The sequence below is a fragment of the Bacillus sp. UNC322MFChir4.1 genome, from assembly GCF_000746135.1.
Classification (GTDB): Bacteria; Bacillota; Bacilli; order Bacillales; family Bacillaceae_G; genus Bacillus_A.
The window spans coordinates 99,347-156,822 of the sequence record NZ_KN050811.1; the positions used below are offsets into that span (position 1 = coordinate 99,347).

Annotated in this window: 69 protein-coding genes and 1 pseudogene (1 of these 70 cut by a window edge); 57 read left to right on the forward strand and 13 right to left on the reverse strand. The window is 35.2% G+C overall.

Going from position 1 to position 57,476, the window contains the following annotated elements:
* The coding region (locus BR72_RS21165; protein WP_035436482.1) for an IS3 family transposase at positions 1-552 on the forward strand (552 nt) is incomplete at its 5' end.
* An 82-nt stretch (positions 553-634) separates the two neighbouring features.
* Here BR72_RS21165 and BR72_RS21170 read toward each other — a convergent pair.
* The gene (locus BR72_RS21170) at positions 635-1,117 is read right to left on the reverse strand and encodes a hypothetical protein (RefSeq protein WP_035436645.1); all 483 of its coding nucleotides are present in this window, start codon (positions 1,115-1,117) and stop codon (positions 635-637) included.
* A gap of 13 nt (positions 1,118-1,130) precedes the next feature.
* Positions 1,131-1,649, reverse strand: a complete 519-nt coding sequence (locus BR72_RS21175; protein WP_035436647.1) for a hypothetical protein — start codon at positions 1,647-1,649, stop codon at positions 1,131-1,133.
* Positions 1,650-2,089: 440 nt separating this feature from the next.
* On the opposite strand from BR72_RS21175, the gene BR72_RS21180 reads away from it, so the two are divergent.
* From BR72_RS21180 to BR72_RS21195, 4 genes are all read left to right on the forward strand, one after another.
* A complete protein-coding gene (locus BR72_RS21180; protein ID WP_035436651.1) occupies positions 2,090-2,464 on the forward strand; it encodes a hypothetical protein in 375 nt (124 codons plus the stop codon).
* Between the two features lie 549 nt (positions 2,465-3,013).
* Positions 3,014-4,732, forward strand: coding sequence for an alpha-keto acid decarboxylase family protein (locus BR72_RS21185; RefSeq protein WP_035436653.1), 1,719 nt, complete (start codon positions 3,014-3,016; stop codon positions 4,730-4,732).
* A gap of 358 nt (positions 4,733-5,090) precedes the next feature.
* The gene (locus tag BR72_RS21190; protein WP_035436656.1) at positions 5,091-5,735 is read left to right on the forward strand and encodes a TetR/AcrR family transcriptional regulator; all 645 of its coding nucleotides are present in this window, start codon (positions 5,091-5,093) and stop codon (positions 5,733-5,735) included.
* A gap of 303 nt (positions 5,736-6,038) precedes the next feature.
* Positions 6,039-7,304, forward strand: a complete 1,266-nt coding sequence (locus BR72_RS21195) for an MFS transporter (RefSeq protein WP_035436659.1) — start codon at positions 6,039-6,041, stop codon at positions 7,302-7,304.
* 133 nt (positions 7,305-7,437) lie between these two features.
* On the opposite strand, the gene BR72_RS21200 is transcribed toward BR72_RS21195, so the two are convergent.
* Positions 7,438-8,781 carry an APC family permease gene (locus tag BR72_RS21200; RefSeq protein WP_035436661.1) on the reverse strand — a complete coding sequence of 448 codons (1,344 nt, stop codon included), beginning with the start codon at positions 8,779-8,781 and terminating at the stop codon, positions 7,438-7,440.
* A 521-nt stretch (positions 8,782-9,302) separates the two neighbouring features.
* Between BR72_RS21200 and ald the strand changes: the two genes are divergently transcribed.
* The 10 genes from ald to BR72_RS21250 all read left to right on the forward strand — a co-directional run bounded on the left by ald (position 9,303) and on the right by BR72_RS21250 (position 21,328).
* Positions 9,303-10,412 (forward strand): alanine dehydrogenase, encoded by a 1,110-nt coding sequence (gene ald, locus BR72_RS21205; RefSeq protein WP_035436663.1) that lies wholly within the window; start codon positions 9,303-9,305, stop codon positions 10,410-10,412.
* A gap of 54 nt (positions 10,413-10,466) precedes the next feature.
* Entirely contained in the window at positions 10,467-11,465 is a 999-nt protein-coding gene (gene tdcB / locus BR72_RS21210; protein WP_035436666.1) for a bifunctional threonine ammonia-lyase/L-serine ammonia-lyase TdcB, read from the forward strand.
* Between the two features lie 106 nt (positions 11,466-11,571).
* Positions 11,572-12,987: an amino acid permease gene (locus BR72_RS21215; RefSeq protein ID WP_035437063.1), complete on the forward strand. Its 1,416-nt coding sequence runs from the start codon at positions 11,572-11,574 to the stop codon at positions 12,985-12,987.
* A 569-nt stretch (positions 12,988-13,556) separates the two neighbouring features.
* Positions 13,557-14,276: a YebC/PmpR family DNA-binding transcriptional regulator gene (locus tag BR72_RS21220; protein WP_035436667.1), complete on the forward strand. Its 720-nt coding sequence runs from the start codon at positions 13,557-13,559 to the stop codon at positions 14,274-14,276.
* 147 nt (positions 14,277-14,423) lie between these two features.
* A complete protein-coding gene (pepT, locus tag BR72_RS21225; protein WP_035436670.1) occupies positions 14,424-15,656 on the forward strand; it encodes a peptidase T in 1,233 nt (410 codons plus the stop codon).
* 984 nt (positions 15,657-16,640) lie between these two features.
* Positions 16,641-17,609 (forward strand): iron-hydroxamate ABC transporter substrate-binding protein, encoded by a 969-nt coding sequence (locus BR72_RS21230; protein WP_035436675.1) that lies wholly within the window; start codon positions 16,641-16,643, stop codon positions 17,607-17,609.
* 22 nt (positions 17,610-17,631) lie between these two features.
* The gene (locus tag BR72_RS21235) at positions 17,632-18,639 is read left to right on the forward strand and encodes a FecCD family ABC transporter permease (RefSeq protein WP_035436677.1); all 1,008 of its coding nucleotides are present in this window, start codon (positions 17,632-17,634) and stop codon (positions 18,637-18,639) included.
* Entirely contained in the window at positions 18,632-19,654 is a 1,023-nt protein-coding gene (locus BR72_RS21240) for a FecCD family ABC transporter permease (RefSeq protein ID WP_035436684.1), read from the forward strand. Before BR72_RS21235 ends, BR72_RS21240 begins: the two co-directional genes overlap by 8 nt.
* A 15-nt stretch (positions 19,655-19,669) precedes the next feature.
* Positions 19,670-20,488, forward strand: coding sequence for an ABC transporter ATP-binding protein (locus BR72_RS21245; RefSeq protein ID WP_035436686.1), 819 nt, complete (start codon positions 19,670-19,672; stop codon positions 20,486-20,488).
* A 21-nt stretch (positions 20,489-20,509) separates the two neighbouring features.
* Positions 20,510-21,328, forward strand: a complete 819-nt coding sequence (locus BR72_RS21250; protein ID WP_035436698.1) for an alpha/beta hydrolase — start codon at positions 20,510-20,512, stop codon at positions 21,326-21,328.
* Positions 21,329-21,403: 75 nt separating this feature from the next.
* Here BR72_RS21250 and BR72_RS25990 read toward each other — a convergent pair whose 3' ends face one another.
* Entirely contained in the window at positions 21,404-21,688 is a 285-nt protein-coding gene (locus tag BR72_RS25990) for an MMPL family transporter (protein WP_420482270.1), read from the reverse strand.
* A 306-nt stretch (positions 21,689-21,994) separates the two neighbouring features.
* Between BR72_RS25990 and BR72_RS21255 the strand changes: the two genes are divergently transcribed.
* The 3 genes from BR72_RS21255 to BR72_RS21265 all read left to right on the forward strand — a co-directional run bounded on the left by BR72_RS21255 (position 21,995) and on the right by BR72_RS21265 (position 24,484).
* A complete protein-coding gene (locus tag BR72_RS21255; RefSeq protein WP_035436701.1) occupies positions 21,995-22,300 on the forward strand; it encodes a hypothetical protein in 306 nt (101 codons plus the stop codon).
* Between the two features lie 359 nt (positions 22,301-22,659).
* Positions 22,660-23,208, forward strand: a complete 549-nt coding sequence (locus BR72_RS21260) for a DUF420 domain-containing protein (protein ID WP_371261850.1) — start codon at positions 22,660-22,662, stop codon at positions 23,206-23,208.
* Positions 23,209-23,320: 112 nt separating this feature from the next.
* Positions 23,321-24,484 carry an iron-containing alcohol dehydrogenase gene (locus tag BR72_RS21265; RefSeq protein WP_035436707.1) on the forward strand — a complete coding sequence of 388 codons (1,164 nt, stop codon included), beginning with the start codon at positions 23,321-23,323 and terminating at the stop codon, positions 24,482-24,484.
* Positions 24,485-24,856: 372 nt separating this feature from the next.
* Here the strand turns inward: BR72_RS21265 and BR72_RS21270 are convergent, their stop codons facing one another.
* Entirely contained in the window at positions 24,857-25,099 is a 243-nt protein-coding gene (locus BR72_RS21270; protein ID WP_035436710.1) for a hypothetical protein, read from the reverse strand.
* A gap of 196 nt (positions 25,100-25,295) precedes the next feature.
* Here BR72_RS21270 and miaA point away from each other — a divergent pair, with 196 nt between their 5' ends.
* Both miaA and hfq read left to right on the forward strand, forming a co-directional pair.
* Positions 25,296-26,246 carry a tRNA (adenosine(37)-N6)-dimethylallyltransferase MiaA gene (gene miaA / locus BR72_RS21275; protein ID WP_035436712.1) on the forward strand — a complete coding sequence of 317 codons (951 nt, stop codon included), beginning with the start codon at positions 25,296-25,298 and terminating at the stop codon, positions 26,244-26,246.
* Between the two features lie 24 nt (positions 26,247-26,270).
* Positions 26,271-26,495 carry an RNA chaperone Hfq gene (gene hfq, locus BR72_RS21280; protein WP_000813896.1) on the forward strand — a complete coding sequence of 75 codons (225 nt, stop codon included), beginning with the start codon at positions 26,271-26,273 and terminating at the stop codon, positions 26,493-26,495.
* A 306-nt stretch (positions 26,496-26,801) separates the two neighbouring features.
* Here hfq and BR72_RS21285 read toward each other — a convergent pair whose 3' ends face one another.
* On the reverse strand, positions 26,802-27,764 hold the full coding sequence (locus BR72_RS21285; RefSeq protein WP_035436713.1) for a tyrosine-type recombinase/integrase: 963 nt from the start codon (positions 27,762-27,764) through the stop codon (positions 26,802-26,804).
* 119 nt (positions 27,765-27,883) lie between these two features.
* Here BR72_RS21285 and spoVK point away from each other — a divergent pair, with 119 nt between their 5' ends.
* Entirely contained in the window at positions 27,884-28,840 is a 957-nt protein-coding gene (spoVK, locus tag BR72_RS21290; protein WP_035436714.1) for a stage V sporulation protein K, read from the forward strand.
* Positions 28,841-28,879: 39 nt separating this feature from the next.
* Here spoVK and BR72_RS27380 read toward each other — a convergent pair whose 3' ends face one another.
* The gene (locus tag BR72_RS27380; RefSeq protein WP_256216715.1) at positions 28,880-29,014 is read right to left on the reverse strand and encodes a hypothetical protein; all 135 of its coding nucleotides are present in this window, start codon (positions 29,012-29,014) and stop codon (positions 28,880-28,882) included.
* A 6-nt stretch (positions 29,015-29,020) separates the two neighbouring features.
* A complete protein-coding gene (locus BR72_RS26850) occupies positions 29,021-29,164 on the reverse strand; it encodes a hypothetical protein (protein WP_177206866.1) in 144 nt (47 codons plus the stop codon).
* 472 nt (positions 29,165-29,636) lie between these two features.
* On the opposite strand from BR72_RS26850, the gene BR72_RS26855 reads away from it, so the two are divergent.
* Positions 29,637-29,798 (forward strand): hypothetical protein, encoded by a 162-nt coding sequence (locus tag BR72_RS26855; RefSeq protein WP_035436715.1) that lies wholly within the window; start codon positions 29,637-29,639, stop codon positions 29,796-29,798.
* A 358-nt stretch (positions 29,799-30,156) separates the two neighbouring features.
* Here BR72_RS26855 and BR72_RS21300 read toward each other — a convergent pair whose 3' ends face one another.
* Positions 30,157-30,780, reverse strand: coding sequence for a trimeric intracellular cation channel family protein (locus BR72_RS21300; protein ID WP_035436716.1), 624 nt, complete (start codon positions 30,778-30,780; stop codon positions 30,157-30,159).
* Positions 30,781-30,868: 88 nt separating this feature from the next.
* Here BR72_RS21300 and hflX point away from each other — a divergent pair, with 88 nt between their 5' ends.
* The 4 genes from hflX (at position 30,869) to glnA (ending at position 35,362) form a co-directional block, all read left to right on the forward strand.
* On the forward strand, positions 30,869-32,149 hold the full coding sequence (gene hflX, locus BR72_RS21305; RefSeq protein WP_035436719.1) for a GTPase HflX: 1,281 nt from the start codon (positions 30,869-30,871) through the stop codon (positions 32,147-32,149).
* Complete coding sequence (locus tag BR72_RS21310; RefSeq protein ID WP_035436722.1) at positions 32,142-33,413, forward strand: methionine gamma-lyase family protein; 1,272 nt, start codon at positions 32,142-32,144, stop codon at positions 33,411-33,413. Before hflX ends, BR72_RS21310 begins: the two co-directional genes overlap by 8 nt.
* A gap of 224 nt (positions 33,414-33,637) precedes the next feature.
* Positions 33,638-33,979: a MerR family transcriptional regulator gene (locus tag BR72_RS21315; protein ID WP_051957390.1), complete on the forward strand. Its 342-nt coding sequence runs from the start codon at positions 33,638-33,640 to the stop codon at positions 33,977-33,979.
* 48 nt (positions 33,980-34,027) lie between these two features.
* Entirely contained in the window at positions 34,028-35,362 is a 1,335-nt protein-coding gene (gene glnA, locus BR72_RS21320; protein WP_035436728.1) for a type I glutamate--ammonia ligase, read from the forward strand.
* 120 nt (positions 35,363-35,482) lie between these two features.
* On the opposite strand, the gene BR72_RS21325 is transcribed toward glnA, so the two are convergent.
* The 4 genes from BR72_RS21325 to BR72_RS21335 are packed head-to-tail and all read right to left on the reverse strand — an operon-like array spanning position 35,483 to position 37,704.
* Positions 35,483-36,628, reverse strand: a complete 1,146-nt coding sequence (locus BR72_RS21325) for a tyrosine-type recombinase/integrase (RefSeq protein ID WP_035436730.1) — start codon at positions 36,626-36,628, stop codon at positions 35,483-35,485.
* A 38-nt stretch (positions 36,629-36,666) separates the two neighbouring features.
* Positions 36,667-36,831 (reverse strand): hypothetical protein, encoded by a 165-nt coding sequence (locus tag BR72_RS26860; protein WP_090995006.1) that lies wholly within the window; start codon positions 36,829-36,831, stop codon positions 36,667-36,669.
* A gap of 5 nt (positions 36,832-36,836) precedes the next feature.
* Entirely contained in the window at positions 36,837-37,274 is a 438-nt protein-coding gene (locus BR72_RS21330) for an ImmA/IrrE family metallo-endopeptidase (protein WP_035436732.1), read from the reverse strand.
* Positions 37,275-37,296: 22 nt separating this feature from the next.
* Positions 37,297-37,704 (reverse strand): helix-turn-helix domain-containing protein, encoded by a 408-nt coding sequence (locus BR72_RS21335; RefSeq protein ID WP_035436734.1) that lies wholly within the window; start codon positions 37,702-37,704, stop codon positions 37,297-37,299.
* A 280-nt stretch (positions 37,705-37,984) separates the two neighbouring features.
* Between BR72_RS21335 and BR72_RS21340 the strand changes: the two genes are divergently transcribed.
* From BR72_RS21340 to BR72_RS21475, 31 genes and pseudogenes are all read left to right on the forward strand, one after another.
* Positions 37,985-38,185, forward strand: coding sequence for a helix-turn-helix domain-containing protein (locus BR72_RS21340; RefSeq protein ID WP_035436736.1), 201 nt, complete (start codon positions 37,985-37,987; stop codon positions 38,183-38,185).
* Positions 38,182-38,880 (forward strand): Rha family transcriptional regulator, encoded by a 699-nt coding sequence (locus BR72_RS21345; protein ID WP_035436739.1) that lies wholly within the window; start codon positions 38,182-38,184, stop codon positions 38,878-38,880. Before BR72_RS21340 ends, BR72_RS21345 begins: the two co-directional genes overlap by 4 nt.
* Positions 38,881-38,898: 18 nt before the next feature.
* Positions 38,899-39,174, forward strand: coding sequence for a group-specific protein (locus tag BR72_RS21350; RefSeq protein ID WP_035436741.1), 276 nt, complete (start codon positions 38,899-38,901; stop codon positions 39,172-39,174).
* Entirely contained in the window at positions 39,171-39,332 is a 162-nt protein-coding gene (locus tag BR72_RS26865) for a hypothetical protein (RefSeq protein ID WP_197059963.1), read from the forward strand. Before BR72_RS21350 ends, BR72_RS26865 begins: the two co-directional genes overlap by 4 nt.
* Entirely contained in the window at positions 39,322-39,639 is a 318-nt protein-coding gene (locus tag BR72_RS21355; protein ID WP_035436743.1) for a hypothetical protein, read from the forward strand. The genes BR72_RS26865 and BR72_RS21355 overlap by 11 nt, the downstream gene beginning before the upstream one ends.
* A 72-nt stretch (positions 39,640-39,711) precedes the next feature.
* A complete protein-coding gene (locus BR72_RS26870; RefSeq protein WP_197059964.1) occupies positions 39,712-39,876 on the forward strand; it encodes a hypothetical protein in 165 nt (54 codons plus the stop codon).
* A gap of 14 nt (positions 39,877-39,890) precedes the next feature.
* The gene (locus BR72_RS21360; RefSeq protein WP_035436745.1) at positions 39,891-40,373 is read left to right on the forward strand and encodes a siphovirus Gp157 family protein; all 483 of its coding nucleotides are present in this window, start codon (positions 39,891-39,893) and stop codon (positions 40,371-40,373) included.
* Positions 40,370-41,041 carry a Sak single strand annealing protein gene (locus BR72_RS21365; protein WP_035436748.1) on the forward strand — a complete coding sequence of 224 codons (672 nt, stop codon included), beginning with the start codon at positions 40,370-40,372 and terminating at the stop codon, positions 41,039-41,041. Before BR72_RS21360 ends, BR72_RS21365 begins: the two co-directional genes overlap by 4 nt.
* Before the next feature lie 17 nt (positions 41,042-41,058).
* Complete coding sequence (locus BR72_RS25995; RefSeq protein WP_081904962.1) at positions 41,059-41,934, forward strand: conserved phage C-terminal domain-containing protein; 876 nt, start codon at positions 41,059-41,061, stop codon at positions 41,932-41,934.
* Between the two features lie 115 nt (positions 41,935-42,049).
* Positions 42,050-42,736 (forward strand): P-loop NTPase family protein, encoded by a 687-nt coding sequence (locus BR72_RS21375; protein WP_231559747.1) that lies wholly within the window; start codon positions 42,050-42,052, stop codon positions 42,734-42,736.
* 10 nt (positions 42,737-42,746) lie between these two features.
* A complete protein-coding gene (locus BR72_RS21380) occupies positions 42,747-42,926 on the forward strand; it encodes a hypothetical protein (protein ID WP_035436754.1) in 180 nt (59 codons plus the stop codon).
* Entirely contained in the window at positions 42,908-43,567 is a 660-nt protein-coding gene (locus BR72_RS21385; RefSeq protein ID WP_051957379.1) for a hypothetical protein, read from the forward strand. Before BR72_RS21380 ends, BR72_RS21385 begins: the two co-directional genes overlap by 19 nt.
* 2 nt (positions 43,568-43,569) lie before the next feature.
* The gene (fbpA, locus tag BR72_RS26000) at positions 43,570-43,692 is read left to right on the forward strand and encodes a Fur-regulated basic protein FbpA (RefSeq protein WP_081904964.1); all 123 of its coding nucleotides are present in this window, start codon (positions 43,570-43,572) and stop codon (positions 43,690-43,692) included.
* Between the two features lie 83 nt (positions 43,693-43,775).
* A complete protein-coding gene (locus BR72_RS21390) occupies positions 43,776-44,348 on the forward strand; it encodes a dUTP diphosphatase (protein WP_035436756.1) in 573 nt (190 codons plus the stop codon).
* A 23-nt stretch (positions 44,349-44,371) separates the two neighbouring features.
* The gene (locus BR72_RS21395; protein ID WP_035436759.1) at positions 44,372-44,842 is read left to right on the forward strand and encodes a hypothetical protein; all 471 of its coding nucleotides are present in this window, start codon (positions 44,372-44,374) and stop codon (positions 44,840-44,842) included.
* 41 nt (positions 44,843-44,883) lie between these two features.
* Positions 44,884-45,063: a DUF6877 family protein gene (locus tag BR72_RS21400; protein WP_035436762.1), complete on the forward strand. Its 180-nt coding sequence runs from the start codon at positions 44,884-44,886 to the stop codon at positions 45,061-45,063.
* A 201-nt stretch (positions 45,064-45,264) separates the two neighbouring features.
* Positions 45,265-45,552, forward strand: a complete 288-nt coding sequence (locus BR72_RS21405; RefSeq protein WP_035436765.1) for a hypothetical protein — start codon at positions 45,265-45,267, stop codon at positions 45,550-45,552.
* A gap of 4 nt (positions 45,553-45,556) precedes the next feature.
* Positions 45,557-45,931 (forward strand): ArpU family transcriptional regulator, encoded by a 375-nt coding sequence (locus BR72_RS21410; RefSeq protein ID WP_035436768.1) that lies wholly within the window; start codon positions 45,557-45,559, stop codon positions 45,929-45,931.
* Between the two features lie 122 nt (positions 45,932-46,053).
* On the forward strand, positions 46,054-46,569 hold the full coding sequence (locus BR72_RS21415; RefSeq protein ID WP_035436771.1) for a PH domain-containing protein: 516 nt from the start codon (positions 46,054-46,056) through the stop codon (positions 46,567-46,569).
* A gap of 150 nt (positions 46,570-46,719) precedes the next feature.
* Positions 46,720-47,001: pseudogene (locus BR72_RS21420) on the forward strand (hypothetical protein).
* Positions 47,002-47,180: 179 nt separating this feature from the next.
* Positions 47,181-48,350, forward strand: coding sequence for an AAA family ATPase (locus BR72_RS25080; protein WP_051957380.1), 1,170 nt, complete (start codon positions 47,181-47,183; stop codon positions 48,348-48,350).
* A complete protein-coding gene (locus BR72_RS21430) occupies positions 48,343-50,634 on the forward strand; it encodes a S8 family peptidase (protein ID WP_035436773.1) in 2,292 nt (763 codons plus the stop codon). The genes BR72_RS25080 and BR72_RS21430 overlap by 8 nt, the downstream gene beginning before the upstream one ends.
* Before the next feature lie 462 nt (positions 50,635-51,096).
* Complete coding sequence (locus BR72_RS21435; protein WP_035436775.1) at positions 51,097-51,534, forward strand: ArpU family phage packaging/lysis transcriptional regulator; 438 nt, start codon at positions 51,097-51,099, stop codon at positions 51,532-51,534.
* Between the two features lie 1,020 nt (positions 51,535-52,554).
* Positions 52,555-52,683 (forward strand): hypothetical protein, encoded by a 129-nt coding sequence (locus BR72_RS27385; protein ID WP_269320432.1) that lies wholly within the window; start codon positions 52,555-52,557, stop codon positions 52,681-52,683.
* 28 nt (positions 52,684-52,711) lie between these two features.
* A complete protein-coding gene (locus BR72_RS21445) occupies positions 52,712-52,975 on the forward strand; it encodes a hypothetical protein (protein ID WP_035436780.1) in 264 nt (87 codons plus the stop codon).
* Positions 52,962-53,297: an HNH endonuclease gene (locus BR72_RS21450; protein ID WP_035436783.1), complete on the forward strand. Its 336-nt coding sequence runs from the start codon at positions 52,962-52,964 to the stop codon at positions 53,295-53,297. The genes BR72_RS21445 and BR72_RS21450 overlap by 14 nt, the downstream gene beginning before the upstream one ends.
* 161 nt (positions 53,298-53,458) lie before the next feature.
* Positions 53,459-53,785, forward strand: a complete 327-nt coding sequence (locus BR72_RS21455) for a P27 family phage terminase small subunit (protein ID WP_442852851.1) — start codon at positions 53,459-53,461, stop codon at positions 53,783-53,785.
* Positions 53,782-55,440, forward strand: coding sequence for a terminase TerL endonuclease subunit (locus BR72_RS21460; protein ID WP_035436789.1), 1,659 nt, complete (start codon positions 53,782-53,784; stop codon positions 55,438-55,440). The genes BR72_RS21455 and BR72_RS21460 overlap by 4 nt, the downstream gene beginning before the upstream one ends.
* An 8-nt stretch (positions 55,441-55,448) precedes the next feature.
* Positions 55,449-56,615, forward strand: a complete 1,167-nt coding sequence (locus tag BR72_RS21465; RefSeq protein ID WP_035436792.1) for a phage portal protein — start codon at positions 55,449-55,451, stop codon at positions 56,613-56,615.
* A complete protein-coding gene (locus tag BR72_RS21470) occupies positions 56,596-57,351 on the forward strand; it encodes a head maturation protease, ClpP-related (RefSeq protein ID WP_035436795.1) in 756 nt (251 codons plus the stop codon). Before BR72_RS21465 ends, BR72_RS21470 begins: the two co-directional genes overlap by 20 nt.
* 19 nt (positions 57,352-57,370) lie before the next feature.
* Positions 57,371-57,476, forward strand: partial view of a phage major capsid protein gene (locus BR72_RS21475; RefSeq protein ID WP_035436798.1) — the start only. It continues 1,052 nt past the right edge of the window; 106 of the gene's 1,158 nt are visible here — the first part of the coding sequence; its start codon is at positions 57,371-57,373; the stop codon falls past the right edge of the window.

Consider the following 57,476-nt stretch of genomic DNA (forward strand, 5'->3'; position numbering starts at 1 on the left):
TATAAAGGAACTGTTGGAAAGATTGCACCGAATATTTTAAATCGCAACTTCCAAGCTGAAAAACCAAATGAAAAATGGGTTACAGATATTACGGAGTTTAAATTGTTTGGAGAGAAGTTATATTTATCACCGATGCTAGATTTATTTAATGGCGAAATTATCACGTATACAATTGGATCAAGACCAACTTATTCACTAGTTTCAAGGATGTTAGACCAAGCTTTTGAACGCTTAACAGATGAGGACACACTCCTTATCCATTCTGATCAAGGTTGGCACTATCAAATGAAACAATATCGGCATTCCCTCAATAAACGTGGCATTACACAGAGCATGTCCCGTAAAGGGAACTGTTACGATAACGCAGTGATTGAAAACTTCTTTGGCATCATGAAGTCAGAATTACTTTATCTAAAAGAATTTGAAAGTGTTGAACACTTTAAGCAAGAATTAGCAAAGTATATTGAATACTATAATCATAAAAGAATTAAGGCAAAACTAAAGGGCATGAGCCCGGTACAATACCGAGCTCATGCCCAGGAAGCTGCCTAATGAAATAACCTGTCTAACTTTTTGGGGTCACTACATTAATTGAGTCGGCTTTTTTACTATGGATTAAACTTTAGCATACTACTTAATTTGCTTCACCCATTTCTTTTAACTTATTGTGTGCTTCTGTTATCAGCTTAGAACCATTAGACATCAACTGTAACCCTTCAGTTATAAGGTTACGGTCTTTCTTATCTAAACCTTCTTGTGTTTTTACTACGGAATCTTTTACTAGCTTCATGGATTCATTTAATGTAGCATGTACGTCTTTATACTTTTCACCAGGTTCTAACTTTTGTAGCTTGTTAGCTGTCTTTACAAGTGGTGCAGACTTCTCTTTAAACTCTACTGCTTTTTCGTCAATTGATGTCTCACTTGTTAATATCCCTTGAATAGCCATTGATTGCTCTGATAAGTCTTTCATGAGATAAGCCATTTCCATTTTGTAATCCTTTTTCTCTTCTACTACCTTGCTATCCTTTGCTTTCGTTTCTGCTTTATCTGTTGCACAACCACCTAATAGTAACATAGTTGGGATTGCCAACGTAACTAGTCTCTTTGCTTTCATTTTTAACTACCCCTTATTTGATTTCTTTGAACTTTTTATCTGCTTCTATCAACATTTTAGACGCTTTTTCTGTTTCTTCTCCACCTTTATGCACGAACTCATCGTTTTTCATATTCATACCACTTCTTATTAGAAGAGTACCAGTTTTTAATTGAAGCATTGCTCCTTTTATATCAATATGTACGTTTGTATATTTCTCACCAGGCTCTAGAGCAATTACTTTATCTGCTGTATCTGACATGATGTCTGATTTCTTCATGTATTCCTTTTCTTTCTCTTCGAACGGTTTATCACTAGTGAGTATAGTAGTTAACTCTTGTGCTTGTTTTGTGATATCTGATAATAAAGAGTTTAAGTTTGACTTGTACTCTTTTTCAACATTCGTTTCTGTTGCTTTCGACTTTGATACCTCTTGACTACCTGTTTCTGCTGACTTTAGGCTGTCAGTTTTAGTTTCAGAAGAGTCTTTAGAACAACCTACCCCTGCTACTAATAAAATTGGTAATGTTACTGCTAATAGTTTACGTTTCATTCTAGAATACCCCTTTTAATATTTATCTTGTTTTTCTATCTATACTGTTTATTGCTTCTATCCAGTACTTCTCTCCTTCTTTTTAGTCAAATACATCCCTTATCACCATATATATTCCTAATAATACCAACTGATATGATGTTATTATAATATACAGAAAAGACTGGATACAATATCAACATTACGAAATGAAGCAAAAAGCCTACTTCATGAAAATGGAACGATTCTTTTTCACACACTCCATAAAAAACGTCATCCTTTCTGTATATTTTTACAAAAAGAATAATGTTTTTTTATATTTGAGGGTATTAAAACCTTATAAGTTAATGGGCATGGGGAACCGCCCACATTTTATAAATAAATTTAATCATAATTTTACACATCCTCAATATTTAATTGTTAAAATTTTACACGAGATAACAATTAAGGGGATAATCTTAGTGGAGTGGACAGTAATCGATGAACAAAAGGTAACATCGTATTTAGTACAAGTATCCCATCTAGACAAAAATTTCTTATTTCATATTCGGGAAATTGATGACAACATAGATATTAATCTTATTGATGAAAATAATAATTTTTTAACACCTGTTCCTGTTGAATTATTTCTTAGTAAACTTCTGAGCGAGGAAGATAAAATGAATTTTAAAAGAGAGTATAGAAATATGTCGGGATTGGTATTATTAGAACCATTGACACGTGAGGAATCTATTTATGTAAGGGAAATGACAAAAGAAGAGGCTGTTATATTTAGATACTTAGAAGATACTTTTTCACGAGACTCAATGAATAAAGTAGAAAGCCCTCTCATGTGAGAAGGGCTATTTTGTTATTTTCCTCATTCTGTTTAATGATTTATCAAGATTAAGTAGATTTATTTTTTCATGTTTCAACTAGACCACATTGACCACATTTTTGACCACGATTTAAATAAAAAATAATGAAAATATATGAGTAGAAAAACAATGTGAAAATGATAAGACAATACTTGTGAGTACATTTTGAAATGAAATGAAAAGATATAAAGGCCATTAATCAAACGGGTGATGTGATGGTTTTGTGTTGAGGGAAAATTAATTAGACTAGAGAAAAATCAAAAGGCAATAATAAGTTTTTTGTTATTATTTTGACAAAATATCGAGTTAGGAAAAAAAGCGATAGGAATAAATCGCTTCTTTTTTAATTATTTTTTGGTTTCGGTTACTTTTTCATAACACTTTTGTACTGGCGATAAGTACATTTCTAAAACTACGTTTAGCGCCTCAATTTAGCTCAGTACAACGGATAACCTGTTTAATGAAAGGGAATTATCAAAAAGAGTACTATAAAACAGAACAACCCAAGAAATGGATAAGGAGTGAGCGATGGACAACATGATGAATGCAGGCGGCTTTGGTTCGCAAAGTGGAAAGGCTCAAAAAACGGTTGGCCAGTATTTGTTCGATTGCCTGAAACTGGAGGGTATTACCGAAATTTTCGGCGTCGCAGGGGACTATAATTTTACACTTCTTGATACTTTGGAATGTTATAACGGCATCCGGTTTATAGAAGGACGGAACGAACTAAACGCGGGTTATGCCGCGGATGGTTACGCAAGAATCAAAGGAATTTCTGCACTTATTACAACCTTCGGGGTCGGGGAGCTCAGCGCCTGCAATGCGATAGCGGGAGCCAACAGCGAGCATGTGCCAATCATTCACATTGTGGGTGCACCTCCTGAGAAGGATCAACAAGAGCATAAGCTGATGCACCACACCTTAATGGATGGAAATTTTGATGTCTTCCGTAAGGTGTATGAGCAGATTACGGCTTATACCGCAGTGCTTACGCCGGAAAATGCCAAAATTGAAATTCCAGCTGCAATTCGCATTGCTAAGGAAAAGAAAAAGCCGGTATATCTGGTTGTGGCAAATGATTTAGTGACCAAGCCAATCAAGAGCCGAAAAGAGCCGGTACCGCCACGTCCAACGTCCAACTTGAAAACCCTTCAGGCTGCGATGGATCATGTCCATCGGCTGCTCGGGCGTGCCCACCGACCGGTTATTCTGGTAGATGTGAAAACAATGCGTTTCGGCCTTCAGACGGCAGCTCGGCAGCTGGCCGACGCCATGAACGTGCCTGTTGTAACGATGATGTATGGGAAGGGGGCCTTTGACGAAACCCATCCCAATTATATCGGAATGTACCTAGGCTCTTTCGGAGATTCTGAAGTTCAAAGTACGGTGGAAAATGCAGATTGTATCATTGCAATCGGCATGGTATGGGCGGACACCAACACCGCGAATTTTACTGCAAAGTTGAACTCGCTTCTGACTGTCAATATTCAACCGGACATGGTCAAAATCGCTGAGGCGGAATATCCAAATGTTCTTGCATCCGACTTGCTGCTTGCGATGCAGAAGGTAGGTTACACGGGCAAAGGTTTGGCGGGGAAATGGACATTCCCTTACGATCAATTCACAACTAATGCCGACGAGCCTCTCATGGCGGCCGACTATTATCCCCGTTTTCAGCGCATGCTGAAAGAGGGCGATATTGTGATTGCTGAGACCGGGACATTCTATAACGGAATGGCGGAAGTGCGACTACCGTGCAATGTAACATATATTGGGCAAGGAGGATGGCAGTCCATCGGTTACGCAACCCCTGCAGCGTTCGGTGCTATTATAGCCGCGCCGGAACGCCGAGTGTTACTGTTTACAGGTGACGGCGCTCTGCAGCTAACAGCCCAAGAAATTAGTTCCATGCTTTATTACGGCTGTAAGCCTATAATTTTTGTCTTGAACAACGATGGTTATACGATCGAGAAATATTTGAATGTCAAAACCGAGGGGCAAAAGTACAATCAAATCCCTCAATGGTCTTACACCAGATTGGCCGAAGCTTTTGGAGGTAACGCGTTTACCGTTACGGTCCGGACCTATGGAGAGCTTGATCAAGCTATAATTCAAGCTGAAACGGAAAGTACGGAAAGACTCTGTATCATTGAAATGATCGCAGGGAATTCGGTGGACGCACCTAAATATATGCGACGGATGCGCAGTTATATGGAGAAGCAGGAAATGCAGCGAAGCCAGGAATAGCCCCGAATGAAACATGAATCTCTTCTTTAAAGTGGGCGCTCAAATTATCTTGAAAGGGTACAGTAATTATAGGGGAGTTTGCAAGGGAGAGGTAGTAAACGCTTCTAGCAGTGATTCTAACATCCAGGGAATGATGCTCTTCATCTGAATCACAACTATCTTCTACGGCAATACAGACTGTGGGAAGCAAAGGATATGATGGATTTGCGACGGGAGTAGTTTTGTGGTAATTGTTGGAAAAGGAGCATAATAAATTTGCTTCTTTTTTGTTTGTATTTGTAAAAAAATACATTCTTTTATATATTATACATATAGTTATATTAGACCGGTAGTCGGTCTAAGGAGAAGGGGTTAATGGATGAGAATCGTAAAAGAACATGAAGAGCGCAGAAATGAAATTTTAGATACCGCAGAAAAATTATTTACTTCTAAAGGATATATGAAAACGACAATAAATGATATTCTGCAGGAAATCGGTATCGCAAAAGGAACGTTTTATCATTATTTCAAATCAAAAGAGGAAGTAATGGATGCGGTTATTATGCGGATTGTAATTGCAGATGTAGCGGCCGCAAAAAAGATTGCTTCAGATCCTAATATCCCTGTACTTGATAAATTATTTCATATTTTAATGGCGCAAGCACCAAAAGCTGGGGGGAACAAAGAAAAAATGATTGAACAATTTCATCAGCCAAGTAATGCTGAAATGCATCAGAGAAGTTTAGTTCAGTCTATTTTACATTTAACACCTGTTTTGACGGAGGTGATTGAGCAAGGAATCAATGAACATGTTTTTGTAACAGAATATCCACAAGAAACATTAGAATTTTTGCTTGCTTCTGCACAAGTAATATTCGATGAAGGATTGTTTCAGTGGCAGCCGCATGAAGTGATGCAAAGAGCAAAGGCGTTTATCAGCATAACGGAGACTACTCTTGGTGCTAAAAAAGGGAGTTTTGATTACATTTTAGATATTTTGATAGGACATTCTGAAAATGACTAATAAGATTAACGACATAAAGTGAAACTTTAATCAGTGGGGGTTTTCTTCATCCCCCACTGATTATCAGCCCTCACCAATCGGGCGCATGCCAGCAGTTTATCTCCCACCTAACTTCTTAAGAAAAGCGGAAGCGGCCAGGACCTTTTCCTACTATATTTAAAACTAAGGGAGAAAGCAAATGCAGGGCACGTTGTATTCACATAGCAATGATTTGCATGTCGGAAAATTAAAATTTTATGAGTGTTTTATACAAATTTATAGACCGGTGGTCGGTCTAAGGTTTTGATGAAAGGTGGATATATAATGCAAAATAATAGCGATATAGAGCCTTTTTCTAAAGCTTTTAAGTTAATGGTAATTGGACAGATTGTATCAATATTAGGTTCTTCACTCCTGCGTTTTGCTTTATCTCTCTATGTATTGGACATAACAGGCCGGGCAGATATATATGCGACTTTGTATGCCGTATCAAATGTACCTCTTTTGTTATCACCTCTTGGCGGGGCTATTGCTGATAGATTCAACCGCCGCAACCTCATGATAATTTTTGATTTTGCAAGCAGTGCAATTGTATTTTGTTTTCTTTTGTTGTTAGCAGCTGGTAATACTTCTGTGATACGAATTGGTGTTGTTATGATATTACTTGCGATGATTAGCGCCATGTACTCGCCAGTTGTCATGGCAAGTGTTCCTTTGTTAGTAGTGGAAAATAAACTGGAGCAGGCAAACGGTATTGTAAACGGTGTTCAAGCACTATCAAGTGTAGCAGCTCCTGTTTTAGGCGGGGTATTGTATGGCATTGTAGGGTTAAAAACATTGGTTGTAATGAGTTGTATTGCTTTTTTCTTAGCCGCAGTTTTAGCGATCTTTATTCACATCCCGTTCGCGAAAAGAACGCAGGATGGACATATCATATCGATAATTGTAAACGATTTAAAGGTTGGGTTTATCTATGTGGTTAAGCAGCCTTTTATTTTGAAATGTATAATACTTGCAGCTTTCCTCAATTTAATTCTCACGCCGTTGTTTGTTGTTGGAGGCCCCATCATTATACGGATAGTTATGCAAAGTAGTGACACGATGTATGGCATTGGAATGGGCCTCATAGATTTTGCTACAATTTTAGGGGCATTGTCCATCGGTTTTTTTGCAAAAAAGATACAAATGAAAAAACTTTATCTTTGGTTTCTCATAATGGCGTTATTGATTATACCAATGGCTTTATCGATTACACCTTTTGCGCTTAGTTTCGGATACTATCCATCATTTCTACTCTTTATCTTGTGTGCAATCCTTATTGCAGTAGTGATGACTATTATTTCTATTTTTGTCATTACCGCTGTGCAGAAGAAAACACCAAATGAAAATTTAGGGAAAGTCATGGCGATTATTATGGCAGTTGCACAATGCATGGCACCTGTAGGTCAAGTTATATATGGTGTCATATTTGAAGCTTTTAGTATAAAGGTATATCTTCCTACACTGATTGTAAGTATAGTGATGATTGTAATGGCAGTTATCGTGAAAAGGGCATTAAGAAATGAGGGAGAAATAACATCTCCTCAATGAACAAAAGATGTACAACGTGGTATTTGAAGTGCATTTTTTAGTTAACGGATATCAATAGGGGCTTAAAAAATAAACGTGTATAAAATCCATTATCTATTTCGCATAAGGATTTTATACACGTCTAACTAAATGATTATTTATTAGGTTCTACATGCTTGTTTCGCATTGCATAGTAAATTGGAAGTCCTAAAGCAGTTAATCCTATACCGCATAACGCTAATAGCGTTTGTGTGAATAGAGTATTAATAACGATAAATGATCCACCTACAATGGAAATTATCGGGATAATAGGGTATAGCGGTACTTTGTAAGGACGCACAAGATCTGGTTCTCTTTTACGTAAAATGAATACTGCTACAAAGGTCATTGTATAGAATATCCAAATAACAAACACTAACATATCTGTTAATGTATTGAATCCACCGATAACCATCATAATCATAGAAACAAATAAGATAAATAGTCCAGAATTATAAGGAACTCGACTATTGTTAGATAATGTTGCAAACCATTTACTGAAAGGCAGTTTGTTTTCTAATGCCATTGCATAAGGGATACGCATTCCTGTCATGATATATCCATTAATTGTTCCGAATACAGAAATTAAAATACCGATTGTAACTAATTTTCCACCCATTGCTCCAAATAAAATTGTTGCTACTTGAGATGCAGGTGTATCAGTTCCTGCAAGTGCTGATGCAGACATTACCATAAGGAAAGCGACATTAATAAGTAAGTAAACAACCATTACAATAAACAAACCAATTACAATTGCTTTAGGTAAATCTCTTTTAGGGTTTTTCATTTCTCCAGCGATATTTCCTACATGAATCCACCCATCATAAGCAAACATTGTTGCAAGTAAGCCAGTACCAAGTGCAGAGATAAAGGATTTACCTGGACCTGCTTCAACTGGAAACAGTTGAAGAGTTACGTCGCCTTTATGCAATAATCCAAAAATAATAAGTAATACTAAAGGAACTAATTTGCAAATTGTCGATGCCATTTGAATTCCACCGGCTGCTTTCGCGCCTAAGAAGTTCATAAATGTTACGAATGCTGCAGTAATAATAGCAATTCCAATAATCATCAATTTATGTTCATTCGCATTTAATCCAAATAAACTAACTGCTTGTGTTCCGAAAATAATTGCAAGTGCTGCAATGTTAGCAGGGAAGTAAATGACAGTTTGTGCCCATCCTAGTAGGAAAGCAGTTAAGTTTCCATAAGTACGTTTTAAATATGCCATCATTCCCCCTGTTTCAGGAATAGCTGCTGAAAGCTCAGCTGCAGTTAAACCGGAGCAAATTGTTAAGATTCCTCCAATTACCCATGCGAGTAATCCTAAACTTGCTGATCCAGTTGCACCGTATAGTGCAGTAGGTTTGAAAAATACACCCGCACCAATAACGGTACCAATAACGGTTGTTAATGCTGCAAAGAAGCCAATATCTTTTTTAAGTTGTGCTTGTGACATAATAATCACTCCTGTTTGAAAAAATACATACAATCTCTGATGAATTCACTTTTACATTTGTATTAATAGTATGTCCTCTCATTTTTTTAATAGTACTTTTTTATTGATAAAATCCAAATTCGTTTGTGATATAATTCACAATAATATGGAAATAAGTACAATCCTTTTATGGTATTTCCATATTATTCAATGTGAAAATAATCACAAATGTAAGTAAAAAAATAAAATTGCATTTCATTGGAATTCATAAGAGATGTTATTTGTGACAAAGTCTATCATAGTTAAAAAGTGGTTTCAATCCTTCTGTGTAAGAAAAAATTTATTTTAAAATAAAAAAAAACATTTTGTGAACTATTTCACAAAATGTTGACTCATTATTTTCTTAAGTGCTATCTTGTATGTGTGAACAGCGATTCAAAAAATGAGGAAATATAAGAATGTTTCATATAGTCCGCAAATTTATTTGAATCGTATAAAAAAATTGTATTTGTGTATATTACACTTAAAAAGGATGTGTCAGCATGAAGATTGGCGTAGTGAAAGAAATTAAAAAAGGTGAAGCCCGTGTTGGGATGACACCAGAAAATGCTCGAAAATTAATTGAAGCAGGACATGAAGTGTTAGTAGAAAAAGACGCTGGTCTAGGATCAGGTTATTCTAATGAAGAATATACAAATGCAGGCGCTACTTTAGTTAATCAAGAGCAAGCCTGGGATGTTGATATGTTAGTAAAAGTAAAAGAACCTTTAGCGGAAGAATATAAATATTTTAAGAAAGATTTAATTGTTTGGGGATTTTTACATCTAGCAGCTTCTAAAGAGTGTGTAGAAGCAATGAGAAAAGCGGGAACAACCGCAATTGCTGGAGAAACAATTAGTGACAATGGAGTTCTAACATTATTAAAACCGATGAGTGCAATTGCTGGTCGTCGCGCAGTATTTATGGGAGCTTATTATTTAGAAAAGCAACATCAAGGAGAAGGTATTTTATTATCAGGCATAGAGGGTATTCCTGCTGGTAATGTTGTAATTTTAGGCGGAGGTAATGCTGCAATTAATGCTTGTGATATGGCCGTTGGAATTGGTTGTAACGTAACTATTTTAGAATTAAATAAAACGCAAATTGCTTATTTACAAGAAAAATATGCAAATGCGCCAGTTGAAGTTATTGAATCTACTACTGAAAACTTAGAGAAAACAATTAAAACTGCAGATTTATTTATTTCAACTATTTTAATTCCAGGTGCTAGACCACCAAAAATTGTGAAAGAGTACATGATTCAGTCCATGAAACCGGGCAGTGTTGTAGTTGATATTTCAATTGACCAAGGCGGAACGATTGAAACAATTGATCACTATACAACACATAATGATCCTGTATTTATTAAACACGATGTAATTCATTATGCTGTACCAAATATGCCAGGAGCGACTCCACGTACATCGACTATGGCGTTAGCGAATGGAAATATCGATTATTTATTAGCAATTGCTAACGATGGTTTAGAAAAAACTATTCAAAACAAACCAGCATTAGTACATGGTGTTAATATTTATAAAGGAACCATTACTTATGAAAATTTAGGAACAACGTTAGAATTGGATTATAAACAATTGAACGAAGTCTTATAAGAGTTTAGGAACAACGTTAGGATTAAATTATAAACAATTGAAAGAAGTGTTAATATGATTACGAAAACTTTGCCGCTAAATATTGTTGATATAAAAAATGCTAAACAAGTTCTTGATAGAAACGCACGTAAAACACCGCTTGTTAAATCCTTTTATTTAACAAGTAAAACAGGCGGAGAAATTTATTTGAAATTAGAAAATATGCAGTTAACAGGATCATTTAAATTCCGCGGAGCATTCAATAAAATTTCTACTTTAACAGAGGAAGAAAAAGCTCGTGGGGTTATTGCTTGTTCTGCTGGTAACCATGCACAAGGTGTAGCGTTATCTTCACATTTACTTGGAATTAAAAGTAAAATTGTAATGCCAACTTCTGCTCCAAAGGCGAAAGTTGAAGCAACAAGAGGATACGGTTCAGAAGTCATTTTATACGGTGATACGTTTGATGATGCAAAAGCAAAATGTGAAGAAATTATAAAAGAAACTGGCGAAACATATTTACATCCATATGATGATGTAAAAGTTATGGCAGGTCAGGGAACAATTGGTCTCGACATTCTTGATGATATGTGGGACGTTGATACTGTAATTGTACCGATTGGCGGCGGCGGAATTATCGCTGGAATCGCAGTTGCACTTAAATCTTTTAACCCTTCTATCAATATTATTGGTGTTCAAGCTGATAATGTTCATGGAATGAAAGCTTCGTATGATAAAGGTGAAATTGTAGAACATTATGAAGCACCAACTATCGCTGATGGTTGCGCAGTAAAAATTCCAGGAACATTAACTTTTGAAATCGTAGAAGAATTAGTTGATGATATTGTAACTGTGTCTGAAGATGAGTTAGAAGTAGCTATGAAAGATTTATTACAACGCGGAAAAGCTGTTGTAGAAGGCGCAGGAGCATTAGCGACAGCTGCTCTTCTTGCAGGCAAAGTTGATTCCTATATTAAAGGGAAAAAAGTAGTAGCAATTATTTCTGGCGGAAACGTTGATTTAACTCGTATTTCTAGCGTATGTGAGCATTTCTTTGCGAATGAAGTAAAGTAATCAAAAATTATTAAATAAAAAATGAAACCGAGAAATTGGTTTATATAACACAAGAAGAGCTAAGAGAAATTCTCTTAGCTCTTCTTAATAAATGGGGGTAAGTATCATAATTAATTTATTTAAAAAGAAATCTGTTACCCAGTTGTTAAAAGAAAGTAATAGTAAAACTTTAACAAAAACATTAGGAGCGTTTGATCTAACGATGTTAGGTATTGGTGCGATAATCGGCACAGGTGTTCTTGTGCTTACTGGATTAGTTGCGGCAAGAGATGCTGGTCCTGCAGTGATTTTTTCATTTATGATTGCAGCAATTGTTTGTGGATTTGCAGCTTTATGCTATGCTGAAGTTGCTTCTACACTTCCGGTATCGGGTAGTGTATACACATATTCGTATGCAACAATTGGAGAGTTTGTAGCACACTTAATGGGATGGACATTACTATCCGTATACGTCGTAACAACAGCAGCAGTAGCTGGTGGATGGACAGGGTATTTTCACAACTTAATTAGTGGATTTGGATTAGAGATACCGAAGGCGTTGTTAACAATCCCTTCACAGGGCGGTATTGTAAATTTGCCAGCAGTATTGATTACACTTGCACTAACATGGTTATTATCACGTGGGACGAAAGAAAGTAAACGTATAAATAACGCAATGGTGTTAATTAAAATTTGTATTGTCGTATTATTTATTGCTGTTGGTGTGTTTTATGTAAAACCAACAAACTGGATTCCATTTGCACCATATGGTTTAAGCGGCGTTTTTGCAGGAGGAGCTGCTGTATTCTTTGCTTTCTTAGGGTTTGATGCGTTAGCAACTTCAGCTGAAGAAGTAAAAAATCCGCAGCGCGATTTACCAATCGGTATTATTGTATCATTAGTAATTTGTACAATTATTTATGTCGCGGTATGCCTTGTAATGACTGGAATGGTATCTTATAAAGAATTAAATGTACCAGAAGCAATGGCCTATGTATTAGAAGTTGTAGGACAAGATAAAGTGGCTGGTGTAATTTCATTCGGAGCTGTAATTGGAATTATGGCGGTAATTTTTGCTTACATTTATGCAACAACACGCGTATTCTTTGCGATGAGTCGTGATGGTTTACTACCAAAAGCTTTCGCGAAAATCAATAAAAAAACAGAAGCGCCATCGTTTTCAACTTGGTTAACGGGAATAGGTAGTGCTTTCATCGCTGGATTTATTGATTTGAAAGAATTATCGAATCTAGCGAATATTGGAGCGCTCTTAACGTTTGCGATGGTTGGGGTATGTGTAATTATTCTTCGTAAAACACATCCAGGCTTGCAGCGTGGATTTATGGTGCCACTTGTACCAGTTGTTCCGATTATTTCTATTGTATGTTGTGTATTCTTAATGGTTAACTTGCCATTAACAACGTGGCTGTATTTTGGAATTTGGTTAGTGATTGGAGCGTTTGTTTACTTCGTATATTCAAAGAAACATAGTCATATAAGTGAAGAAAATAATTCAGAAAATGGATTTGAAGAAATGGGTTGAAGAAAAGGGTTGTTGGTGTAATTTGGGTAATGTTATGCGAAGTAAATAGTTTGAATATTTCACTATTTTTTAAAAAAGGTTGTTTAAGATTTGCTATATGAAAATATGTCATAATAATTAAACTATTGTTTGAAACTTCTTAAAAAAGTTTAATGAGGTTGGCAGTATATATCAATTTGTAAATCCAATTTCATTTTTTAGCATATAAGTTGCTGTTAGGGAGAAAAAAGAGTCATGTACTCGCTTTCTCCCTTTATTTTAACCATTTCCCGTGGTAGAAAAAGGCTCTGACCGCAACTATGCATGGCCAGACGCTCTTGCCCACCAAAAAAAGAACAGGATTTCTATGTCGATTTTTTAACTTGTATTTATATAGATAAGAATAACCTGTCTTTCTTTGATTATTAAACTCGTAATAAGGTATAATACAATGTAGTGAATAAATGTGACATCTTCAATTTGTCTTTTTTGTTAACAATATGAAATATAATGAAAAACTGTTGAAGAAACAGCATATTTTATATTACTATTTTTATGTAGAGTTAAAGTTGAAAGAGAGTGGAACAAGAATGGGACGTAAGTGGAATAATATTAAAGACAAAAAAGCATCAAAAGATGCAAATACGAGTCGTGTCTATGCAAAGTTTGGACGAGAAATTTATGTAGCAGCAAAACAAGGAGAACCAGATCCAGAATCTAACCAGACTTTAAGAGTTGTACTTGAACGTGCAAAAACGTACAGCGTACCGAAAACAATCATTGACCGTGCAATTGAAAAAGCAAAAGGTGGTTCAGAAGAAAACTATGACGAACTTCGTTATGAAGGTTTCGGACCAAATGGATCGATGGTAATCGTTGATACACTAACAAATAACGTGAACCGTACTGCAGCAGATGTACGTGCAGCATTTAGCAAAAATGCTGGTAACATGGGTGTAAACGGATCAGTAGCGTATATGTTTGATGCAATTGCTGTTATTGGTCTTGAAGGTAAAACAGCAGATGAAGCTCTTGAAATCTTAATGGAAGCAGATGTAGACGTGCGTGACATCTTGGAAGAAGAGGAAGCAGTTATCGTATATGCGGAACCGGATCAATTCCATGCAGTACAAGAGGCATTTAAAAATGCTGGTGTAGCTGAATTTACAGTTGCAGAATTAACAATGCTTGCACAAAGCGAAGTAACACTTCCAGAAGATGCACAAGTGAAATTTGAAAAAATGATTGATGCATTAGAAGATTTAGAAGATGTTCAGCAAGTGTACCATAATGTTGATTTAGGTGAATAATAATTGGAAAGCAGACTTTTGTTTTGGAACAAAGGTCTGCTTTTTTATATTGTTCATTGAATTTTAAAAGATAAAATGAAAAGAAATAAAAAAATATGTTACAAAGGTTTATAATAAATAGAGATAGATAAAAAGGAGTGAGAGAGTATGAAAAAAGAAATTATCGAACGCTTTACAAGATATGTTAAGGTGGATACACAATCTGATGCAGAAAGTCAAACTGTACCATCAACGCCGGGTCAAATTGAATTCGCAAAGCAACTGGTAGAAGAGCTGAAAGCGATTGGATTATCAGAAGTAACGATGGATGAGAATGGCTACGTGATGGCTACGCTTCCTGCAAATACGGACAAGCAGGTACCTGTAATTGGTTTTTTAGCCCATTTAGATACAGCAACAGATTTTACTGGGAAAAATGTGAAGCCGCAAATTCATGAAAATTTTGATGGTAAAGCAATTACGTTAAATAAGGAGCTTGGTGTTATATTAACTCCAGAATTATTTCCAGAACTCCCATCTTATCAAGGCCATACATTAATTACAACGGATGGAACAACACTTCTTGGTGCGGATGATAAAGCAGGCATTACAGAAATTATGACGGCAATGAATTACTTATTACATAATCCACAAATTAAACACGGGAAAATTAGAGTAGCATTTACACCTGATGAAGAAATTGGCCGCGGTCCGGCTCATTTTGATGTAGAAGCTTTTGGAGCTTCATTTGCATATACAATGGATGGAGGTCCACTAGGTGGATTAGAATATGAAAGCTTTAACGCAGCTGGTGCTAAAATCACCTTTAAAGGGAACAGCACACATCCAGGAACAGCTAAAAATAAAATGGTAAATGCGAGTAAGCTCGCAATGGAATTCCATGGGAAACTCCCAGCAGAAGAAGCACCGGAATATACAGAGGGGTACGAAGGATTTTACCACCTTATTTCTATAAATGGTGATGTTGAGCGAAGTCAATCTACTTACATTATTCGTGATTTTGATCGCGAACATTTTAATACTAGAAAAGAGAACGTAGCAGCCATTACAAAACAGATGCAAGAAAAGTATGGTGCAGAAAATATTATTCTTGAGATGAATGATCAATATTACAATATGCAAGAAAAGATTGAACCAGTGAAAGAGATTGTTGACGTTGCATATGAAGCGATGAAAAATCTTGATATCGAACCAAATATTCAACCAATTCGCGGAGGAACTGATGGTTCACAGTTATCGTATATGGGTCTACCGACACCAAATATTTTTACGGGCGGAGAAAACTACCACGGTAAATTTGAATATGTATCTGTAGATAATATGGAAAAGGCCGTTCAAGTTATTATTGAAATTGCAAGATTATTTGAAGAAAAAGCTTAAAAGACAAAACCCCGAATAGTGTTCCTATTCGGGGTTTTCATACTGTTGAAAAACAAATCCGTCAAGTGAATCTTTAACAATCTTGTTGTAAGTTCAACTGATTTTTCGGGTTAAAACATGGTGTTTTATTCAGAAATAAGTAATTTTTAACCATAAAAAGCCCAAATATAGAGAAGTAAAGTTTATAGAAAAAGTCGTTTATTTATTGACAAACGACTTTTTCAACAAAGTGAAAACCCCGAATAGTGTTCCTATTCGGGGTTTTGGATTATATAGCATTATTTATATAAATCCGTTTTAATTTTTCGACATCTTTGTCTAGCGCTGCCTCCTAAACAGTCGGCTCCGCTTTTCTTTATGATCCAGCTCCAGCGGCTAGAACAGTCGGTGGCTTCGCGTCTTCCGCCGAGGCAAAAAGCGCCTCTATGTCAGAAGCTCCATCCCCCTCTTGTTCTGAGTGAGCCGCTTCCGCTTTTCTTTGTAAGTCGCTGCTATGCAGAATACAATATAACCGCTACTCGCTTTCCCCCTTTGTTTTAAACTTCGCATGTGGCAGGAAAAGGCCCTAACCACTTCTATGCACGACTTTTAATAGCTGAAATCATCTTTTGAATAAAAAACTCGCCATAAAGTGAGACTTCCATTTTATCACACCTCTTTTATAGGGTTCATTGTTCAAAAATTAGTAGGTGTAAAAGAAAAAGATTTATGAGAAATATGGATTTTTAACTATTATTTTCTATTTTTTGTTAAAAGTTTGAAAATCATTCTTGAAATAATTTTAGGTTACGCATATAATCAATAATGATAATCATTATCGGTATTTATAGATAAGGGGGATTAAAAGATACTATGTTTAATAGGGGAAGTGAAGAATGTAAGTGTCAATATTGGCTAATTATACTGCAATATATAGATAAGAATAATATTTTATTAGATTGACAAAGTTATAAATTTTTATTTTTGAAAGGAGCATTTTTTAATATGAACAAAAAGTTATTTACACTAGGAATGGTTACAGTATTAAGTTTAGGTTTTGCTGCATGTAATAGTGCAGAAAAAAGTTCAAGTGAGAAGAAAACGGAAAGTGTAGAAACTACAGCAAAGAAAGATGAAAAACAGAAAATTACATACCTTGGTAAAGAATATACAGTGCCTGCAAAAGTAACAAAAATTGCAACAGCTAGTTTAGAATCAATGGAAGATGCAGCCATACTTGGAGTGAAACCAGTAGCTGCAATTACAGTAGGTGGGAAAATACCTGACTATTTAGCTAAAGATTTAAAAGGTGCAGAATCTATTGGTGAAAAAATGCAGCCGAATTTTGAAACACTACTTAAATTAAAGCCAGATGTTATTACATCTAGTTCTAAATTCCCAGCAGAGACAGCGGAAAAATTTACAAAAGTAGCACCAACATTCCCTGTTTCTCATATTTCAACACATTGGGAAGATAATCTAAAATTAATGAGTGAGCTAACTGGTAAAAAAGATAAAGCGGAAAAAATTATAAAAGATTATAAAGCGGATGCTGCGAAAACGAAAGAAAAAGTAGCAGATAAATTAAAAGATAAAAAAGTTGTTGTAATAAGATTGAGAGAAGGAAGCATTAATCTGTACCCAGAAGATGTTTATTTCAATCCAGTAATTTATAAAGATTTAGGCTTAACGGCTCCTGAAGCGATTAAAGCAGTTAAAAAGCAAGAAAAAATTGCTTTAGAAAAGTTTGCAGAAATGAATCCGGATTATATCTTTGTTCAATTTGAAGGAAGCGAAAATAAAGATAATCCGAAAGCGCTAGAAGATTTACAAAGCAATCCAATTTGGCAAAGTATTAACGCTGTAAAAGATAAAAAAGTATTCGTAAACGCTGTTGATCCAATGGCCCAAGGCGGTACAGCTTGGAGTAAAACAGCTTTCTTAAAAGCTGCAGAAAAAAACTTATCTAAATAAATAGTAAGGTGCGTTGAATGATATGCGGAAAATGAATGCAGTACCAATGATGATTTTATGTTTGGCACCTGTGTTAATTTTATTAACGATTATGTTATCCATATTGTATGGAGCAAAAAATATTACTTTTGAGACAGCTTGGAATGCGCTATTCCATTTTGATTCAGGAAATGTAAATCATAATATTATTATTACATCTCGTTTACCGAGAGCAATTGGTGCGTTATTAGTAGGAGCATTTTTGGCCATATCAGGAGCACTTATGCAGGGGATGACAAGAAACTATCTTGCATCCCCTTCTATTATGGGTGTGACAGAGGGGTCAATGTTTGTTATTACGATTTGCATGGTATTTATTCCAGGGATGTCTTCAATGAATATGATACTATATTCTATGCTTGGTTCGGCATTAGGAGCGGGAATTGTTTTTGGATTTGGTTCATTGCTTCGAAATGGATTATCGCCGGTTCGTTTAGCTATTATAGGAACTGTTATAGGAACATTTTTAAATAGTACGGCAATAGCAATTGCATCTTACTTCCAACTTTCTCAAAATGTTAGTTTTTGGTACAATGCAAAGTTGGACCAAATCGATCCAAAGATATTAAAATTATCTATTCCATTTGGTGTTATTGGTATTGTTTTGGCACTTGTAATTTCAAAATCTATTACAATTCTCTCATTAGGAGAAGAGGTTTCTATTAATTTGGGCCAACGTACAAAACTTGTGAAAGTTGCTGCAATCCTATCTGTTGTGTGTTTAACAGGTACTGCTGTAGCTGTAGTTGGGAAGGTAGGTTTTGTAGGATTAATCATCCCTCATATTACTCGTTTTTTAATTGGAGTAGACTATAGGTGGATTATACCGTGTGCCGGTATAATAGGCGGAGTCTTTCTCGCTTTATGTGATGTATTGAGTAGATTTATAAATTATCCATTTGAAACACCAATAGGGGTCGTTACTTCATTGATTGGAGTTCCTTTCTTCCTTTATTTAATTCGAACAAGAGGAGGAGAGAAACATGCATAGAGATTCATGGCAGTGTTATATGGTCACATTTAGTGTAATCCTGTTTTTGGTTATAGTTGCCATTTATATTAGTTTAACGAATGGTACATTTGATATGACAGTTATGGATATAATTCGGACGGTATTTCGAATAAATCCTGTGCCTGAACATGATTTAGTTATATTTGATTTTAGGCTTCCCAGAATAGTAATTGCAGCATTAGTAGGGTTTGGTCTTGGCGTTGCGGGAGCTGCTATTCAGGGAGTTACACGAAATGGATTGGCGGATCCAGGTATTTTAGGAATTAATGCGGGTGCAGGGGCGGCTATTGTTGTCTTTATGTTTTTCTTTCAAGGACAAATCAAGAGTACAGACTGGTTTTCTATTATGCTTCTGCCGTTATTTGGCTTGGCCGGGGGACTTGGTTCTGCAATCTTAATTTATATATTTTCTTGGAAAGGCGGAAGATTAGATTCACAGCGCCTATTATTAACAGGAATAGCAATTGGTTACGGTCTTAGTTCTTTCTCTGTATATTTATCTTTGAAAATGAAGGCTACTGATTTTGAAATGGCAGCAGTTTGGGTCTCAGGGAGCATATATAATGCAAATTGGAAATATATTATTGCGATGTTACCATGGTTAATTATTTTAGTGCCTATGATACAAAGGAAAGCATATTTACTTGATATGTTTCAACTAGAAGAGACGAGTATAAAAAGTCTCGGAATTTCAGTCGAAAAAGAGAAATCCATTTTATTATTAAGCGGTATTGGAATAGTGAGTGCTTGCGTTTCTGTTTCTGGAAGTATTGGATTTGTTGGGTTGATGGCACCGCATATTGCAAAACGTCTCGTTGGAATTCATCATAATCAAGTTATTCCGATATGTGGTGTGATTGGTATGTTACTTGTTATTGTTTCTGACTTTATTGCAAAGACTGTTTTCACACCAATAGAGTTACCGGTTGGAATTGTCATTTCTATCATTGGTGTACCGTATTTTCTATATTTGTTATTTAAAGCGAAAGCGTAAAAGGAGTGAAGATGAGTGAGTGTTTTAAGCACAGAAAATTTAGAAACGAGCTATGAAAAGCTTACGGTATTTCGTGATTTAAATATAGAAATACAAGAGGGAAAAGTGACGACGATTATTGGACCAAATGGATGCGGGAAATCTACGCTACTAAAAACAATGGGGCGAATTTTAAAGCAGAAAAGTGGAAAGGTGTACTTGCAAGGACAAGATTTACATACCATTTCAACAAAACAAATTGCGAAGCAACTTGCGTTATTACCACAAAATCCAATTGCTCCATCAGAATTAAAAGTAGAAGAGCTTATTTCTTACGGACGATATCCGCATCGTAATAATGTGAATAAATTATCATCAAAAGATAAAGAAATGATTGAATGGGCAATGGGAATTACAAATATCACTCCTTTTCGCAACCGTCAAATTGGAAATTTATCAGGAGGACAAAGACAAAAAGTATGGCTAGCAATGGCTTTAGCACAAGAAACAGAAGTTTTACTATTAGATGAACCAACAACTTATCTTGATATGGCTCATCAGCTAGAAGTACTGCAAATTGTTGAACGATTGAACCAAGAACATAAATGTACAGTTGTTATGGTTTTACATGATATTAATCATGCAGCACGTTTTTCACATGAAATCATTACGATGAAAGCAGGGGAAATCATTAAGATTGGGAGCCCATTAGAAATCATTACAAATGAAGTATTGAAACGTGTGTTTCATATTGATGCAAGGGTAATGATAGATCCTTATAATGGTGCTCCTGTGTGTTTTGGGTATGATAGTGCATTACAAGAAGGACGTGCAAAAGTTTATGTAACAAATTAAACATGTAAGAGGAGGGCGACAATGCAGCCTATACCGGAGACACGAAATGTCGTAATTTCTAACACAGAGCAATGGACGATGTATTCGAAAAGAGAAAATCGTCAGTATCAAATTTATATAGCAAAGCCGAAACAGCCAGAACCACCTTCGGGTTATCCTATTATTTATGTATTAGATGGGAATGCTTTTTTTCAAACGTTTGAAGAAGCTGTGCGCATCCAAGCAGTTAGATCTGAAAAAACAGGAATTGTACCAGCAATTATTGTTGGAGTTGGCTATCAAATAAAAGAAAGTTTTTCTTCTACATATCGATTTTATGATTTCACTCCTCCAGCATCATCTCTTATTTTGCCGCCAAAACCAGATGGTAAACCGTGGCCGGTAACAGGGGGAGCGAATCATTTTTTAGAGTTTTTTCAAGAAGAGCTAAAACCTGAGCTTACTAAATATTTTCCGATTGATACAAAGAGACAAACATTATTTGGCCATTCGTTAGGTGGGTTATTTGCTTTACATGTCTTATTTACAAACATACATGCATTTCAAACATACTTTATAAGCAGTCCTTCTATTTGGTGGAATAATCAATCTGTTTTAGAAAAAGAATCTAATTTTATAAATGAATTAAATAAAATGAATTCTGAGATTGGTGTATTTCTTACAGTGGGGTCATTAGAAAAAGATCATATGGTTCAAGATGTAAATGCGTTATCTGATCGATTATACAAGATGCAGCATAGCAGATTACGATTCTCGTTTCATAAAGCTGAGGGAGAAAATCATGGATCTGTAGTACCGACTGTTTTAAGTAAGGCGCTACGTTTTATATTTCATCCATAAATAATAGGGATACTGTTTATCCCGCATCAACGGGCAGTAAGACCCCTACCTCAAGATTAGAAACATTGTCCAGCTCTAGCGGCTAGAATCCCCTCGGACGAGGCAAAAAGCGCCTTGAATTGCTTCTGCTCCCATTATATGATGAATAATTAACCACCCGAACCCTAGAGCTGAACCAAATGATAGTATAACAGTAGCCATTAAATACAACATAGCTGTAATAGAGCGTAAGTATACAACGAGTAATAGCGAGATAAGACCGATGATAATCGGGATGATTAGGCTCGAATCTTTATTGCTTGTTATCATTGTGTCATATTGAGTAGCAGTTTGACCGGCAATCCAAACTCTCGAATGCACGTCTGTTATACCAGCTTTCATTTGAATTGTTTTTGATGGGATTGCTTTGAAGGAATAATGATTGGAGGATCTTTCCTACCGATGGGGACAGAAAAAACTTTGGGTAATGCGGCCTTGGACTGAAAATATTCTTGTTATAACTTGGATAAAGTAGATGTAAATAACAATAAGAGGTACAGGTGAAGATAGATCAACCGAGAGATTCCATTATATGTAATCAATATTACCACAGTGTATATAAAATATTTTTCTTGACTTTTTATACGAATATTAGGAAAATAGTAAAAAAAGAAAGGAGGGGTAACGTTGGAGGAATATGTGCTAGATATATATAATTTTTTGTATACGACTGATTGGGAAGATATCATGTCAATTGTAAGTATTGTATTATGTATTCAATTCCTATTTGTATATGGGGAAATGAATAGTGCTCATTTTTCTTTAACGTCCCCATCCGACGTGCAAGGAGAAATATCGCTAAGACCGACAAACTTGAAGCATGTATATTTCCCTATAGTTATTATGTTATTTATTCGGTATATTACTGCTATTGTAAAGAAAAAAGAAGGAGACGACCACTATCATCCGATTTGTTATCTGAATTTTAAATGAATGATACAAGGAGGAGATTCGTATGTGGATTCGTTTCGTATTAATTGGTTTCTTTTCATTAACAGCAATGTCTCTTATTGGTTTTCAATTAACAGAGATTTTTCAAGCATATAGCGACATGTTTTTTAATAAAAATTAAAGCGAGTGTAATAATTTGAAATTTTAAATATAAAACGATACAATCCTTCTTAAGTGGTAAAAGACTTAAGAAGGATTTTTTATCTTTCTACTTGAGAGTGATAAGAACTACAATTGTAGGTATTTTACTTTATAGTATTATTCAAACATTTGTCACATTTACAATATTGATAATATGTTAAAATAATGAAGCTACTGTATATTTTAAGAAAAATAAGGGAGTGAATAATTTGACTGATCATTCTGTGAAACAGAAGAGCTATGCTCCTGTTGTGATAACGCTTTCTGTGGTTGTCAATGCGATTATTTTATTTTTGTTTTTTGGATCGGTTGGATACAAAGGAGAAGTACATTTTGATGTAACAATTTTACCACTTGTCAATGCGATTTGTAATAGTTTTACATTTGTGTTTTTACTAGCAGCGTTGTTCTCAATTATTAAAAAGAATGTAAAGCTACATAGAGGGTTTATTCTTGCCGCATTTACAACAACATTGCTATTTTGTGTTTCGTATTTAACGTATCATTATTTAGCACCAGCAACGCATTTTGGTGGAGAAGGAATCATTAAATATGTATATTTCCTTATTTTAATTACACATATTTTCCTTGCTGCTATTATTGTGCCACTTGCATTATTTTCTTTAGTATACGGATTTACAAACCAATTGACTCGCCATCGTAAAATTGTACGTTGGACAATGCCAATTTGGTTATATGTAAGTCTTTCTGGAGTTATCGTATACTTAATGATTTCACCTTATTATTAAAAGAGTCTCAGTTTTAACTGAGATTCTTTTTTTATAAGCAAATTTTTTTATAAAAAACGAAATATATGATATACAAAAGTATAGTTACTTTTATCTAGAAAGGATGAAGTGTATGCAAAACTTTGTGTTTCGTAATCCAACAAAGCTTATTTTTGGAAAAGGTCAATTAGAACAATTGAAATTAGAAATACCTCAATACGGGAAAAAGGTGTTACTCGTATACGGTGGTGGAAGTATTAAGCAAAATGGAATTTACGATAATGTAATATCTATGTTAAAAGAAATAGATGCAGAAATTTTTGAGTTAAGTGGTGTAGAGCCAAACCCCCGTTTATCAACAGTAAACAAAGGGATTCAAATTTGTAAAGAAAATGATGTCGAGTTTATTTTAGCTGTGGGTGGTGGAAGTGTTATAGATTGCACAAAAGCGATTGCTGCTGGTAGTAAGTATGAAGGAGATGCGTGGGATCTTGTTACGAAAAAAGCGATCGCAACAGAAGCATTACCTTTTGGAACAGTGTTAACTTTAGCTGCAACAGGTTCTGAAATGAATGCAGGTTCAGTTATTACAAATTGGGAAACAAATGAGAAGTATGGCTGGGGGAGTGCTGTAACATTTCCGCAATTTTCGATTTTAGACCCAAACCACACAACTTCTGTACCGCGTAACCAAACCATTTATGGTATCGTTGACATTATGTCGCATGTACTTGAGCAATATTTTCACCAAGGTACAAATACAGCATTGCAGGACCGCTACTGTGAATCTATTTTACAAACGGTTATTGAAACAGCTCCAAAATTGCTAAATGACTTAGAAAGTTATGAGCATCGAGAAACCATTTTATATTGTGGTACAATGGCGTTAAATGGTATTTTGGCAATGGGTGTACGCGGGGACTGGGCAACGCATAACATTGAGCATGCTGTTTCAGCAGTGTACGACATTCCGCATGGCGGCGGTTTAGCAATTTTATTCCCGAACTGGATGAAACATGTTTTACATGAAAATGTAGATCGTTTTAAACAATTTGCAATTCGAGTATTTCATGTTCAAACAGGAGGAAAGACCGATGTTGACATAGCATTAGAAGGAATTGAAGCATTACGTCAATTTTGGACATCTATTGGAGCGCCGGATCGTTTAGCAGATTACGAAATTGGTGAAGAACAAATTGATCTTATGGCAGAAAAGGCAATGGTTTATGGTGAGTTTGGCCAGTTTAAACAATTAAATAAACAAGATGTTGTAGCGATCTATCAAGCGTCGTTATAACCAAACAAAAACACTTCTTTTGTAAAGAGGTGTTTTTTATTTGGTAATTTTCACGCCGAGTTATATAAGTGAAAAAGCGACATAAAAACCTCCTTTCTTTTTAGGGAAGGTCGAGAGCATCTGGTCGTGCATTGGAGCAGTCAGAGCCTTTTCCTGCCACGTGCAATGCTTAAAACAGAAGGAGCAAGTGAATGGAGGTCATGTTGCATAACAGCAACTTTTAACGAAATGCGGAGTCAACTGTTTAGGCCTGTTGGCTAAGGTTCTTTCACACAGAAGGAATGTTCTTAGAGATGAAGGCTTAGGAGGCAGAGCTAGACAAGAATGTCGAAAAATTAAAATGGATATATAAAGATGAGGATGGAGGATTGTTTAGAATGGATATATTGTTCGTCCCGTTATAATGTTATATGCGGTGCAAAACTGAGTTTGGATATATTCGGTATTCATTGAGTCTGTTTCTTCATCTGTAAGTATTATATGAAATGACCGGAGTAAACAATTTAGTGCAAAGTATAGCTCTTCTTGGGAGCAATGTATTTTATTTGTTGCTGTTGCTAAAATCAAATCTTCTATTAATGAGCGGAAATCAATAGCAGCTTGTCCATCTTTCATAGTATCATCTCCATTTTTGTTTTTACTATGTATATGAAGTGGTTGGACAAAACATGCAAAAAAGGTTGTATTTTTTAATAAACATATATACAATTTCAATTACCGTAATAAGATAACTTGCATTTTGGCTATTAAAGTTGGTAAGATTGGATATAATAATCAGATGTATAACGTTACATAAAGAGAGTTGAAGTATATGGGAGTAGAAAAACAGGAAAAAGTTGTTGTTATTATTGGACCAACTGCAGTTGGAAAGACGAAGCTTAGCATTGAATTGGCAAAAGCATTGAATGGGGAAATTATAAGCGGTGATTCAATGCAAATCTATCGTAGTATGGATATAGGTACGGCGAAAGTTACAGAAGAAGAGATGGACGGAATTCCTCATTATATGATTGATATAAAAAATCCAGAAGATTCCTTCTCTGTTGCTGAGTTTCAAGAACTTGTACGCTGTCATATAGAGGATATTACAAAGCGCGGTAAACTTCCTATAATTGTTGGAGGAACAGGTTTATACGTACAATCCGTGTTATATGATTACCAGTTTTCTGATGAGCCGGGAGATCATGTATACCGTAAGCAGTTAGAACAATTAGCTGAGGAGCGCGGTGTAGAGTATATACATGGGAAGCTAGAAGAAGTTGATCCAATAAGTGCAAAGCGTATTCATCCGAACAATATAAGACGTGTCATTCGTGCTTTAGAAATTTTTCATGCAACAGGGCAAAAAATGAGTGATCAACTAGAACAACAAGAAAATGAATTGTTATATGATGTTGCTTTAATTGGTCTAACAATGGATCGAGATTTATTATATAGTCGCATTAATTTACGTGTAGACATTATGATGGAACAAGGTTTATTGGATGAAGTTAAACGATTATATGAAGAAGGAATTCGGGGTTGTCAATCTATTCAAGCGATTGGTTATAAAGAACTGTATGAATATTTTGATGAGGAAACTTCGTTAGAAGAAGCGATAATCGCTTTAAAAACGAATTCCCGTCGCTATGCAAAACGACAATTAACTTGGTTCCGTAATAAAATGGATGTTAAATGGTTTGACGTTACAAGTGGTGAAAAATTTCGAGAAATTTTACAGTACACAGAAGGAAAGCTACAACTTAAGTCGAATAATAAGTAGTAGAGAAAAAGAGGAGGATTCGACATGAAGCAATCAATCAATATTCAAGATCAATTTTTAAACCAACTCCGTAAAGAGAATACGTTTGTTACGCTGTACTTATTAAATGGCTTCCAACTTCGTGGTTTAATTAAAGGATTCGATAATTTTACTGTATTGTTGGAAACAGAAGGTAAGCAACAGCTTATTTATAAACATGCGATTTCTACATTTGTTCCACAAAAGAACGTTTCAATCGAATTAGAATAGTAAAGAATTGTACATAGTAAAAAGAGCGAATGATTCGCTCTTTTTTCATTTCTACAATAAGCAAAAACGCTCAGATTTCTGAGCGTTTTTTAACGGAATATTTTAATATCCTTCTTGAATTAAAGTTTAAAAATATTTGTGCACTACAGAGCAAACTCAATTTGACCAGTAAATTATAAGAAAATCATAATTCTCCAGAATATAAAGAAGGAAAGAGAGCGGATTAAAGATATTATAGGAATTGCATTTTTCTCCGTTTTTGTTGTTATTTATAGTTTGTTCCCAATAATCGAACCCGTTAGCTTATTACGAGGCGTTCTCTTTTTGCTTTGCATAGTTATAATATCTTTTTAATGAAATTTTTGATTTGAAACCAACCCGTTTGATAATTTTCTGTTCAGGAATGTGGTGTTGAATGAGTCGTAAAATAAACGTATTACGTAAATGTTGAGCAGAGATACCTTTACGAAGCCCTGCGCGTGATACTTCAAGTCGAATCATTTTTTGTACGGAAATTTCTGTCAATCTTTTTGGAGCGTCATTTTCATATATCCAACGGAATGTATTTCGGTTAAAGTCAAAGGCCACAAATACTGGATCTGAGCTATGGTATTTTGGGCGTACTGGCTCAGGAATTTTTTTATAGTAATGATATAACCTTTTCTTATCTTCTTCAGTTAATGTAATGACTCGTTCTATTCCAGATATAGCGGGAATAGCTAATGTATTATTTTCAAAATGAACATGCTGCATATTCAATGAGACGAGTTCTTGTAATGATAATCCGTAATCGAGCAGAAGCATAATAATGCATACGTTTCGATCCATGAGTAATGGACGTACAGGTCGCTGTTTGTCTGACAGTCCTTCTAATGAAGTTAAAATATATTTTAAACGCTGTTCTTCTTGTGGTGAAATGAAATCTTCATCTCGTAATGTACGATCTGGCTGTATGATAAGTTCCATATCTTTTAGTGGGCTAGGCAAGTTTAAAAAATGATACAGTCGATTTAGCACAATAAACACACGGTGCATTGTTTTTTCGGAGTAATGACGTTTTATTTTCAAGTCCGAAAAATAATCTTCATAGTCTTTTGTACAAAGAGTCTCCCATATATTATTAGAAGAAATTTTTTTGTTTTTTTGTAACCAATGAAGAAAATCCTCGATGTCGTAGACATATCTTTTAATAGTCGAAGGCTTTCGTCCCTTATTTAATAAATAAGCAGAGAAAGCTTGTACTGTATCATTAAGTTCTTTTGTTGACATAGTCCCACCTCCCTAGTTTTCTTACATTATAACAAAAATTTTCAGAAAATGTTTATTTCTTGGTAAAGTGTAAATTTTGATAATATCTATCAATGAAATGATAAAAATGAGGTGATTGTATGGAACAGTCGATGCGAAAGAAGAATAATAACCAAATTAACATTGTGCTTAATCACCGACAGAAAATTTCAGTTTCTTCTCCAGAACAAAAACAAAATCTTTCAAATGAAACTGTTACAAAACATGAAATGTTGCAGCGAATTGAAGAAGAAATGAGCAAGCTTATTGGAATGCAGGAAATTAAAAAAATTATAAAAGAAATTTATGCATGGATTTATGTAAATAAAAAACGGCAAGAAGCGGGTTTGAAATCAGAGAAACAAGTCCTTCATATGTTGTTTAAAGGAAATCCGGGAACGGGGAAAACAACTGTTGCTAGGATGATTGGAAAATTATTATTTGAGATGAATGTGTTATCGAAAGGGCATTTAGTTGAAGCGGAACGAGCGGATTTAGTCGGTGAATATATTGGGCATACTGCACAAAAAACACGTGACCTCATTCGAAAAGCAATGGGGGGGATATTGTTTATTGATGAGGCTTATTCACTTGCACGTGGGGGTGAAAAAGATTTTGGGAAAGAGGCAATTGATACGCTTGTTAAACATATGGAAGATAAGCAACATGCTTTTGTGCTCATTTTAGCAGGGTATTCACGTGAGATGAACCATTTTCTATCATTAAACCCTGGTTTGCAATCTCGTTTTCCTTTCATTATTGAGTTTTCTGATTACACTGTCAATCAATTATTAGAGATAGGGAAACAAATGTACGATGAACGGGAATATCAATTATCAAAAGAGGCAGAGTGGAATCTTCGCGATCATTTAAATGCAGTAAAATATTCATCACAGATCACTTCTTTTAGCAATGGACGTTACGTTCGTAATATTGTGGAAAAATCCATTCGTACACAAGCGATGAGGCTGCTTCAGGAAGAAACGTACGATAAATATGATTTAATAACAATTTCTAGTAGTGATTTGTTACTTGAAGATGGAGAGTGCAATTCATAAATTATTTATTATAAAACACGAAGCGTAATGCTTCGTGTTTTATTTCGTATTTTTTGTTTTTGCGCGTTGTTCTAATTGGCTTTTTGGACTCTGATCTGCTACATCTGAAGCTAGTCCTTGTGGATTCACGCTGCTGCCTTGCCCTCGGTTACGATTGTTGTTTCCTTTTGCCATTTTATTTCACTCCTGTTCGTCTTTTGCTTTTTGTTGATATGCTTTGTGATAACGTTCCATTTTTTTGCTTTTTTCATGTGCGGAATTTAAATCATGCCCAAATTGATCAACGGAACTTCTTTGCGCGCCTTTATTTACGTGTTTTGTCACTTGTCTCACCTCTCTTTAAGGAATAGTATTTACGGATATGTACAAAAAACATGCAATAAAATAATACTTCTATCAGTGGAATTTTTTTGATAAGGATGAGATGAAAAAGAAAACGCCTTTATGAAATTTATCAAGACCTAAATTATAAAAATCCCTAAAAATAAAGGAAAGCACATATTATACATGACTAATATATGCTCTCCTTTTATTCCATTAAAGCGCCCGATTGTGGAAAATCACTGGTTAGTTGAAGAAGAATTTGTCCACAACTCTTAAGTTATGGTACTTAAAAGTTAAATTCATCTCCTACAATTCCTTCAAAGCCGTCCATCTCCATCTTTTGAATTCCTTGACCAATGCTGATTCTAAGCCAAACAACTATACCACCTCTAGCAAAATAATTAACATATCATATTCAGGAAAAGTTAGTTAGCTAATAGCATATGTTTTATTGAAAGGGTGTGATTGAATTATGGATCGGCAGAAATCGGGCGTTGGAGTATTAGTATTCGTTGGCTGCATGTTTCTTGGTGGAGGAGTGGGATCTTTGTTAGGAAGTTCCCAAATTGGATGGCTGATAGGAATGGGTGTTGGATTTCTTGGGATGGCTTTAACGAGACTAATTAGAAAATAATAGAACAAGTGTTCTTTTTGTGGATAAGGCAATATGCATTTAAGTAATTACTTACATACTAGCCTTGTAACATGTAGTAATCGTACTCGTACAAAGCCACTCTCTAACAGAAAGTGGCTATTTTGTTTTTGGCGCTGTTAAATTTCATTGTTGATTTTTAGTCAAATAAAAAGCCGATGTTTTACCGCATTTCCGAAATTCACCCCCATCTTCAAGCGCGTGAAGGGCAAGAAGTGGTGGGTAGTTGACTCTCTAATTATGTAATATACAATGTAAGAAAAAAAGAGGATCTACGTCTTCATATTGGACATAGTATCCTCTTCTAATTATAGTATGTTAAAAGTAAAGAGTTAATCTGTTATCTATCATTGAAATGATTGATTTTTTCTACACTACGATGTGGCAAATGCCATTGGTAATAGATAGAAATCATACGGAAACATACGATAAGAACGAATAAAACATATAATGCCAAGTCACTTGTTACAATTTTAGTACCAATTAAAAATCCAGCTAAAATTGTCCAAAGTGCATAAATCTCTGCTCGTAGTACAAGTGGTTTTCGGCGTGCTAATAAATCACGGATAATACCGCCACCGATTCCTGTTAAGACAGCTGCGACAATCGTTGCGCTAATTGGTAGATTTAGTTTTTGTGCATATAATGCACCTTGAATTGCAAATGCAGATAAACCGATTGCATCGGTGATATTTTCCCAGCGTTTCCAATGTTTGATGAGTTTGTTCGGGAATAAAAATATAATAGTCATTGACAACATTGCAATTTCAAATAACATATCTTGTTTCCAAAGTGAAACAATTGGATAGCCAATTAATAAATTACGCAGTGCGCCTCCCCCAAACGCGGTTGCCATTCCTAAAATATAAACCCCGAAAATATCATATTCTTCTTCCATCGCGATGATTGCTCCGCTTAAAGCGAAAGCGATTGTACCGATGATGCTAAATAAATCCCATGCCATGAAATTCTCCCTCACTAACTAGATGAAATGTTCTTACTCTGCTATTATATTAGAAGGTTTAACTTTCGAAAAGGATGCGTGAGAATATTTGTTAGAAAAAAAAGAAAAAGTGATACTCGTTGGCTGTCAATTACCTGAAGATGATGAAGAACGTTTTGAACACTCAATGGAAGAATTAGCATCATTAGCAAAAACAGCGCAAGCAGAAGTGTTAGTTATTGCGGTGCAAAAACGTACTAAGTTTCATCCAGCAACGTATGTTGGAAAAGGGAAGTTAGAAGAACTTTCTCTACTTGTAGAAGAATTAGAGCCAGATGTTATCATTTTTAATAATGAATTAACACCGAGCCAAATTCGAAATTTATCAGCACAGTTAGATTCAAGAGTCATTGATCGGACGCAACTGATATTAGATATTTTTGCTCAGCGCGCAAAGTCGAGAGAAGGTAAATTGCAAGTGGAACTTGCGCAGCTCCAATATGCGTTGCCGCGTCTTGTGGGACAAGGGCAAGCGTTATCTCGTCTTGGTGGTGGGATTGGTACAAGAGGACCGGGAGAAACAAAGTTGGAAACAGATCGTCGTCATATTCGTTCTCGCATTGATGAAATTAAACGGCAACTCTCTGGTGTGGTAGAGCACCGCAAGAGATATCGTGAGCGACGTAAAGGAAATCAAGTTTTTCAAGTTTCTTTAGTCGGATACACGAATGCTGGTAAATCTACGCTGTTTAACAGATTAACAGCGGCTGATACATTTGAAGAAGATTTACTGTTTGCGACTCTTGATCCGACGACACGTAAAATGCAGTTGCCATGTGGATATACAGTGTTATTAACAGATACAGTTGGGTTTATTCAAGATTTGCCGACATCGTTAGTTGCGGCATTTCGTTCCACATTAGAAGAAGTAAATGAAGCGGATGTTATTTTGCATGTTATTGATTCAGCTGATCCGAATTATATTGGGCATGAAGAAACCGTGAAAAACCTATTGCAAAATCTTGAATTTGATCATATCCCAATGATTACTGTATATAACAAAAAGGATAAGTTACATCCAAACTTCATTCCGTTCCCAAAAAATGATTTTATTATGACAAGTGCTTTTTATGAGGAAGATTTAGAAAGATTAAAAGAAGTTGTAGAAATAGAAATGATGAAGCGAATGGATTCGTATGAATTAATGATTCCGGTGCATGAAGGCAGATTGTTGACGCTTTTAAAAACAGATACAGTATTAACGGAAATGAAGTTTCAAGATGAGAAGCAAGCATATGAATGTACAGGGTATATTTTTGCTCATTCTCCGCTAAATGGACAAATTTATAAATATTCAACGAGAAAAGGAGAAGGGAAAGAAGATGTTTAATCGATTGAAGAATGGGGAAAAGATTGCCTCGATTGTAAAAGAAGTAGAAATGCAAATTACAGATATACATAAACAAATTGATGAAGTGATTGAAAGTAATCAATTTCGTGTGTTAGAAAGTTTTCGTAATCATAAAATTAGTGATGCGCACTTTATTCCAACAACAGGATATGGCTACGATGATATCGGCCGTGATACGTTAGAAAAAGTGTATGCTGATGTATTTGGGGCAGAAGCAGGCCTTGTACGTCCGCAAATTATTTCTGGAACTCACGCAATCTCTACAGCGCTATTTGGGATTTTACGCCCTGGTGATGAATTGTTATATATAACGGGGAAGCCATATGATACGTTAGAAGAAATTGTTGGTGTTCGTGGAAAAGGTGTTGGCTCATTTAAAGAGTATAATATCGGTTACCAGGCAGTTGCTTTAACAAAAGAGGGACGTGTTGATTTCGCTGCAGTGCAAGCGGCAATCCATGAAAATACAAAAATGATTGGAATTCAACGTTCAAAGGGCTATGCAACTCGCCCATCATTTACAATTGCTGAAATTAAAGAAATGATTGCGTTTGTAAAAGAAATTAAACCAGATGTTGTTGTCTTTGTAGACAACTGCTACGGAGAATTTGTAGAAGAGTTAGAACCGTGTCATGTTGGTGCAGATTTAATGGCAGGTTCACTTATTAAAAATCCAGGTGGCGGCATCGTGAAAACAGGCGGCTACATTGTTGGGAAAGAGCAATATGTAGAAGCGTGTGCATATCGTTTAACGTCTCCAGGTATTGGAGCGGAAGCTGGCGCTTCTTTATATAGTTTACAAGAGATGTATCAAGGATTTTTCTTAGCGCCTCATGTTGCTAGTCAAGCATTAAAAGGTGCAATTTTTACAGCGGCATTTTTAGAGAAGCTTGGTATGAACACATCACCAACTTGGGATGCGCCGCGAACAGATTTAATACAATCGGTTCAATTTGATGATAAAGAGCGTATGATTGCATTTTGCCAAGCGATTCAATATGCATCACCAATCAATTCCCATTTTACACCGTATCCAAATTACATGCCGGGTTATGAAGATGATGTAATTATGGCCGCAGGTACATTTATTCAAGGTGCGAGTATTGAATTATCAGCAGATGGTCCAATTCGCCCGCCTTATGTTGCGTATGTGCAGGGTGGCTTAACATATTCGCATGTGAAGATTGCGATTTGTTCTGCTATTGATGCGCTTATTGAAAAAAATCTATTAGTAATTTCTTAGATGAAAGCTGCCGATTTTGGCAGCTTTTTTTGTATATAAGTAAGGGTTTGAGACATTTTAATAAAGTGAAAAGTTTTTTTTGAAAAAATCATGTTAGAAAAGCTAACATATGTTGACATGAAACATAACATAATATAAAATGAGAATCAAGTTAAGGCGAAGGGGGAACTGAAGTGACACAAAATGATCGACGTTCTGCTCCGCTGTTTCCGATAAGTATAGTTATGGACTTAACACAGTTATCTGCGCGTCAAATTCGTTACTATGAAGAACATAAATTGATTTCCCCAACCCGTACAAAAGGAAATCGTAGATTATTTTCATTTAACGACGTAGATAAATTGTTAGAGATTAAAGACTTGTTAGATCAAGGTTTAAACATGGCTGGTATTAAACAAGTACTATTAATGAAGGAAAATCAATCAGAAGTGATACAAGTAAGAGAAGAAGTAAAGGAAATTTCGAAATCAGAACTTCGTAAAATACTTCGAGATGAATTGCAACATACAGGCAGATTTAATCGAACATCTTTACGACAAGGTGATATTTCAAGGTTTTTTCATTAATGATTGATAATTTTGAAAATGTTTAGAGGGACTAAGGAGGAATTGAAAATGGCAAAGTACACAAAAGAAGATATTTTCCGCTTGGCGAAAGAAGAGAATGTAAAGTATATCCGTTTGCAATTTACGGATCTTTTAGGAAGTATTAAAAACGTAGAAATTCCAGTTAGTCAGTTAACAAAAGCTCTAGATAACAAAATGATGTTTGACGGATCTTCTATTGAAGGATTTGTTCGTATTGAAGAATCTGATATGTACTTATATCCAGACCTAGATACATGGGTAATCTTCCCATGGACTGCTGAAAAAGGGAAAGTAGCAAGATTAATTTGTGATATTTATAATGCAGACGGTACACCGTTTGAAGGTGATCCACGTAACAACTTAAAACGTATGTTAAAAGAAATGGAAGCACTAGGCTTCACTGATTTCAATCTTGGACCAGAGCCAGAGTTTTTCTTATTTAAAGTTGATGAAAAAGGAAATCCGACATTAGAATTAAATGATAATGGTGGATATTTTGACCTTGCTCCAATGGATTTAGGAGAAAACTGCCGTCGTGATATCGTTCTTGAACTAGAAGAAATGGGCTTTGAAATTGAAGCATCACACCATGAAGTTGCGCCAGGGCAACATGAAATTGACTTCAAATATGCAAGTGCAATTAAAGCATGTGACTATATTCAAACGTTTAAACTTGTTGTAAAAACAATTGCTCGTAAACACGGTTTACACGCAACATTTATGCCAAAACCACTATTTGGTGTAAACGGTTCAGGTATGCACTGTAACCTATCACTATTCAAAAATGATGAGAACGTATTCTACGATCAAAAAGGTGATCTGCAATTAAGTGATGATGCTCGCCACTTTATCGCAGGTATTTTAAAACATGCACCAAGCTTTACAGCTGTAACAAATCCAACTGTAAACTCTTATAAACGCTTAGTACCTGGATATGAAGCACCTTGTTACGTAGCTTGGTCTGCGCAAAATCGTAGCCCATTAATCCGTATCCCTGCATCTCGCGGTGTAAGTACGCGTGTAGAAGTACGTAGCGTTGACCCAGCTGCAAATCCATATTTAGCAATGGCTGTATTACTAGCAGCAGGTCTTGATGGAATTAAAAATAAACTAGCGGTACCCCCTGCGGTAGATCGCAACATTTATGTAATGACTCTAGAAGAACGTGAAAAAGCAGGCATTAATGATTTGCCAGCTACATTAGCACAAGCATTAAATGAACTAAAATCAAACGAAATTATTTGCGGTGCGTTAGGAGAACACTTACTTGAGCACTTTATCGAAGCTAAAGAAATTGAGTGGGATATGTTCCGTACGCAAGTCCATCAATGGGAACGCGATCAATATATGACTCTTTATTAAGAGCGGGAAGCCTTGATACTACTGGTATCGGGGCTTTTTTCTTTTTGTGGCTAAATCAATGTTAAAAGTTTTCGGAGAAAAACAGCCACAAAACAGCCGCAAAAAACCGGAAAAAATTTTTTAACCTAAAACATCATTCATATATGCTTCGAATTCAGCGATGGAATCTTTATTAATCTTGTCACTGATATGTGAATAAACATTCGAAGTAATTTCAATGTTTTTATGCCCTAAACGATCTTGAATGTATTTCATACTGGCACCAGATTCTAACAATAATACAGCGTGTGTATGTCGAAGGGAATGTATTTCTAATTTAGGTAAATCCGCTTTCTTAAGGATGCGAGAAAAAGCATTAAATAAAGTTGACTTTGGAAGAAATCTACCATCTACTCTCGTAAATACTAAATCCAATTCATGTTCATATTGTTCTTGCAAAACAAGTTTGTTTTCGTTTTGCCATTTCTTGTGGTTAAGTAAATCGTTAACCAGCGGTTTTGGTATCATAATGGTACGTCTAGAAGTAAATGTTTTTGTATCTCCGAAAAGATCTTCACCTTTTTTTACTGAAAAATCTAAGGTTTTGGTGATGCGGATTGTTTGTTCTTTAAAATCAATATCACTCCATTGTAATGCTGCAGCTTCACCTTTGCGCATACCCGTATTGATTAGTGTTTTGAAAAAGATATAATAGATATAGTTATATTGATAAGCGTTTTTTAGGAAAAGAGGGATGTCTTCAGTTCGCATATACTTGAGACCTTCCTCTTCTTTTTTGTTTTTATTAGAAATTACTACGTCTTCACAAGGGTTGTGCTCAATTTTTTTTAAACTAACCGCTTTCTTCATAGCGTTATGCATTGTACCATGGATAATTTCTACTGTACGTTTACTATAACCTTTATCAGTCAAGTAATTGATGAAATTTTGGTACATCATAGGTTTAATTTCTTTTAAGTTGATGTTTTTAAAATAAGGTATTAAATGTTTTTCAACATTGCGTTCATGTAGGATATAGGTGTTTTTTCTAACGTTGTTCGCTTTAAATAATTTTAACCAGTCACGAAGGAAATATTTTAATGACATAGGCGTGCTTTCAACCTCTAAACCATTTAATATTTTCTTTTCCTCTTCAGCAGCAGCAATCTGGGCCTCTTTTTTTGTTTTGAATCCACGTTTTGTTTTTTCTTTAAATTCCTGAGTATAAGGGTCTTTAAACTTGATACGATATTGCCAACCATTACTCACCTTTCTAAAACTAGCCATTATGTTATTGCTCCTTTCTTTAATGCAGAGTAGTTAGATCAATCATCTAACCACTCTATAGGTGTTTTCTTATATCCTGATATCTCAAATTTCATCTCTCCATCTATTTCATAAATTTTCTCGACAATAGGTACCATTTCAAATTCAGGATCTTTAGTCTTGGATGCCCTTTTTTCTCTTTCGACAGCTAAGTCAATAATCAAGTCCATCACCTCCCTTCAGAGAACGTATAGAATTCTAATAATTCAATTGGAATATTATTCTTATAGGCTATACATGCTTTTGTATCGCCTTGATTGATTGTCTTTTGGTCAATTAACAAAAGAGCAGCAAATGTATTAGCTTCAATTTCTAATCTATCCACAGACAAAAAAGTATTTTTTCGTAAGAATAGAGTATTTACTTCTTCATGAAGTACAGCGTGTCCTAATTCATGAGCGCAAACTGTTTTTTGCATTGTTTCTGATAAATTACTATTAATAGCGATAAATCTATTTCCTTTCTCACATCTATAAAAGCCATCAATTTCTTCATGTAAGTCATGAAAAAACACGTGGATGTTTAAGCAATCTGCAAGCTCAAAAGGGTTTTTAGTTTTATGTTTTTTGCAAAGTTGATTGACTGTGTTGTTTATAATGAATTTCAATATAATCCCTCCTGAATCTACATTAATTACCTTTATTGTTTTTTTCAGGAGCGTACTTTTTATTGATAACTTTAGTTTGACGAACAATATACTCCATTGCATCTAATAAAGAATCAACAGCTTCCTCGCTCATTGGTTCACCAGAAAACATAAGCCCCTGAGAATCTTTTAAATCACGTTTTATTTCTTCCATTCGTTTTTCGATATCTTTTTCGTCTTTAGATGTCATGTGCATTTGGTTTGTTCTTCCTAATAAGAAATCAGTTGTCACGTTAAAACGATCAGCAACTTTTTGTAGACGATCGGCAGAAGGGTATGCTTTGTCCCATTTTCTTATTGTTCCATTACCGAAATCTAATTCTTTTTCTAATCCCGATACTGATATATCGTGGCTTTTACACAAGTTTTTTATTGTCTCTACTATGCTCATCCTTATCACCTTTCAGGCTCACCAAAAAACAATAATTAGTCTACAAGCTAAAAAGTGTTGACTTTTAGTCTGTGGACTATTATTATTAGTTTGTAAGCTAATTTGTTAGCTAAAAAGGGCATGAAAATCCCGTTGAAAATACGGTTAGAATTAACGACGCTGGGGGGCGTGTGTAATTTTTAGATTTTTTAAACCTTTTATAGTTATAATTTAGCACACAGACTAATTATAGTCAATTAATTAGCGAAAATTTTCTCATTTGGAAGGTGTGATCATCAAGATGAAGTATTCGAATTTTGGTATTGAGGTAAGGAAAGTGTTGTTAGAACGGGATTTAACATTAACATCGTTAGCTTCTGAGCTAAAAATATCAGTTTCATATTTATCCGATATTTTAAAGGGTTCTCGAAAAGGAAAAAAACAAAAAGTGAGAATCATTGAAGTTTTAGGTTTGGAAATGTGTGAGGAGGATTTAAAATGACAGATCAATTAACAGTAGTAAATGAACAACCAACATTATCAATTATTAATCAAAACGGACAACTTTTGGTCGATAGCCGAGATGTTGCTGGAATGGTAGGTAAGGAACACAAGAACTTACTTAGAGATATTAAAGGGTACACTGAAATTTTGGACGGCTCAAAATTGAGCACTCCTAACTTTTTTATTAGTAGCACATACCGAAATAGTCAAAATAAGGAGCAACCTTGTTACCTCTTAACTCGTAAAGGATGCGACATGGTGGCTAATAAGTTAACTGGTGAAAAAGGCGTTCTATTTACAGCCACATATGTTACTCGTTTTGAAGAAATGGAAAACCAGTTGAGAAAACAGATAAACATTCCTAATGATCCATTCGGACAAATCGAACTCCTTGCAGCTGGTACAAGTAATTTAAACAAGCGAGTTTCTTCATTAGAACAGGTTGTTGAAGAACAATTAACAATCGATTATGGGCAGCAACGGGTAATGGAAAAAGCTAAGGCAAAACGTATTTACTTTCTATGGGAAAACGGACATGTAAATACTGAGGTCCATGACTCTACACGTAAGTTGTTCGGATTACTAGGTCGGAATTTAAAAGATGCCTTTGATGTTAATAGTTATCGTGACATTTTAAAGAAAGACTTTAATGAAGCACTGAACTTTATTAACGGATGGAGACCAATGATTTAATAGCGGAAGGTGAAAATGATGTTAAATATTCAAGTTGATGAGGCAGTTGTAAAGGAACTATGCGCTGAGGAAATTCAGAAAAAGGTAAAAGAGTACAATGCGGAGTTTACATTTTGGGATACAAAGGAGCTTAAAAAACGTGTTTGTATGTCATGGAATACTATCCAGGACCAGTTCTTTTATGACCCACGATTTCCAAAATTTAAGGTAGGTCAAAAATGGTACTTTCCAGCAAAGCAAGTGCAAGCGTTCTTATTAGAATGGGCGGAAGAAAGGATGGAAGGAACACAATGAATCTATCAATCAACTACAACAACGTAAAAGTAGCTGATTATCTCAAGCTATTAGTTCATTACAAACTACCAAACAAGAAGCAGCGTCGTCTTATTGAAAATCGGTTCGTGTGTATAAACGCTCTTGTGAAGAGTGGTGGTGAACAACATGGCAATTGAAAACCTGGTTCTTCCGGAAGATGCAGAGTTAGCAAAGTCATTGCGCAGCAAGAAAGAGAACTACATAAAGAATCAATTCTTGCTATCTCGTATCGCTAGTCAGAAAAATGCAGAGGGCAATACAAAAGAATTCTATGAAGCTTGCAAAGAGTATGAGGAGTGGGGCAACAAAGCAAAAGAATGTGATGAACAATTGGCAAAGCTTTTCTTCAAGAAGAAAGAATGTGATCGCGTTGAAATGGTTGCTAATCGAATGCGAGATGTAAATATTCCGGTACATATTATTGAGTATGTGTTAAATGCATAAAAAGACCCCTGTTGCAGCAGGAGTCCCTTACAAAAAAATATTCGCAGTCAGTATATCACATGAGGTGATTACATGAAAGAGTCATATGAAAATCAAGTGTTAAAAAAGCAGGTAGAAATCGCGGTAAAAAACTTAAAACGCATGTCTGATAAAGAAACGGACAAGTCAAAAAAGCTAGATATCGATTATGTCATTACCGTATTAATAAATAAACCATACGGCAGTATGCCATTTTAGGAGGATATGAAACTATGAAACTTTACGAATTAACAAGTAACTTCAACGAATTACAACAAAAGATTGAGGACGGAGTAGATCAAGAAGTCATTTATGATACATTGCAAGCAATTGATGAAGCAATCGACGACAAAATGCAAGGCGCAGCGTTATTAATTCGCAACATTGAAGCACAGGCGGAAGCTATTAAGGTGGAAGAAAAACGTTTAGGGGACCGTCGCAAAGCTTTTGAAAACAACGTAAAAAACATTAAAGATTACTTATACGGGCAAATGGTTGCTGTGGATAAAAGACGTGTTAAGGGGGCATTGATAACAGTAGGTATCCAAAAGAATCCAGCAAGTTTAGATATTGCAATTGATGCTGTTATCCCACCGGAGTACATGATTCCACAGGAGCCAAAAGTGGATAAAAAAGCATTACTTGCAGCGGTTAAAGATGGTATGCAATGGGATGGTATCACGTTAAAACAAGGTGAGAGCGTGAGAATCCGATGAGTGAACCCAAAAATTATTTTACAGAATTGGCGTCTATTGATGTCAGTAAACATGTTGAAAAGAAAGGGCGTTTCAGTTATTTAAGTTGGTCCTGGGCGGTAGACCAGCTATTAAAAAAATGTCCTGATGCAACTTGGCGAGTTGCTAGATTTGATGGATTGCCTTATCTAAAAACAGAGGTCGGCTACTTTGTAGAAGTTGAAGTGACAGTCAATAACATTACACGTTCGCAGATTCATCCAGTATTAGATAACTACAATAAACCAATTGCAACGCCTACATCATTTCAAATCAATACATCTATTCAGAGATGTTTAGCGAAGGCTATTGCATTACATGGGCTAGGATTATACATCTATTCCGGTGAAGATATTCCACAAGATGATGAGCCGAAACAAACTAGTAAACAACAAAGTATTGTTCCAGAAAAGGAGCAAGAAAGACAGGCACAAGTTGCTAATGAGCAACGAATACAAGCGATTCATGCACAAATTAGGGAGTTATCTGAAGTATACGATATGCCGTTTGAAGAAACGAAAACAACTGTAAAACAGTCATTAGGTATCCAAACATTTAAAGGAATTACAGTGCAGCAAGCATCAAATGTCCAAAGAACAATTACCTCATGGTTGAATGATGCAAAAGCAAATCAGCAAAAAGCACAATAGGTAGGTGATAGATAGAAATGGCTATTTTTAGACCTGTACAGACAGAATTTTGGACAGACGTGAAAGTTTCGGAGGACATGACACCAGAGGATAAACTATTCATGGTTTATCTTCTGACCAATCCTCACACTACACAGTTAGGTGTATATGAAATTACTCCTAAAATAATAGCTTTTGAGATTGGTTTTTCGGTTGAATCGGCAAGGGCATTACTTGATCGCTTTGAAAATCATCATAAGTTAATCAAGTATAACAAGGAAACACGTGAAATAGCTATTAAAAATTGGGGTAAGTATAACCTAACAAGAGGCGGAAAACCGATTGAAGATTGTCTTAAAAAAGAGATCGATAAGGTGAAAGACTTGTCTCTAATACAATTCATTTTAGAGAAAACAGAGAATGAAAAGTTAGTAGAGAAAATCAGTGTTTATGCAGGTTTTGACGATACGTCGACGATACGTGGTACGTCACGTGGACAAAAAGAAGAAGAAAAAGAAGAAGAAAAAGAAGAAGAAGAAAAAGAATATATTGCCGAGATAGTAAACTATCTCAACGATACGTGCGGTAGTAGTTACAGATCATCAACAAAGAAGACTCAATCATTTATTAAAGCTAGATTAGATGAAAAGTTTACTGTAGATGATTTTAAAAAGGTTATTGATGTAAAACATGCTGAATGGACTGGAACGTCACAGGCTAAATACTTAAGACCAGAAACATTATTCGGTACTAAGTTTGAAGGTTACTTACAGCAATGGGAGTTGTGGAAGAATGGAAAAACTCGGGGACATAATGCAAGGCCTTATGAAGCGAGCAGAGATTATGCACAAGAAGAAGCTAGAAGAGGAATCCAACCAGCAAATAACAGAGGATTTGCAAAGTCAGTCGGTTGATTGCGAAAGGTGCGGAGACAGAGGTTATACATTCGAAAAGCAGCCATCAGAGTTTTTGAAAGGTAAATATGTAGACGTTGCTATTGAGTGCGAATGCTTGGAACGTAAAAGCTTAATGACCCGTTTTAAAAATGCGATGATTCCGTCAGAGTTTGAGAATGCTCGGTTTGATAACTATGTAAGAGAAACAGCAGTACAGCAAACTTTGTACAATGCGATGATTGAATATTTGAAAATCTTTAATGATATACGAGATTCAAAGATAAATAGCATCGGATTTATTGCTGAGGTGGGAGAAACGAAATTAAAAAGTTTACCACCAGGAGAACGGAACAAGATGCGGCAAGCAAATAACTCATATGGGCTAGGTAAGACGCATTTACAAGTAGCGGCGGCTAAATACGCATTAAATCATTTTAAGGTCGTAGACGAGCATACAGGGCGTTTGCGTGGTATCCGAGTGTTATGTGTTCAAGATGTAAATATTATGGCTGAGATTCAAAATGTATCGTTCTTAAATGACAATAAGAAACGGCTGAATGAGATACTTCACGATTTATGTACATGCGACATTCTGATATGGGATGACCTAGCAAAATCGAAGTACAGCGAATTCAAAGAGGATATGTACTACAAGATTATAAATGAGCGGTATTTACGAAATCTATCAATCTGGTACACCAGCAATGAAGATTTAGACACGCTTGAAGACAAGATTGGATTTGCGGCAGCAGATCGGTTGTTCGGAATGAGTAAGAATTATTTATATCAAGTTAAGGGAACAAGTTATAGAACGGCATGAGGTGAAATAGATGAATACAATTCTAGAAAGTTTAAACGTTCACGTAACAAGCGTTAGTAGTTGGGGTATGGTATTTACACCATCCCCTTCACAAAACGCTCATACACGTGAGGAATACGTAAATACAACAGGCAAATGGATTGAGGAACAGTTAAGAAGGGTGGAAACGAAATGCAAACGACAGGATTAACACGCGGTGAAATTTTAGTAGGTATGCAAAAAGGTGATTTTAAACCTGGTCAAAGATTTAAAGAGGTATCTTCAAAAGGTATAGGAGCAATTGCTTGTATTGTAGACGATGAAAAAAATGAGACAGCGTTAATTTGGGAAGAAACAAAGCAATTTTTACAACTTAGAAATTGTTTAACGGAAGAATGGGATTTGTTGGAAGAATCATTGGAATTGGAAGAAGGAGAAATGTTTGTAGTAATTGATAATGGTGTGAAATGGTATGGAGTTTTAGAAAAGGAAACGAAAAATGTGTATAAAACAAGTATTGCATTAGTGGTACATGGGTACAAAGTCTATAAGGGTGGAACTTTTTGGAAGAGTTTTAAGGAGCGTAAATTCAGAAAAGCAACAGATGAAGAATTACAAGATTTTGAACGTTTCATGATGTTTCATAAGAAAGGTCGTAAGATGAATGAATTCCAACTAGGGGATATCGGTGAACGTGAGGACACTTTATATAAAGTGGTTATTCAGAGTGAAGATAACAAGTTTGAGGGTGTTATTGGCTGCGTGGCAATTAATGAAACTGATGCACCAGTGAAATACTTCTCAGCCAATAGTGTAGAACTTCAATTCTGTGTCGAGGACATGGTGGGGTAACTTTGTATCAACACATCATAGATCAATTGATTGATAGAGGTATTTATAAATCCAAGGACGGGCTTCGAAATTTGTTCGAATGCTCGTTTGAGGAGTTAGTAGAGTTATTGGAGGGAGAAGGTTGAAATTTAAAGGAGAAATGACATAGCTGGTTTTTAATCAGCTTGACGATGTTCATACTTAAATTTAGATTTGGAGTGAACCTATAATGATTCAGTTACATGTAATTACACCAGAAGAAAAGAAACAAACATTTGATATAAGCGAACTGTTTGAAATGCAAAAGGAATTGGACAAACGTATTGGGTATAAAGGAAACGACAAATTAGATATGCTATTCCGTGCATTGATTGTAGAGATCAGTGAGGCATGGAATGAAACAAGAGCATTTAAAATGTGGAGCACGGGCTTTGGTATTCCGAAGCAAGGGCTACTGGAAGAACTAATTGATGGATTTCACTTTCTTATGAATATCGCAATTGAGTTAGATAAGGGTACAGTTCGTCGTAAACTAGTTGAATCCCTTAGTATTCAGTCTGTGTTAAGAAAAGATGTGACGAATGTAAACATGTTATTTGAATGGTATTTACAAGACATATTAAAGGCAAAGCGTGCGTGGTGTCAGTATCGTGATTTAACTACAACAGTAGGACATTTACGCCGAGCATTTAGTGTTTTCTTCCGTTTATGTTACCTGTACGGGTACAAGTATGAGAATATTGTGAGGTCCTATAAAGAGAAGAACGCTGAGAACTTTGAAAGACAGGATAGCGGTTATTAAAAAGTAGATAGAAGGTGACGACAGTGAAGGCGGTATGTATAAATGCTGATGCTTCTACAGAGTTGCGATTAGAACAAGAGTATTTCGTCTTTCCGGCTAAACCGGATCACTGTTATGTCAGTCGATTCGATAACGTAAATGCACATTTCGGGTGTTATCAAGGTGAAAGATTTCGTGTTGTAGAAGAAGAGGAGTGGCCTAAAGAACCACAAGCGGAAATTCCTAGTCTTGATCAAGATATATTCTATCATGCTCAACTTATCTGGCGACAACAAGGGTATAAAAACAAACCCCTAAAGGAATACGTTATTCAGCCGAAAAAGACGCATTGCTTCTTTTGGCACGATGAGGAACAGAAGAAACCAGGCGGATGTTTTCCGTTACATTGGTTTACTAATTTTGTTCCAATCATTGAGCAGGAAGGGCATGAAGAAGCAGAAGAGCAACCAGTTAATTTATTAGAAAGAATGGATGGGCAACTTGCATTCTTTTAAAATGCTATACAATTTGATTTTTTAAGAAACGAGGGAGAAGAATGACATACCTGGAACAAATAAATAAGATAGCATCACAGTTACCATTGCCAGTATTGCAAGATATTAATCAACGTGTAGGCGACTGGATTGCAACTGGCGGAAATGAAAATGATCCGTATATAGGGCAGCAGTTACGATTTGCGGAAAACGTATTAAAAAGAGCAGCTGGCACACGCTAGCCGCTCGGATTAATTTAAGGCTGATTCCAAAAAAGTGACATACCAAAAAAATATAAAATTATTAAAAGGATAATTGCTATGAAAATAATCAAAGAAACTTTTTTCCATGAATTTTTCATCAATAGACCTCCTTTATGAATAATATTAACATCTATCTAAAATTTGAACAAAATAATCATTTTATAGAATGGAGATTTAAGTATGGGAAGAAGTCAACGAGATAAAGGAGCAAGACGTGAAAGAGAATTTGCTAGTTTAATAGGGGGTGAGCGTGTACCGCTATCTGGTGCAGTAGATGGGTATTCTAATGATGTAAAGGGATTAGGTCTTGAATGGGAAGTAAAGGCGAGAAAAGACGGATTCAAGACACTATACAATTGGTTAGAAGATGAACGGGAACAACCAGACGCATTAGCGATTAAGGCGGATAGAAAACCGTGGTTGGTAGTTATGCCGTTGGATACATTTTTGAAAATGGTGAAGGAGTGAGAGTATGTTGGATATTGCCCTACCTGTTCTTAATAAAGAGCAGACGAAAAAGAATGTGCTTCAGGCTTTGAAAAAGTATCACCTATTTTTATCAAGTATAGATGAAAGAGGTATAGAGTGTGTACAAATTGGTAAGGTGAACGGTATGAGTAAAACAGTTTTAGAACGGATTAACTATATTCATGAAATACGAAAAGGTGTAGAGAAGATGAATGTGTTGGATAAACAGCTCATTGAATTAGCCTATCTAGGGAAAGAGAAGCCTAGTTGGGTAAAGATGTGTAGGATATTAAATATGTCTCAGCCAGATTATTATAGGAAGAGGAATAAAGCGTTGTGTGAGTTGGCTTATAGGTTGGGAATAGAGGTAGAAGAATGAGAACCGCTTGCTGTAGCGGTTTTTATTTATTTATTATTTATTTATATGATATAAATTCTTTCTTAATTTAGTTTCGCATATTATTATGGGAATAAAAGTATACGAGGGGGAATTGGAAGCCAATGGGGACAATTTTTATTATTTTGGGATTGGGTGTAGTGTGTATCATATTATTCTTAATGATGAGCAATTATGATATGAATAAATTAGATGTGTTTAAGCAAGAAAACCCTGTGATGTATGAAAAATATAAGGGAGCTTTCGATTCTCAGCCGGGGGATTTTTCAATGGTAAAACTGTCTGTTGAATCGGTTGAATCCCGACTATTACCTGAGGAAACAATTTGTTATTCATTTGCCCAACCAAGATATCAAAATAAGGACATGAACGTTTACATTCTGACAGACAAACGATACATATATTACGGTATTAGATTAACTAAAAAGGCTTTTAAATCTATCCCTTATAATAAAATAGAGAGTGTTGATGTTAAAGAAAAGGCACTGATTACAGAATTAGAAGTGAAATCTAAAGAAGAGAAAATTGATGTGTTTTTTGGATCCTATCATAAGAAATGTTTTGATGAGTTCTATATATTTTTAACAGAGAAACAATTAAATCCTGATCTCGGGAGTTAGGCATTAATAATTTGTTACTAATTGTATACACGTCGAAAAAAGACTACATGATTTTGTAGTCTTTTTTTGTTGGAAGCTAATATTGAATTGTACCTTTTCATTCATTGCTATACTTATTAAATATCAATTTTTTAAGGAGTCAATGTTAATATGGAACAGATTGTAAGAGAACTATATTCTTCAAGTAAACTATATAAAGTTCAAATAATAAAACGAAAAGATGGTTTGTGTACAATGGAAGTTTATAAGTGGATGGAGGATTGCGGATATGAGATTTGGAGTGCTACATCTTAAGGAGTGACTTTAATTGACGATGAAGAACATCCACAAAGGATAGCTATAGAGCAATTGAAAATGTATTCGAGTGAAATTTTTGAAGTTCATATAATAAAAGTGAATTGTAGAAGGGAGAATCATAAGCTATTGCTGTAATAAAAAGATTCTTACACATATCCTTATGTTTTGTATAGTTAAATATAATGACAAAATAAAAATTCAAATAAGAATATCCCGGAATTCTACTTTTTAACATAATGTGGACAAAAATATGGTATAATCCTTTTAAAATATGGATACTAATTTGTTTATACAGTATTCAAAGGAGCGTTTTTATGTCCAAAAGTAATTATATTATTAGCATGATTCATTCATTCGCGACAGAAGATTATGAAGGTTTTGTAAATGATTGTTATGATTTGATAAAGTTCGAAGAAACAAAAGGAAATTTTAAAATAGCTATGAAAATGAGAGAAGCTCTAGAAAAACCAAGCCCAAAACCCAGTAAAATAGCCCCAACTTCTTTAACTTTAGAGCCAATAAACAAATTTCAAATAAATAAATCTATTTCAAATCTCAGTTCGAAAAATGATGATGATAATTTTTTCGAATTAAGAAAATCGGCTATAAAATTAGAGCAAGTTATTTTAGGAGATAACGTATTAGATTCTATTAGGAATATTATTAGCCAGTGGAAGAATAAAGAGAAGCTTGCGAAATTTAATTTAGTACCTCAAAGTAAAGTATTATTTTATGGACTTCCGGGTACGGGGAAAACTTTTACGGCTTATGCAATAGCTAACGAATTAAATCTAGAAGTAGTATATATTAATTTTGATTCAGTAGTTTCTTCATTTTTGGGCAAAACAGGATCGAACTTAGGGAAGATTTTTAAGTTTGCGAATAGTCGTCCGTGCCTATTATTAATTGATGAATTAGATGCTATTGGAAAAATGAGAGATGATAATCGAGAACTAGGTGAGTTAAAAAGAATTGTGATTTCTCTTTTGCAAAATTTGGATAACCTTTCTTCTCAATCGCTTGTTATAGCTTGTACTAATCATGAGAAATTATTAGATAAAGCTTTATGGAGGCGGTTTGACGGCATAATTGAGTTTAAACTTCCTTCTCAAAAGGAACGGATTATAGTTATAGAAAATACTCTAATCAAAAGCAAAATAAAATTAGATAATGGATGGATAAAAAGTATAGGAGAAATTACAGAGCGCTTCTCACCTGCTAATATTATTAAAGGTGTAGAGAATGGAATTAGAAGATGGGTTATTGAAGCTGATAAAGAAATACGAGTATACCCACTAATTGTTGAAGAAATATTAAAATTGTTAGATTTAGAAGGATTATCTTTACAGAAAAAAGTTGAAATTTCGAGGAAATTACGAGATGAAAGTAGGATTTTCACTTTAGCATATCTAAGTAATATTATGGATATTCCAAAATCAACTCTTCATAAGAAATTGAAAGGTGATGTAGAGCATAATGAATGAAAATCGAGGGAGTAGCGGAAGACCACATCTTAGAATTAATCCAGATAGTGTAAGCAGAAATCCAACTAATTTTGGTGGAGGAGGATCTACATACAGACGAGCAGATTATTATACTCATGGGCAGTATTTAATTGGTAATATACAACAGGTTATTCAATATCAAAACGCAAGTGAAGATATTGTTAAAGATAGGGCGTTTATAGAGGTTCATTTAGCAGATAAAGAAAAATTAAAAGATAGATATAATAACTTAAAGGAAAATTCGCGAATACACATTTTGGATATGATTAGTGATTCTGTTGGATATGGTGTAATTAAGACTCAAGATATTGGGGTTTTACAAGAAAGATTAGATGTATATGCTACAACAGAGGAACATAGTGGTAAGAGTTATTTTTCTTTTTTAGAAGAAATTAAAGTCGTTAATCCATTAGATAAGGTTTCAAATGAAATTAGGGACATTATTGAGGGGGAGCCAGAGAGACAACTTAAGGTAGTTATTGAATCATTTTCAGATTTACCAGAAGAGATTCAAAGTTATGGTTTCCTAGAACAAATTAGAAGTGTGATAAACGCAGAAGAAAACATAGTAGATTCATATAATCATTCTAATGGATCTGTCATAATTGAAGCTGATTTAAAAGCTAATACTGTGCTTACTATAGTACAAAAGTTTAGTTCTGTTCGGCTTGTAGAAGCAAATTGGCAGATTGCGCTATCTACGATTCAAAATAGACCCACCGAATTGAATGATTTGAGAGTAAACGATTCTACAGGTAATGCGGTGGTCTGTATATTTGATACAGGTGTTTCTGAGAACAATCAATTGATTAGCCCGTATACTATCAATAATATGGATGGTTTAATCGCGAATCAATATGATACCCGTCATGGTACTTTTGTGGCCAGTCGCGTTGTTTTTCGAGACAATATTGAAGGAGACCTAGAAAGAGGACAATTAACTGCATTTGCAAAAGTTTTAGATGTTCGTGTTTTTGGTAAGGATGAGCAAGGAAATAGTATGGATTTCACAAATAGTGAGCTTATTAGAGAGATTCGTAGAATAGTAGGGAGATACTATAGGAATGTTAAGGTATACAATTTGTCCATAGGGCTAGTAGACCCAATTACAGGAGGGACTACTCTAAGTGACGTACAAGTTAGTACCTTAGCAGAAGAACTTGATATTTTAAGTAGAACATATGGTGTTCTATTTGTAGTTTCAGCTGGTAATATAGATAGTGCATATTTATATAGGTACTTAAGAGCACATGGATATCCAGGCCACTTTGCATTTGATGAAACAAGAATTTTACCTCCTGGAGAATCTTTTCTTTCTCTTTGTGTAGGGTCAATAGTAAAAAAGAATAGCACAGGTTCATTAGGTGAAATTAATCATCCTTCACCATTCTCTAGAAGAGGACCAGGGTTTAATAATAGCTTGAAACCGGATATAGTGGCGGATGGTGGAAATGTTACTCAGTCGGGCGAGAGTGATCCATCTATTCAAGCAGTGGCAATGAGTACAGTAGATCAACATATTACTTATGGATCTGGTACAAGTTATGCAGCACCAATTATTGCTTCTTATGCTGCGGAATTGTTTGATAAAATACCAGGTGCGTCACATAATTTAGTAAAGGGACTTTTAATTCATTTTTCTGATATCCCACAGGAGTCATATAATTATCCGAGAGAAAATGTAAGGGAACATTTAGGATTCGGTATTCCTAACATACAGCAATGCATGGAGTCTTTAAGGAGTAGAGCGACATATGTTCATGAGGGGACATTAACTCAACAAACATATTATGAAATACCTTTTTGGGTTCCTAGTATTCTTACAGAAAATATTCCTGGAAAAGGGCGAGATAAAGTAAGAGTTAGAGTAACTATTGTGTGGGATCCAAAGGTAGATAGAAGAAAGCAAAGTGATTATGTATTAGTACATATAAATGCTAATTTATATAAAAAGAATGGTGAAGGAGAGAAAATTCAAGTTCAAACGGGGATAGGTGGTTTAGAAGGCCAATCATATAAAGAAAAATATCATCCTGTGATTCGGCTAGAAAAACAATTCCAAAGATCCTCCGTAGACTCTGGTCTATGGTATGTTGAATTGAGAATGTCTCATAGATGGGACATTCCTGAGGATTATGAACAAGACTTTGCGGTTGTAATTTCAGTGGAGGACCCCAAGGATGAATTAGATGTGTATGAGGCTATAAGAGATGAAGTTGGGGTTCGATATTCTGAGATGGTTGAGATTGAAGCGGATGTTTAAAGGTCTTGGATGCTATAATTATCAAAAAGAAATCACCTAATTAGGTGATTTCTTTTTGATAAAAAATTGATAAAAAATATTATAAATATTCTTGTATCATAAGCAGTGTAATAAGAACTGCCACGGAAATGGTACTGTATGTCGTTTCTAGATTTCTCTAAACGTCTCGGGCTAGAGCAATTAATTATAGTTTACTCACGAATAAACGTAAGTAAGGGTCTGTCCAACGAGGGAGAGGGTTACACCTCTCTTTGAGCCGATGATTCTCTTCTAAAGCACGGACACTTCTCATTTTGTTAGAATTATGTCTCGTCGGTTCAAAGAGGTGTGAGTTACTTCAATTTCTCCTCTCTTAAACAAAAATATGGGTTACGCTGATTGATTAAATCGTCTATTAAAAAAAGCAACGTTAATGCGTTGCTTTTTTACTTTATATACAATACGCATTTGGAGGTCATACATATGAATGAATCAACATTGAATTTAGATATGAAAGAATTAGATGGAACGGAATCAGCAAAGAAAGCAATGCGTGCTTTAAGAAAGTATCGTATGTACATGCTATCTGTTGATGATGAGTATCTGCCAAAGATAACGCCGACGTATTCACTTACACCTCCAAGTAATACAAATCAATTTCATTCCTCAACCGAAAATGTGATTGAGTTTGTAGATAGTGAACGAGAAAAACAACAATACATGACTCTTATTTGGAAGGGCATTAATCGTTTATCAGCGGAATCTAGGAAATTGATTATTGAGAAGTTTATGGGGCGAGATGAGTTATATGATTTCGAGGTATACAACAGTATGGGAATCAGCAAACCAAACTTTGATCGTAAGAAACGTAAAACATTAGTAGATTTAGCGTGTGCATTGAAGATTGAGGAATATAAATGATACCTTTTTGATGCGTTTATGATGCGTCGCGATGGAATAAGACTGTTAATATAGTAGTATAGATGATTTGACGAAAGAGCAATTGTGTATGATTGCTCTTTTTATTATGTAAAAAAGGTCTCAGCTTATCTGCTTAAGACCCTTACAAAAAACCAGAGGATACCTCCGAGTATAAGTATCATAACGAACATGTTAATTGCGTGTCCAATAAAATATAATCCAGCAAATAAAAAAGAAACTCCGAAAATCAATAAAAGAATTCTAAGCCAACGGGCGTATTCTTCGCTTGTAGATATAGCAACCATAATAGGAACTATAGCTAAGATAATCCAGATTATCCCGTTTAATAGAAATAACAAAATCGATTTCCAAAATGTAGAGTTTTCTTCGAAATAGTAACCGGTTAATAGTTTAAAGGATTCGATAGGTTCTGAAGCAGTTGGAATAGCGTTAATAAGATCCATAATTATTATACTAAATGTGATGTTTAGGGCTAATAGGAAGAAATAAAGTAGGATATTTTCGAATAAGAAACTTGCGCAGCGTATTGTTACACTACTAATAGTTCGCAGCATTGCATCACTCCTTATATTTTTTGTATGAATTCGAGGGATTTAATTCAAATTCCTTCTTTTTTTGTTTAATTTTGTATTTAATTGTTGGTTATTAATAGATTGAAATTAAAGGAGAGCGAGATAAGGATGACGTGGTTAGATTTCTTTATCGGTTATAGTCTAGGTACAATCATTAGTTTAATCATTATGATTCAATTTCTTAAAGCAAAAGAAGTAGATAAACGGGATACAAGATTTTAGATTATTACCTTATTGAATAAATTAAAGTATCTAATACGGGTACTTTGTTTCACATTTTGAGAAGGACAGGCATATATTTGAGTATAGGACAAGCTAACTGCTATCCTATTCAATAATCGTCTCCGAACACTCTTTCACATTGAGAGCATCCAATGGACTGGGTGCTCCTTTTTATTGTGTAAAAATTACATAGGTGGTGTAGAGAATGTGTGAACATAAATATCAAGTGTTAAATAGTAATGTCACTACTTTTTATTCTGATGATAAACAATTCATTAAACAAGTATCTGCTACTTTCTATTGTGAGAATTGTCTTGACATTCAACATCGTTAGAAGCGGATTGATACGGGAGTGAGCGTAGATGGATAATGTTTTAAACGGAAAGACTACTTTACTTAGTCTTTTACCTATCGATAAGAAAGCATATAACAAATACCTTAAACCTCATGAGAAAGCGTACAGGAAGGCTGGAATTGATGTTAATCGATTCAAGTATTACAAACTGTATGGACAGGAGCCTATGCTTTACTCAATAGAATATCTCACACAAACACCAATAAAAGGTTTATTGGAAAGAGATAGAGGGAATCAATTACGTTGGGTAAAGACAAATGAAAGAATATAAAACCAAACAACAGAAGAGAAAGTTCTATGATAGTGGTGAGTGGAAACAGTTACGAGAACAAGTGAAGAAGCGAGACAACTATGAGTGTCAAGAATGTAAACGCAATGGTCGAGTCCAAACTGATACCAATGAATACAGTGAGAGCGCCAAGCGTAAGAAGATACAGATAGTTGTCCATCATATCAAAGAGCTTGAACATCATCCAGAGCTTGCGCTTGATATCGATAACCTTGAAACAGTCTGTGTGGATTGTCATAACAAAGAACACGGAAGAACGTTCGAAAAGAAACAGAATAAATGGGAACACGATGAGAAGTGGTAGAAAAATATTTTCAAATACACCCCCCGGTCAAAAACTTTGGCTTTTTTCGATGAGCTGGGCACCGGGGAGGGGGTCGATTTTCCAAATTCACGAGCATTTTCGCGCGTTATATTAAATTGGGAACTACTGTAAATTAGGAAGGAGGGGATATAGTGGCTACAATGAACCGAGAATCATTGAGGAAACAAATTGAAAAGGATTTATGCACTCAATTAAAAAAGAAAAAAATCATCGGATATCATTATGAAGACTTAGTTCAAGACTACTTATCATTGTGGGATTTGAAGTGTGATCTTATCGATGATATTCAAGATACAGGAATAAAAGTATCTGGTATGCATGGCCCAAAATCCAATCCTTCTATCAATGATTTACATAAAACCAATGACCGAATGATAAAAATTTTAGGCGCGCTTGGTTTGGAAGCATCCGCTGAAGTAAGTAATGTTCCTCAAAAAACTACGCGCTCAGTTAAAGATTTAACATGATTCAAAATCAATACGTTGATGAATATATTGAAATGTATCGGACAGGGAAAATTAAGCTAAATAAAGAGCGCATAATGCTAATGGAGTACCTGGAGAAATACATTTTAATACGTGATGATTTGTATTTCGATAATGAAATGCATGAGGACTATATAAAATTCACTGAGAAATGGTATTTTGAATTGCAGCCATTTCAAAAATTCCTAACAGCATTTGTCTTTCTTTTTTATAAAGAAGATGATTCTGTTTTTTACGAGCAATTTTTAATTATGATGGCTCGTGGTGGTGGTAAAAATGGTTTGATTTCATCTTTATGCCATTTCTTTATTAGTCCACTACACGGAATAGATCGCTACAATGTTTCGATTGTGGCCAACAACGAGAAGCAAGCAAAAGTTTCTTTTCGTGAAGTATATGATGCAATTGAAGGTAAAGAAGTATTAGAAGACATGTTTTATCGTACTAAGGTTGAAATCCTTGGTAATGATACAAAAAGCGTTATGCAATATCATACATCTAATGCGAGTTCTAAAGATGGACTTCGTGATGGATGTGTTATTTACGATGAAATACATCGATATGAAAACTTTGATGTAGTAAATGTATTCTCTAGTGGACTTGGAAAAGTGCCAAATGCTAGAGAATTTTTTATTGGTACAGATGGTTTTGTTCGGGATGGATTCTTAGACAAGACGAAAGAGCGAGCAATGAACATTCTAAAAGGAAAGGATTTAGAGGATCCATTGTTTCCTTTTATTTGTAAGATTGATGATCCAGAAGAAATTGATAATCCTGATGTGTGGGAAAAAGCTAATCCGATGTTTAGTGAACCAAGAAGCTCATATGCTAAAGGGTTATTTAAAAAGGTATTAACTCAATATAAACAGTTAGCAAACAATCCATCTAATCGGGAAGAATTCATAACAAAACGTATGAACTATCCAGAAACAGATTTAACAAAGTCTGTAGCTTCATGGGAAGAAATAATGCGTACTGGTTTTGAAGAAGATGGAGAAACACTTAGAGAAATTCCAGATTTAAGACATAAAACAGCTGTGGGCGGCCTCGACTTCGCCAGCATCAAAGACTTCGCATCGGTCGGCTTACTGTTTAAACAGGGTGAAAATTACATTTGGAAAACTCATTCTTTTGTCCGTAAAGGATTCTTGGACAAAGTTAAATTAAAAGCTCCTATCCAGGAATGGGAAGAACAAGGATTGCTCACTATTCTAGATGAACCAGTTATTAATATCTCTCACATTGTAGATTGGTTTGTAAAAATGCGTGAGATATATGGGTTTAATACAATAGTAGCCGATACATTCCGTCTTGATCTTGTTAAAACAGCACTTGAAGCTGAAGGTTTCATATTGCTATATATTCGTAATCCAAAAGCAATTCATTCTTTGTTAGCACCAAGGGTCGAAACGTTATTTGCTAATAACCGTATTATTTTTGGAGATAATCCATTAATGCGTTGGTACACCAACAACGTCTACGTCCACATCAAAAAAGACGGTAACAAAGAATATCTGAAGAAAGATGAATTCAAAAGGAAAACGGATGGATTCCAAGCCTTTATTCATGCTCTATGGCAAGCGGATAATATTCTTGAAGATGAAGTTGATTTCATCATAGGCGATATTAAATTCTAGTAAAGGGGGTGATAACCATTGGATGGCTAGATGCGGTATTTAAAAGAAATAGTGAATTAGGATTTATGTTTGATGTGGAATTATTTATTGAAAAGGCAAACAGAGTCCACATGAAACGATTAGCAATTGATACATGTATATCCTTTTTAGGAAGAACAATTAGTCAATCAGAATTTAGAGTAAAAAACGATGAAGAATTTGAAAAGAATGAGTTGTATTATCGATTAAATGTTAGGCCGAATAAGAATATGACAGCAAGTACCTTTTGGGAAAAGTATATTTACAAGCTCATTTATGATAATGAAGCGTTAATTATACAAGCTGATGATGGTGATTTACTTATTGCGGATGATTTTGAACATAATGAATACGCTGTTTTTGAAGATACTTTTACAAATGTCACAGTAAAAGATTATCAGTTTAAAAGAAGCTTTAAGCAAAGTGAAGTCATTCATTTAAAATATCGCAATGATAAATTATCACCGTTAATTGATGGACTATTTGCTGATTATGGTGATTTATTCGGTAGAATATTAAGCTCACAAAAGCGTAAAAATCAAATTCGTGGAACAGTTGATATGGACATGCTTGCTGCAAAAAGTAAAGAACATCAAGCAAAGCTTCAAGAATTCATTGATAACATGTATAAAGCTATTGGCGAAAAAGATGTTGCTATCATTCCACAACAACCGGGATTCAAATATGCTGAAACGTCAGGCGGAGGGAATTCCGGCCAGAGTGTGGATGAAATCAACAAAGTAACTAATGGCTTTTTGAATCAAGTTGCAATGGCTATTGGTATTCCGACAGCTTTGCTATATGGAGAGATGGCCGATGTAGAAAAGCAAACGAAAAATTATATGCTTTTCACAGTAAATCCATTATTAAAAAAGATGTCAGATGAAGCGAATGTGAAATTCTTTGAAATGAATGAGTATCTTGAAGGACAGAAGATTGAGGTTAAAGCTGTTTCTTATCAAAGTATATTTGATCTTGCGACAAGCATTGATAAGCTTATTTCTTCCAGTGTTTTCACAGGTAATGAGCTTAGATTGGAAGTAGGATATGATATTTCAAATGATCCGAACTTGAACAAACATTATATTACGAAAAACTATGCTGAAACTAACGCAAGTGAAGGAGGTGAGAATACAAATGAAACAGATGAAACGTAAATTTGGTTTTAAGAATCAAAAGTACAATGAGCAGTTAGCAAACATACCACATAATTTTGCTGTAGTCCATGATGAAGATAATGGAGTTAGTGAATTGACTATTTACGGAGACATTGGTGAATCGTGGTGGTGGGAATCTACTTCTGCAGCTGATATTGATAGTGCTTTGAAAGCAGCAGGAAATAACGATTTAGTTATTCATCTTAATTCCCCTGGCGGTAGTGCTTTTGATGGGATTGCTATATACAATCGTCTAAAGTCGCATAAAGGAAAGGTTAAAATCCATGTAGATGGATGGGCCTGTTCAGCGGCATCTGTGATAGCGATGGCAGCAGATGAATTAATCATGGGAGCTGGATCGATGTTGATGATCCATGAGGCCTCTACAGTTGTATGGGGCAGTAAAACGTTTATGAGAAAAGAAGCTGATATGCTAGAGAAATTAGAGGATGGCATCATAGATATTTACATGACACGGGCAAATATTGAACGTGAAGAAATTCGTAATATGGTCAATGAGGAAACCTGGTTTAGTGCAAACGAAGCTGTTGAAATCGGCTTTGCCACTACTACTGCAACAACTGTGGAAGACAACACGAATGAGGAGCTTGCACAATTAAAAGCTCAAATGCAATCAATGCAAAATGAATTAAATCAGTATAAGAATCAATCAAAAGAGCCTAGTCCTGCACCTGTAAAAAACAGCGGGATTAAAGGGCTCTTTTTAAAATTATAAAAAATGGGGGAAACACATAATGGTAATTAAATTTAATAAATCTGAAGCATTTAATAAAGCGAAAGCAAAATTAACAGATGCTTTAACCAATGCAGAAAGCACAGAACAAGAACAAACGGCAGCCT

Excerpts from the sequence above, each read along its gene's own strand:
- BR72_RS21400 (WP_035436762.1), top strand. The coding sequence starts at position 44,884 with ATGACATACCTGGAACAAATAAATAAGATAGCATCACAGTTACCATTG.
- BR72_RS21300 (WP_035436716.1), bottom strand. The coding sequence starts at position 30,780 with ATGGCATGGGATTTATTTAGCATCATCGGTACAATCGCTTTCGCTTTA.
- BR72_RS21200 (WP_035436661.1), bottom strand. The coding sequence starts at position 8,781 with ATGTCACAAGCACAACTTAAAAAAGATATTGGCTTCTTTGCAGCATTA.
- BR72_RS27380 (WP_256216715.1), bottom strand. The coding sequence starts at position 29,014 with ATGGCAAAAGGAAACAACAATCGTAACCGAGGGCAAGGCAGCAGCGTG.
- BR72_RS21285 (WP_035436713.1), bottom strand. The coding sequence starts at position 27,764 with ATGTCAACAAAAGAACTTAATGATACAGTACAAGCTTTCTCTGCTTAT.
- BR72_RS21435 (WP_035436775.1), top strand. The coding sequence starts at position 51,097 with ATGAATGAATCAACATTGAATTTAGATATGAAAGAATTAGATGGAACG.
- BR72_RS21340 (WP_035436736.1), top strand. The coding sequence starts at position 37,985 with ATGAAGTATTCGAATTTTGGTATTGAGGTAAGGAAAGTGTTGTTAGAA.
- BR72_RS21240 (WP_035436684.1), top strand. The coding sequence starts at position 18,632 with ATGCATAGAGATTCATGGCAGTGTTATATGGTCACATTTAGTGTAATC.
- BR72_RS21335 (WP_035436734.1), bottom strand. The coding sequence starts at position 37,704 with ATGAGCATAGTAGAGACAATAAAAAACTTGTGTAAAAGCCACGATATA.
- BR72_RS25080 (WP_051957380.1), top strand. The coding sequence starts at position 47,181 with ATGTCCAAAAGTAATTATATTATTAGCATGATTCATTCATTCGCGACA.
- BR72_RS25995 (WP_081904962.1), top strand. The coding sequence starts at position 41,059 with ATGGCTATTTTTAGACCTGTACAGACAGAATTTTGGACAGACGTGAAA.
- BR72_RS21345 (WP_035436739.1), top strand. The coding sequence starts at position 38,182 with ATGACAGATCAATTAACAGTAGTAAATGAACAACCAACATTATCAATT.
- BR72_RS21450 (WP_035436783.1), top strand. The coding sequence starts at position 52,962 with ATGAAAGAATATAAAACCAAACAACAGAAGAGAAAGTTCTATGATAGT.
- BR72_RS21430 (WP_035436773.1), top strand. The coding sequence starts at position 48,343 with ATGAATGAAAATCGAGGGAGTAGCGGAAGACCACATCTTAGAATTAAT.
- BR72_RS21170 (WP_035436645.1), bottom strand. The coding sequence starts at position 1,117 with ATGAAAGCAAAGAGACTAGTTACGTTGGCAATCCCAACTATGTTACTA.
- BR72_RS21250 (WP_035436698.1), top strand. The coding sequence starts at position 20,510 with ATGCAGCCTATACCGGAGACACGAAATGTCGTAATTTCTAACACAGAG.
- BR72_RS21195 (WP_035436659.1), top strand. The coding sequence starts at position 6,039 with ATGCAAAATAATAGCGATATAGAGCCTTTTTCTAAAGCTTTTAAGTTA.
- BR72_RS26870 (WP_197059964.1), top strand. The coding sequence starts at position 39,712 with ATGAAAGAGTCATATGAAAATCAAGTGTTAAAAAAGCAGGTAGAAATC.
- BR72_RS27385 (WP_269320432.1), top strand. The coding sequence starts at position 52,555 with ATGTGTGAACATAAATATCAAGTGTTAAATAGTAATGTCACTACTTTT.
- BR72_RS21390 (WP_035436756.1), top strand. The coding sequence starts at position 43,776 with ATGATTCAGTTACATGTAATTACACCAGAAGAAAAGAAACAAACATTT.
- BR72_RS21190 (WP_035436656.1), top strand. The coding sequence starts at position 5,091 with ATGAGAATCGTAAAAGAACATGAAGAGCGCAGAAATGAAATTTTAGAT.
- BR72_RS21235 (WP_035436677.1), top strand. The coding sequence starts at position 17,632 with ATGCGGAAAATGAATGCAGTACCAATGATGATTTTATGTTTGGCACCT.
- ald (WP_035436663.1), top strand. The coding sequence starts at position 9,303 with ATGAAGATTGGCGTAGTGAAAGAAATTAAAAAAGGTGAAGCCCGTGTT.
- hfq (WP_000813896.1), top strand. The coding sequence starts at position 26,271 with ATGAAGCAATCAATCAATATTCAAGATCAATTTTTAAACCAACTCCGT.
- BR72_RS21270 (WP_035436710.1), bottom strand. The coding sequence starts at position 25,099 with ATGAAAGATGGACAAGCTGCTATTGATTTCCGCTCATTAATAGAAGAT.
- BR72_RS21310 (WP_035436722.1), top strand. The coding sequence starts at position 32,142 with ATGTTTAATCGATTGAAGAATGGGGAAAAGATTGCCTCGATTGTAAAA.
- BR72_RS21405 (WP_035436765.1), top strand. The coding sequence starts at position 45,265 with ATGGGAAGAAGTCAACGAGATAAAGGAGCAAGACGTGAAAGAGAATTT.
- BR72_RS21460 (WP_035436789.1), top strand. The coding sequence starts at position 53,782 with ATGATTCAAAATCAATACGTTGATGAATATATTGAAATGTATCGGACA.
- BR72_RS21455 (WP_442852851.1), top strand. The coding sequence starts at position 53,459 with ATGAACCGAGAATCATTGAGGAAACAAATTGAAAAGGATTTATGCACT.
- BR72_RS21315 (WP_051957390.1), top strand. The coding sequence starts at position 33,638 with ATGGACTTAACACAGTTATCTGCGCGTCAAATTCGTTACTATGAAGAA.
- BR72_RS21365 (WP_035436748.1), top strand. The coding sequence starts at position 40,370 with ATGAGTGAACCCAAAAATTATTTTACAGAATTGGCGTCTATTGATGTC.
- spoVK (WP_035436714.1), top strand. The coding sequence starts at position 27,884 with ATGGAACAGTCGATGCGAAAGAAGAATAATAACCAAATTAACATTGTG.
- BR72_RS21410 (WP_035436768.1), top strand. The coding sequence starts at position 45,557 with ATGTTGGATATTGCCCTACCTGTTCTTAATAAAGAGCAGACGAAAAAG.
- BR72_RS21470 (WP_035436795.1), top strand. The coding sequence starts at position 56,596 with ATGAAACAGATGAAACGTAAATTTGGTTTTAAGAATCAAAAGTACAAT.
- BR72_RS21325 (WP_035436730.1), bottom strand. The coding sequence starts at position 36,628 with ATGGCTAGTTTTAGAAAGGTGAGTAATGGTTGGCAATATCGTATCAAG.
- BR72_RS21445 (WP_035436780.1), top strand. The coding sequence starts at position 52,712 with ATGGATAATGTTTTAAACGGAAAGACTACTTTACTTAGTCTTTTACCT.
- BR72_RS21220 (WP_035436667.1), top strand. The coding sequence starts at position 13,557 with ATGGGACGTAAGTGGAATAATATTAAAGACAAAAAAGCATCAAAAGAT.
- BR72_RS21355 (WP_035436743.1), top strand. The coding sequence starts at position 39,322 with ATGGCAATTGAAAACCTGGTTCTTCCGGAAGATGCAGAGTTAGCAAAG.
- BR72_RS21175 (WP_035436647.1), bottom strand. The coding sequence starts at position 1,649 with ATGAAACGTAAACTATTAGCAGTAACATTACCAATTTTATTAGTAGCA.
- BR72_RS21360 (WP_035436745.1), top strand. The coding sequence starts at position 39,891 with ATGAAACTTTACGAATTAACAAGTAACTTCAACGAATTACAACAAAAG.
- pepT (WP_035436670.1), top strand. The coding sequence starts at position 14,424 with ATGAAAAAAGAAATTATCGAACGCTTTACAAGATATGTTAAGGTGGAT.
- BR72_RS21415 (WP_035436771.1), top strand. The coding sequence starts at position 46,054 with ATGGGGACAATTTTTATTATTTTGGGATTGGGTGTAGTGTGTATCATA.
- BR72_RS21380 (WP_035436754.1), top strand. The coding sequence starts at position 42,747 with ATGAATACAATTCTAGAAAGTTTAAACGTTCACGTAACAAGCGTTAGT.
- BR72_RS21230 (WP_035436675.1), top strand. The coding sequence starts at position 16,641 with ATGAACAAAAAGTTATTTACACTAGGAATGGTTACAGTATTAAGTTTA.
- tdcB (WP_035436666.1), top strand. The coding sequence starts at position 10,467 with ATGATTACGAAAACTTTGCCGCTAAATATTGTTGATATAAAAAATGCT.
- BR72_RS21185 (WP_035436653.1), top strand. The coding sequence starts at position 3,014 with ATGGACAACATGATGAATGCAGGCGGCTTTGGTTCGCAAAGTGGAAAG.
- glnA (WP_035436728.1), top strand. The coding sequence starts at position 34,028 with ATGGCAAAGTACACAAAAGAAGATATTTTCCGCTTGGCGAAAGAAGAG.
- BR72_RS21385 (WP_051957379.1), top strand. The coding sequence starts at position 42,908 with ATGCAAACGACAGGATTAACACGCGGTGAAATTTTAGTAGGTATGCAA.
- BR72_RS21375 (WP_231559747.1), top strand. The coding sequence starts at position 42,050 with ATGACCCGTTTTAAAAATGCGATGATTCCGTCAGAGTTTGAGAATGCT.
- BR72_RS26865 (WP_197059963.1), top strand. The coding sequence starts at position 39,171 with ATGAATCTATCAATCAACTACAACAACGTAAAAGTAGCTGATTATCTC.
- BR72_RS21350 (WP_035436741.1), top strand. The coding sequence starts at position 38,899 with ATGTTAAATATTCAAGTTGATGAGGCAGTTGTAAAGGAACTATGCGCT.
- BR72_RS26855 (WP_035436715.1), top strand. The coding sequence starts at position 29,637 with ATGGATCGGCAGAAATCGGGCGTTGGAGTATTAGTATTCGTTGGCTGC.
- miaA (WP_035436712.1), top strand. The coding sequence starts at position 25,296 with ATGGGAGTAGAAAAACAGGAAAAAGTTGTTGTTATTATTGGACCAACT.
- BR72_RS21265 (WP_035436707.1), top strand. The coding sequence starts at position 23,321 with ATGCAAAACTTTGTGTTTCGTAATCCAACAAAGCTTATTTTTGGAAAA.